Source organism: Candidatus Palauibacter soopunensis (genome assembly GCF_947581735.1).
In the GTDB taxonomy this organism is placed as follows: domain Bacteria; phylum Gemmatimonadota; class Gemmatimonadetes; order Palauibacterales; family Palauibacteraceae; genus Palauibacter; species Palauibacter soopunensis.
Genome location: NZ_CANPVT010000053.1, coordinates 228,742 through 286,412 on the forward strand (window position 1 = coordinate 228,742; position 57,671 = coordinate 286,412).

Genomic DNA, 57,671 nt, shown 5'->3' on the forward strand with positions numbered 1-57,671 from the left:
AGGCTGCTCGACGGCGGGCCGCGCCGCGTCTCCCCCTTCTTCATCCCCATGTTCATCCCGGACATGGCTTCGGGGATGGTGTCGATGCGGTACGGGGCGCAGGGCCCGAACTACGCGACCGTGTCGGCCTGCGCCTCCAGCGGCCATTCCGTCGGGCTCGCCTTCCGTTCGATCCGCAACGGCGAAGCCGATGTGATGATCACGGGGGGCAGCGAATCCACGATCACGCCGCTCGCGGTCGCCGGCTTCGCGAACATGCGGGCGATGTCGACGCGCAACGACGATCCGAAGAGGGCCTCGCGCCCCTTCGACGCGCACCGCGACGGGTTCGTGCTCGGGGAAGGCGCGGGGATGTTCATCCTCGAGGAACTGGAACACGCGAAGGCGCGCGGTGCCGCGATCCTCGGGGAAGTGGCGGGCTTCGGGCAGAGCGCGGACGCCTACCACATGACCGCGCCGGCGCCGGACGGCTCGGGGGCGCGGCTCGCCATGGAACAGGCGCTCGACGATGGGGGACTCGACCCGACGGACATCGGGTACATCAACGCTCACGGCACGTCGACGCCCGCGAACGACGTCTCCGAGACGAAAGCGATCAAGGATGTCCTGGGCGATCATGCGTATTCGATCGTCGTGGGTTCGACGAAGTCGATGACGGGACACACGCTGGGAGCGGCGGGGGCCATAGAAGGGGCGATCTCCGCCCTCGTCTGCGGGCGCGGGGTCATCCCGCCCACGATCAACTTCGAGGAGGCGGACCCCGAGTGTGATCTCGAATACGCCCACGGGGGAGTGATGGAGCGGGAGGTGGAGGTCGCGCTCTCGAATTCTTTCGGGTTCGGCGGTCACAACGTGTGTCTGGCCGTCCGGCGGTGGAACGGCGACTAGCGGTCTTCCGCGCGGGCGACGCCCGTGACGGATCGGCCGGGAGGATGTGATGAGTTCGGTATTGGTAATGATGGGGTCGGAGTCGGACATGCCCACGATGGAGAAGGGCGTGGCGATCCTTCGCGAGCACGGGGTCGACGTGCAGGTCGAGGTGAGTTCGGCGCACCGGCAGCCGAAGCGGACCGCGGAGTTGGCCGAGGGCGCGGCGGCGGCCGGCCATTCCGTCGTGATCTGCGGGGCGGGGCTTTCCGCCGCGCTCCCCGGCGTCGTCGCGGCGCACACATCGCTGCCCGTGATCGGCGTTCCCGTCTCGGCGGGCACGCTCGGAGGGCTCGACGCGCTCCTGTCCTGCGCGCAGATGCCGCCGGGCGTCCCGGTCGCCGCCGTGGGCATCGACAACGCGAAGAACGCGGCCCACCTCGCCCTCCGCATCCTGGGCACGGGTCGGGGCTAGGGCGGCCCGGCCGGGGAGGTTCGGTTGGTGCGAACCGGCGTCGGGTACGACTCCCACCGCTTCGATGAGGCGCGGCCTCTCGTGCTGGGCGGAGTGGCGATCCCCGGCGCCCCCGGACTGAAGGGACACTCCGACGGCGACGCGGTCGCGCACGCGATCACGGACGCGGTCCTGGGCGCGGCGGGCCTCGGGGACATCGGCGCGCTCTTTCCGGATACGGACCCCGCGCACGCGGGCGCCGACTCCATCGAGCTCCTCGCCTCGGCGGTGCGCCGGCTGAACGAGAAGGGGTTCCGGGTGGTGAACGTCGACGCGACGGTCATCGCCGAGCGGCCCCGCATCTCGCCGCACGCCGAAGCCATGCGGGAGCGGCTCGGCCGGGCCCTGGGCACGGGGCCGGCCGGCGTGTCGATCAAGGGGAAGTCGAACGAGGGGATGGGGTGGATCGGACGGGGCGAGGGCCTCGCCGCCATCGCGGTGGCGACGGTGGCCGCGGCTGCGGGGGACGGTGCCTGAGGTCCCCGGCGTTCAACCCCTCCTCGATTTCCTCCTCGCCCTCCCGGCGGCCACGGCCTACGCGATCATCACGGCGGGGTCGGCGCTCGAGAACATCTTCCCGCCCGTCCCCTCCGACACCTTCGTCGTGCTCGGGGCCGTGCTCGCGGACCGGGGGTCGCTGCAGCCCCTCCCGGTGCTGCTCTGCGCGTGGATCGCGAACTCGGGCGGCGCCATGGTCGTGTTCGGGCTTGCGCGCCGGCACGGCCGCGGCGCCTTCGAGACGCGCTGGGGCCGGCGCCTCCTCCGTCCGCACCAGTTCGAGCGCCTGGCCCGCTTCTACGAGCGGCACGGGTTGTGGGCCATCTTCTTCGCCCGCTGCCTGCCGGTGCTGCGCGTCGTCGTCCCGACCTTCGCGGGATTCACCGGACTGGGCGCGCTGCCGGCGCTGGTCCCGGTCGTCGCCGCATCGCTGCTCTGGAACGGTCTCATGCTGGCGGGGGGGATGTTCGCCTCGCGCAACGTGGACCGCCTCATGGCGCTGCTCGGCCAGGTCAACGCGTGGCTCTTCCTCGTGGCGGCCGTCCTCATCGGCGGGATCATCGGCTGGTGGATCCGAAGCCGGCGCGACGAGGCTCCGCGTGCGTCCCCGGATCCCGGCCGCGGCTCCGGCGACGGCTCCGTGGGCTCCGGCGACGGCGGATCGCGGTCGTCGCCGTGACGGGAGACGTCCCGGGCATCGAGCGCGCCTTCCACCTCGAACCCTTCCGGGACCACCTCGGCTTCGAACGGGGACTCTCTCCGCGCACCATCGACGCGTACCTGCGCGAGGCCCGGCGTTTCGCGGCGTTCGCGGCCTCGGAGGGCGTCACGGCACCGACCGGGGTCACCTATGGGCTGCTTCGCGACCATGTCGCGCGGTTGGCGGGCGAAGGGCGGGCGGCTTCGACGGTCGCCCGGACCGTCTACGCGCTGCGCGGCTACTTCCGCTTCCTCATCGTCGAGGGCGCGCTCGAGTCCGATCCGAGTGAACGCCTCGAAGCGCCACGGGCGGGGCGCTCTCTGCCCGACGTGCTTTCCGTCCCCGAGATCGAGGCGCTGATCGGGGCGGCGGACCCCGACAGCCGCACGGCGGCGCGGGACGCGGCGATGCTTGAGGTCCTCTACGGCTGCGGGCTCCGCGTGTCGGAACTCGTCGCGCTGAAGGGGAGGGACCTCGACGTCGACGAAGCTCTCGTACGCGTGCGGGGAAAGGGGGGGAAGGAGAGGTTCGTTCCGGTCGGTGCGGCTGCGCGCTCGGCGGTGCGCCGATACCTTCGAACCACCAGACCGGCGCTCGACCGGGGGCGATCCGCCGGGCACATCTTCCTCAATGCCCGGGGGCTGCCGCTGAGCCGGATGGGCGTCTGGAAGATTCTCCGCCGCCACGTCGAACGTGCCGGCATCCTGAAGCGCGTGACGCCCCATACGCTGCGCCACAGCTTCGCGACTCACCTGCTCGAGGGAGGCGCCGACCTCGCGTCGGTCCAGGAGATGCTCGGACATGCAGACATCTCGACGACCGAGATCTACACACACGTGGATCGGTCGCACCTGCGGCAGGTGCACCGCAGCCACCATCCGCGTGGGTGAGCGGTGTCGATGAGGGTGACCCGCCTCCTCCATCTGTCGCGCAACCGGCGTCCGGTCAAGCGTTTCCGCGACCGGCTCGTCGAACCGGAGGTCGTGGAAGCGGTGCTCGAGGCGGCGCGCTACGCATCGTCCGCGCGGGAAGCTCAACCCTGGCGCTTCGTCGTCGTGCAGGAGGCGCTCGCGCGCCACAGGATCGCCGCGGCCGCCTTCAACCATCCGCATGTGAAGACGGCGCCCGTCGTCGTCGCCTGCTGCGCCCGGATCCACTCGCACGTGAGCGGCACGGGGCGCCCGAGCTTCGCCATGGATCTCGCGTCCGCGACGCAGACGATGATGCTCGCGGCGGCGGATCTCGGCGTGCAGTCGAGCTGGGTCTACGGTTTCAGGGAGGGTGACGTCCGCGCGATCCTGGGCGTTCCGGAGCACGTCCCGATCGTGGCCCTCTTCTGCCTCGGATACCACGATGGGCTGGCGGAACTGCCGGAGCGGCTGCCGCGCGAGGAGGTGATCGCCTGGGACCGCTGGCGGACGCCCGTGAGGGCCGCCGAATGAAGCGCCTTGTGTTTGCGGTTGCGCTCGCCGCGGCACAGGCCGCGGGGCTGCCGGCCCCGGCAAGCGGTCAGGACGTACGGCTGGCGGAGGAGCCGCGGTCGGAAGCGCAGACGGCGCTGGCGGACTTCCTCGAAGCGGGCGGTTTCACGGTGTGGACGAGGGACACGGTCCTGGCGCGGGGAGACACGGTGCCGGGCGCCGTCCTCCTCCTCGAAGGCACCGCTCGCATCGCCGGGCGGATCGAGGGTGATCTCTACGTCGTCGACGGCGACCTCTTCCTTCGCTCCGGCGCGTCGATTGCCGGGGACGTGCTGGTGCTCGGAGGCGGGTTCTACGACTCGGACGTGGCGGAAGTCGCGGGGGCCGTCACCTATCGTCCGAACGAACCGCTGCGCGTACGGCCGACGGAGGGCGGCTACGAGATCATCTCCGAAGTCGAGCCCGAACCCGCCTTCGAGTTCGACGGCACCTACGGCTTCCATCTCCCCACCTACGACCGCGTGAACGGCCTTTCCATCCCCGTCGGTGCGCTGGCCCGCCTCTCCGCCGCCCCCGGCCGGCCCGAACTGGCGGCCGGGATGACGTGGATCCCGGCCCGCGAGGATGTGGACTATCGCCTCCACAACTCCTGGCGCCTCGGCGACCGCGTCCGACTGGGCCTGTTCGCGACCAGCGCCGTGATCAGCAACGAGGAATGGATCCGGCCGACATGGTACAACAGCCTCGCCCACTTCGTGGCCGGCGACGACGTCCGCAGCCACTACGACTCGAGGGAGATCGGCCTGGAAGTGGAATGGAGTTCGCCGGAGCCGCCCGTGTGGGAGGATGCGCCCCGCTGGCGCGTCGTCGCCGCGGTGGGACGTGAGGAGGCGGCGGACTTTCTCGTCCGCCAGGTCACGATCCTCTTTGGCGATGAGCCGCCGGGGCCGCTCCGGTCGCTGCCGGATTACGATCCTCATCTCCAGGTCGACGACGGCAGTCTGTGGTTCGGGCGCCTCGGCTTCGAGTGGGAGTCGCAGGGTAGAGACGGGCACACTGCGATGGGTCTCAGCGTTGAGGTCGGGCTGGAGGACGAGTTGAGCCGCGTCGTAGCCGGCATCGGCCCGATTTCGGAGTACGACTTCCTGCTGGTGGAGGGGCGCTTCTCCGCTCGTCGGGTGACGGCGTCGGGGCATGCGGTTGAAGCGTTCGGGATCGGGCGTCTCGACGTCACCGGTCGCCTGCCCTCGCAGCGCCACTCGATGATCGGGGGCATCGGAACGCTGCCGACCATGCCGTTGCGCGGCCTGCGGGACGCCCGCCTGGTCTACGCGGAGGCGGCGTACGGCATCCCCCTCGTTGGCGACGTGGCGCTCGGCGGGCTGGATGTGTTCGCGCGCGGCAGCGGCGGGGCAGTCGGTTCGGAGGAATACGGCTTCGACGTGTACGGTTCGCTCCAGGGCGGGCTGGCCCTCCGGATGTGGGATTTCAAGCTCGAATTCGGCCTCGCCGCCGGCTCCACGCTCGAGCCCGACGATCCCGGCCTCATCGGGTTCATCGACGTGCGGACGCGCAAGTCGCACCGGCCCACGCGCATGCCCCCGCGGCGCTGATTTTTTTGACAACCCCGGAGCGCAGGTCTAGCTTTTCGCGATGCCGCTCCGGACCGTCTCCCGGCCCTCCCAGCGATGGGCGTGATCTGCGTCCTTCCCGCCCGTATCTCCAGCACCCGTATCTCCAGGAAGCCCCTCCAGCCGCTGGCCGGCCGCACGCTCCTTGAGTGGTGCTGGCGCGCCGCTTCGGCGATCCGCTCCTTCGACGGGGTCGTGATCGCGACGGACAGCGACGAGATCGAAGACTGCGCGCGGGGATTCGATGCGGAGGTCGTCCGCACCCGGCCGGACCACCCGTCCGGCACGGACCGGGTGGATGAAGCGGCCGACCTGCTCGGCGCGGCGGAGGATGACGTCGTCGTGAACTTCCAGGCGGACGAGCCGTTCGTGGACGGGGCCGCGGTCGAGGGCGCCGTGCGGAGAGCGCAGGAAGTCGCGACGATCGCGGCCCCGATCCGCGCGGAGGACGAGTGGCGGTCGCCGGCCGTGGTCAAGGTCGCCCGGGCCGCCGACGGAAGGGCGCTCTACTTCAGCCGCAGCCCCATCCCGTTCTCGCGGGACGAGTCGCCGGAGTTCGGCACCCGCGCGCGGCTGCGCCACGTCGGCGTGTACGCGTGCCGGCGCTCCGCACTCAAGCGGTGGGCGGCCCTGCCCGAATCCGAGCTCGAACGGGCCGAGCGGCTGGAACAGTTGCGGGCGCTCGAGGCGGGCATGCGGATCCACGTCGAACTCGGTCCGTGGACCGAGCCGGGAGTCGACCTTCCCGCCGACATCGCGCGGGCGGAACGGGTATTGTCCAGCAAGGAGGTGCGGGGATGACGGACGGCAAGTCGGCGACGAAGTACATCTTCATCACGGGAGGGGTCGTCTCCGCGCTGGGGAAGGGGATCACCGCGGCCTCGATCGGGCGCCTGCTCGTCGAGCGCGGCCTGCGCGTGACGATCCAGAAGTTCGATCCGTACCTCAACGTCGATCCGGGGACGATGTCGCCGTTCCAGCACGGCGAGGTCTACGTGACGGACGACGGGGCGGAGACCGACCTCGATCTCGGACACTACGAACGGTTCATCGACGAGTCGCTCTCGCAGGCGAACAACGTCACGACGGGCCGCGTCTACCAGGACATCATCACGAAGGAGCGGCGCGGCGACTTCCTCGGCGCCACGGTGCAGGTCATCCCGCACGTGACGGACGAGATCAAGATGGCGGTGCGGCGCCTGGCCAAGGGCCCCGATGTCGTGATCACCGAGATCGGCGGCACCGTCGGCGACATCGAGTCGCTCCCGTTCCTGGAGGCGATCCGCCAGTTCCGGCAGGATGTGGGGCGCGAGCACTCCCTCTTCATCCACCTCACGCTCGTCCCCTGGATCAACGCGTCCGGCGAACTGAAGACGAAGCCGACGCAGCACTCGGTGCGCGAACTCCTGAGCATCGGGATCCAGCCCGACCTGCTCGTGTGCCGGACGGAACACGACCTCGACGACGGGATCAAGAAGAAGATCGCGCGCTTCTGCAACGTGGAGGTGAACCGGGTCATCGAGTCGCGCGACGTGTCGACGATCTACGAACTCCCGCTCGCCTACCGCGCGCAGGAGGTGGACGACCGCATCTGCGAGCAGTTCGGGTTCGACACGCCTCCGCCCGACCTCGACAGCTGGAAGGCGATGGTGGACCGGATCAAGAACCCGGCGCACGGCAAGGTCCGGCTCTGCGTGGTGGGGAAGTACACGGAACTCGTGGATTCCTACAAGTCGATCGCGGAGGCCTTCGTCCACGGCGGCGCCGTGAACGATGTGGAGGTGGATGTCGAGTGGCGCTCCGCGGAGGATGTGGAGGCGCGCGGCACGGATTTCCTCGAACGCTTCCACGGCGTGCTCATCCCGGGCGGCTTCGGCGAGCGCGGCATTGACGGGATGCTGGACACGATACGGTACGTGCGGGAGCGCGACATCCCCTATTTCGGGATCTGTCTGGGTCTGCAGTGCGCGATCATCGAGTTCGCGCGCAACGTGTGCGGTCTCCCGGCCGCGCACTCGTCCGAGTTCGACCTGAGGACGAGCGATCCCGTGATCTCGCTCCTGGACTCGCAGCACCAGGTGACGGACATGGGCGGCACGATGCGGCTCGGCGCCTACCCGTGCCTGCTGCAGCCGGGGTCCCGGGCGCACGAGGTGTACGGCGCGGACGAGATCTCCGAGCGGCACCGCCACCGGTACGAAGTCAACCCGACCTATCGGGAGACGCTGGAACAGCAGGGGATGGTCTTCAGCGGCATGTCGCCGGACGGAGGGCTCGTCGAAATGCTCGAACTTCCCGAGCACCCCTACTTCCTCGCTACACAGTTTCACCCGGAACTCAAGTCGCGGCCCACCAAGGCTCACCCGCTCTTCGCGGCCTTCGTCGAGGCGGCGGTGACGCGGCGGGACGCGCTGCAGGACGGGCCCCGCGACTCGGCCGGCCGGGACCAGACGGGCGAGGAGTGGGCGGACTCGACATCGGCCCGGACGAACGGGGTCACGGTCGGAGGATGAATCCGGGGCGTCCCTCGTTCTTCTCGGGTCGCCAGCGCGCGGAATCCGGAACCCGCAGGAAGGCGTGGACATCGCTCTTTCTCATCGCGGGACCGTGCGTGATCGAGGACGACGCCCTGAACTTCGAGATCGCGGACCACCTCGCGGAACTCGGCGAGCGGCTCGACCTGCCCGTGACGTTCAAGGCCTCGTTCGACAAAGCGAACCGGAGCTCCGCGTCGTCTCCGCGGGGACCGGGTCTCGAAGAAGGGCTGGCCGCGCTCGCCCGGGTGCGCGACCGCTCCGGACTCCCTTTGCTCACCGACGTTCACCTTCCCGAGCAGGCGGCGCACGCGGCGGCGGTCGTGGACGCGCTCCAGATTCCCGCCTTCCTCTGCCGGCAGACGGATCTGCTGCGGGCGGCGGCCGCCACGGGACGGCCGGTGAGCGTCAAGAAGGGGCAGTGGATGGCCCCGGAAGATGTCGGCGGCGTGATCGGGAAGCTCCGCGAGGCAGGGGCACGGGAGATGGCGGTGACGGAACGCGGGTTCGCCTTCGGCTACGGGCGTTGGATCGTGGACATGCGGAGTTTCGCCATCATGCGCGAGGCGACGGGCTGCCCGACGGTGTTCGACGCGTCCCACGCCGTGCAGTTGCCGGGCGGAGAAGGGGCGCGGAGCGGCGGGGAGCCGGAACACATCGGGCGCCTCGCGGCGGCGGCGGTGGCGGCCGGGGCCGATGGTCTCTTCGTCGAGGTGCACCCGGATCCGGCCGCGGCGCCTTCCGACGGGTCCAACATGCTGCCGCTCGCCGAACTTGAACGTGTCGTGGAAGGGGCGATGCGCGTCCGCGAGGTCGTGGCGGCCTGAGAGCCCGGTCCCCGTGAACTCGAGACCCCCGATGGATCGCCGGCTGGCAGAGTCCGTTCGCTTCGTGTCCCTCGACGTGGACGGTGTGCTCACGGACGGTTCGATCTGGGTGGGCGCGGACTCCGCCCTCAGTGCCCCGCGGGATCTGCGCCGCTTTCACGCCCTCGATGGCCTGGCGATCCGCATGATGCAGCGAGCCGGATTCGTGGTCGCGTTCCTCAGCGGCAAGCGATCGGCCGCCGTCCGCCTACGGGCGCGGGAGCTGGATATCGCGGAGGTTTCGCTCGGTTCCCGAAAGGGAAAGCTTTCGGCCCTTCGGGGTATGCTCGCGCGACGCGGTTGCACTTGGGACCAGGCGGCGCACCTTGGCGACGACCTTACGGACCTGGCCGTCATGGAACGGGTGGGGTTGCCGGCGGCCGTCGTCGGCGCCGTGCCCGAGGTCCGGGCCGCCGCGGCGTGGGTGGGGACGGTGCCCGGTGGAGAAGGGGCCGTGCGCGAATTCGCGGAGGCCCTGCTCGTCGCGCGAGGGGAGTGGGACCGCCTGGTGACGGAGTTTCGGGAAGGAGGACGGTTTGCGGGTTGAAAGGAGGGGCCGCGCGCGCCGCGACGGCGCGCTCAGTCTGTTCGTCCGGGTTTCGCTGCTGCCTCTCCTGGCCGCGTGCGGGTCCGACGATGCGCCTCCGACCGCGAGCGAACCGTTGCCCGAAGGGGTGGATACCGCCGTGCGAGGGATGCGGACGTTCGTCACGCGCGACGGAATCCGGCGTGCCGTGGTGGAAGCCGACACGGCGGAATGGCGCGAGGACAACGAGATTCACCTGCGGCGGATGACGTTGACGTTCTTCGATCCGAACGGATTGGAATCGACCGAGGTGACCGCGGAGTTCGGAGTCTTCCATCAACTCACCGGCGATCTCGAGGCAGAGCGGCAGGTGGTCGTGGAGGACCGCGTGGACGACCAGCGTCTCGAGACGGAGCGCCTCCGGTATCGGAACCTGGACGGTCGCCTGTTTGGCGATACTGCGTTTCGGTTCCTGCAGACGGTCGAGGGTCTGACGCTCGAGGGGACGGCGTTCGAGTCGGACCCCGCGCTCGACTCGCTCGTCCTCCTGAATCAGGAGGGAGAGATGCTGCCCGTGGCCGCCTTCTCGGAGGCGGTCCCCCTGCCGGCGGTTCCGGCCGGGGACACGGCGGGAGTTGGCGCGGCGCCCGCCGCCGGAGAGGAAGTCGCGGGAGAGCAGGTCGCGGACGAACCGGCGCCGGCGGATTCGGCGGCGGCACAGGTCGACCCGGAGGCGCCCCCCGCGCAGGATTCCGCGGCGGCAGCGGACAGCGTGACGGCGGTGCCCGACACGACGGTCCTTCCGGACAGCCTGGAAACACCGCCCGATACCGCGGCGGCGGTCCTTCCGGACAGCCTCGGGACACCACCCGATACGACGGCGGCGATCCTTCCGGACAGCCTCGAGGCACCACCCGATACGATGGCGGCGGCGCGCCGGTGACTCGCGGGTGCATCGGGTTTGCGAGCTGCCTCGCGGCGGCGGCATGGCTCGCCGGCCCCATCGTCGCGCAGGAGCCCGAAGCCGGCGTCGGGTCGGCGCTCGACCGGTGCAGCCTCCGGTGGCGCCCCCTCGAAGCCGACACGAGGAGCGTGACGAACCGCGACGTGACCGGCGCGCACGTTACGGTTCTCAGCGGCCGGTACCTTTGGACCTGCGGGACCGCCACGATGGAGGCGGACAGCGCGATAAAGCGCGACGGTCCCCGGCAGGTCGAGCTCCTCGGCGGGGTCGTCTACGAAGATTCGATAAGGACGCTGAAGTCGGAACGGCTCCTCTACTTTCAACTTTCCGACTTCATCATCGCCGAGGAAAACGTCGAACTCGTCCGTCTGACGGATCATTCCACGCTCCTCGGTCCCCGCGTGGAGTTCCTGCGGGCCGTCTCCGGCATCGACGCCGTCACGACCGCCCCGGGGAGGCCGACCGTTACGTTCTATCCGACGAACACCGAGTCGCCGGAGCCGTTCGAGATCGAATCGGAACTGGCCATTTTCGCCGGTGAGGACGAGGCCCGCTTCTACGGGGATGCGGTCATAGCTCGCAGCGATCTGAACGCCCAGGCGGACAGCGCCATGCTCACTCGCGCCGATGGCCTCGGCGTCCTGTGGGGCGAGCCGTGGATCGAGGCCGAAGGGATCCGGCTGGAGGGCGATTCGATACGGTTCGTTTCGCAGAACGAGGAACTCGAAGAAATCCACGCCATCGGCGACGGCTATGCGTCGGGGGAGAGATTCGAGGTGGCGGCGGAGCTGGTCGACATCGATCTGGCGAATCGCGAGGTGGAGCAGGTGCAGGCGCACGGGGAGGGAGTGAGCCGGGCGCTCTCCGGCAGCCACGAGCTTCGCGGTGATTCGATTCACTTCGTGATGTACGCGGGTCAGATCGACACTGCGTATGCGGTGGGCAGCGCGGTCGCGGTCCAGCGCGACTCGTCATGGGCGGTGCCGCCCGGGCCGGAGGCCGCTGTGGGCGATTCCGCCGCCGCCGACTCAACCGCCACCGATACGACGACTCCGGATTCGACCGCCACCGATACGACGGCTGCCGCCCCGGACACCACGGCTGCCGCCGCTCCGGACACCGCCGCGGTCCCCGCGCCGGACACGGTCGCAGCAGCCGCCCAGGACACGGTCGCAGCCGCCGCCCAGGACACGGTCGCAGCCGCCACCCAGGACACGGTCGCAGCCGCCACCCGGGACACCGCAGCCGCCGCCCAGGACACCGCCGCCGCAGCCGCCTCGAACACCACCGAAGCGGAGGCGGACGACGACGGGCCCGCGGAGATCGAACTGCCGACCGACGGTTCCGCGAACTGGGCGCGCGGCGATACGCTCATCGCCGTATTCGAGCGCTCCGCCGCCCCGGCCACGGACTCGGTGCCCGCGCCCGACCCGTTCATGCAGCAACTCGTGCTCGACGGGAATGCAAGCGCCTTCTACAGGATGGTCCGGGATTCGACGACGAGCGCGCGACCATCGCTGAACTACCTCGTGGCGCGGCGCATCCAGGTGGACTTCGAGGCGGGGGAACCGACGGGGGTCGAGGGGGAACACGCGATCGGCGCCTACCTGGAACCGCGGGAAGCGTTCGGGACGCCCTCGCCGGCGGATAGCGCGGCAGTGGCCGACAGCGCAGCCGTGGCCGACAGCACGACGGCGCCACCCGATACAGTCGCCGCACCCCCGGACACCGTGAGCCGGCGCGGGCACTCCCGCAGCCCGGATGTGCAGCTTGCTTTGCGTAACCGCCAACCGGGACGGGAGCGGCGCGCGACGCCCGGCGCGCTTCCGGCCCTCAGACCCGGGAGATCCCGTTGAGCAGTGTATTGCGGGCCGAAGGCCTCGTCCGCTCCTTCAAGCGGCGCTGCGTCGTAAACCAGGTGGAGATCGAGGTGCGGCAGGGAGAGGTTGTCGGACTGCTCGGCCCGAACGGGGCGGGGAAGACGACGACCTTCTACATGATCGTCGGCCTGCTCAAGGCGGATGAGGGACGTGTCTACCTCGATCGCGACGAACTCACGAGCTGGCCCATGTACCGGCGGGCGCGAGCCGGCATCGGCTATCTCCCTCAGGAGGCGTCGGTCTTCCAGAAACTCACCGTGGAACAGAACGTGATGGCGATTCTCGAGACCATCAAGATGTCGCGGCAGGAGCGGCGCGACCGCCTCGAGGAGTTGCTCGACGAACTATCCATCAAGCACCTTCGGGCGAACAAGGCCTATTCGCTCTCCGGGGGGGAGCGGCGGCGGCTGGAGATCACTCGGGCACTGGCGACCCGACCCAAGTTCCTGCTGCTCGACGAACCCTTCACCGGGGTCGACCCGATTGCGATCGACGACATCCAGCGCATCGTGCGGGGCCTGCGGGACAAGGGTCTGGGGGTTCTCATCACCGACCACAACGTGCGCGAGACGCTGTCGATCACGGACCGCGCGTACCTGCTGTTCGAGGGCAAGATCCTGGTGCACGGCGAGGCGGACCACCTCGTGAACGATCCGGAAGCCCGGCAACTGTACCTCGGGGAGGACTTCAGGCTCTGAACATGGCACCGGGACGGCCGAGTCTCGCCGCGGGCCTCCACCTGCGGCAGGAACAGAAGGCGCAGCCTCGCCTCTACCAGGCGATGGACCTTCTGCACATGCCGCTGCTCGATCTTCAGGGTCACCTGCAACAGGCGCTCGTCGACAACCCGTTCCTCGACCTCGTGGAACCCGGCGACGAGCCGGACGACGCCGGCGACGACCGGGACGCCCTGGCCGAGGATGCGGGAGACGACCGCGTGGAGGAGGCGGACGAGGTAGACTGGGAGGATGTCCTCCTCGACGACTTCGATGCGGGCGGGCGGCACGAGGAATACGGCGACCGGGAGTTCTACACGCCCGCGGCGGCCGCCACGCCGACGCTCTGGGATCACCTGCACGAGCAGTTGAACCTGCTCCGTCTCGGCGCGCGCCAACTGCGGATCGGCGAGGAGATCATCGGCAACGTGGACCGCGACGGGTTCCTCTCGTGCTCGCTCGACCGGATTGTCGAGGCGCTGGACGAGGTCTCACGGGAGGAAGTCGAGGGGATGCTCGCCCGGATCCAGTCGTTCGAACCGAGCGGCATTGCGGCGCGAGACCTGCGCGAAACGCTCCTGCTGCAGTTGCGGGATCGCGGGCGGGAACGGTCGCTGGCCTACCGGATCGTCGACGGGCACTTCGACGATCTTGCGAATCGCCGATGGCCCGAACTGGCGGAAGAGTACGGCATCACGCCGCGCGAAGTGCAGACCGCGGCGGACGAGATCGCGAAGCTCGATCCCAAACCCGGTCTCAGGTTTGCGGACACGTCGGACTCCTACGTCATCCCGGATCTGACGGTGGAGAAGGTCCAGGGGCGGTATCGCGTCTCGCACGCCGACACGTCGCTGCCGCGGTTGAAGCTCTCGCCCGTCTACCGGGACGTGGCTGCGGATCGCGCCCGGTTCCAGGGGGAAAACAAGGCGTTCATCTCGGAAAGGCTGAACAGCGCCCGCTGGTTGATTCAGGCGATCGAGCAGCGCCGGCAGACGATGCTGAAGGTGATGGATTTCATCGTCGAACGGCAGCACGACTTCTTCGAAAAGGGCGTCGAACACCTGCGGCCGCTCACGCTGCGCGATGTGGCGAAGCACATCGAGATGCACGAATCCACCGTCTCTCGCGTGACCAACGGCAAGTACGTCCAGACGCCGCGCGGACTCTATCCGCTCAAGTTCTTCTTTTCGGGCGGCTATTCGACGCTCGAGGGAGAGGACCTGTCGTCGGAGGGGGTACGTGCGCGGATCCGCAAGCTGGTGACGGAAGAGGACCCGACGGCGCCGCTCAGCGATCACGAGATCACCGCCCGCCTGCAGAAGGCGGGCGTTCGGATCGCCCGCCGTACGGTGGCGAAGTACCGCGACCAGCTCGGCATCCTCTCGGCGCGGTTGCGCAGGCGCGTATGAGCGATCCGAGAATCTCGGTCATCGTTCCGGCTTACGACGAAGCCGAGAACATGCCCGAACTGTTCGCGGAACTCGCGGCGACGTTCGCGGAGCACGATCTCGCGGCCGAGGTCGTCCTGGTCGACGATGGTTCCGGCGATGGGACGGCGGAGGCCGCGGAGGAGTCGGCCGCGCGGGCCGGGCTGGGCGGCGGAGCCGTCGTGCTGCGGCATCGGGCGAACCGGGGGAAGACGGAGGCGATGCTCACGGCCGCCGCGGCCGCCCGCGGGGAGTATCTCGTCCTCTTCGACGCGGATCTGCAGCATTCCACGGAGGAGATTCCGCGCTTCGCGGCGATGCTGGAGGAGGGGTATGACCTCGTCGCGGGCCGCAAGGTGGGGCGCTACGAGAAACGCTTCACCTCGTCCCTCTACAACCGGCTCGCGCGCGCGATCTTCAAGGTGCCCGTTCGCGATCTCAACTCCATGAAGGCGTTCCGCGCCGACGTCCTCACGGGGCTGAGGCTGCGGCACGACTGGCACCGCTATTTCGTCGTGCTCGCCCATGCCAGGGGATACCGGCTCGGCGAACTGGACATCGACCTCCTCCCGCGACGGCACGGCGAGCCCAAGTTCTCGGGGCGCCGGCGCATCCTGATCGGGATGCTGGACATGGTCTCCGTGTGGTTCCAGCTCGTGTTCGGGCGCAAGCCGCTGCTCTTCTTCGGCACCAGCGGCCTCGCGATGATCGCGGCGGGCTGCCTCACCGGGCTGGCCGCGCTCGTGCTGCGCTTCGGGTTCGGCCTCGGGTATCGTCCGCTGCTCACGCTCGTGCTTCTCCTGGTCGTGGGAGGCCTCCTCCTCTTCGTCCTCGGCTTCCTCGCGGAGACGATGGCGCAACTGCGGGACGAGATCGAGGACCTCAAGCGCGGCGGAAGCCCGTGAAGGTGGTTCATGTCGTCACGGCCTTCCCGCGCCACGACGACGACGTGATCACCCCCTGGCTCGGAAGACTGTTGCTCGGCCTGCGCCAACGGGGCCTGGAGGTCGGCGTGCTGGCGCCCGCGTACCGCGGCGGGGGCGCCACGGAGTGGCGGGGCATCCCGGTGCACCGCTTCCGGTACGCCCCGGCCCGGCTCGAAACCCTCACGCACGAGGAGACCGCGCCGGACCGCCTTCGCCGCCGGCCGGCCTACGCCGCGCTTCTACCCGGGTACATGCTGGGCGGCAGCCTGGCGTCGATCGGCCTCGGAGCATCGTCGCCCCCCGACGTGATCCATGTGCACTGGCCGGTTCCGCATGGCTGGTTCGGCGCCCTGGCGCGAGCGTCATCCGAGCGGACGGCGGTGGTCTCGAGCTTCTATTCCGTCGAGATCCGCTGGATCGAACGTCGTCTCCGCTGGGCCGTGCCGTTCCTGCGCTGGTCGATCGAGAGTGCCGACGCCGTGACGGCGATCTCGACCGCGACGGCGGCGGCCGTGGCCCGGTACACGTCGCGCGAAGTGCCCGTGATTCCCTTCAGCGCGGCCATATCCGGCCGGGCGCTACCCGACGGCGGCACCGTCGAGGCCCGACCGATGGAGCGCGCGGGGCCGGTGCGACTGCTGTTCGTGGGCCGCCTTGTGGAGCGGAAGGGCGTGCATATCCTGATACGGGCACTGGCCCGCGTCCGGGAGCGCGTCGACGCGACCCTCACGGTGATCGGTGATGGGCCCCGGGCCTCCCGACTGGAAGCCGAGGCCCGCCGGGTCGGCGTCGACCCGTTCGTACGCTTCGCGGGCCGGGTCGATGAGGCAGCGCTGGGCGAGGCGTACCGAACGAGCGATCTTTTCGTCCTGCCGGCGATCGTGGACGGCAAGGGCGACACGGAGGGGCTCGGCGTGGTCCTCCTCGAAGCGCTCGAATTCGGGCTGCCCCTGATCGCGTCCGATGTCGGCGGCATCCCGGACATCGTAAGGCACGGCGAGACGGGCCTGCTCGTGCCGCCGGGCGACGCCGGCGCGCTGGGCGACGCCATCGTGCGGGTCGTCGAGGACCCCGCCGCAGCACGGGACCGGGTCGAGAGAGGAAGAGCGCACATGCGCGAACACTTCGGGCTGCCGGGCGTCGTGGACCGCCTCCTGGCGTGCTACGGTGCAGCCCTCTCTCGGCGCGGTGGCCCGGGTTCGCAAGGCATCCGGCGATGAGCGACCCTCGTACGGCCGAGGGCGGCGGATTCGTCCGGGACGCCTTCGGGCTCACGGCGCTTGGATTTGCGTTCGTCCACCTGCTGCTTGGCCTGTTGGTCTTCGAGCCCACTCTTTTTCCCGGTGGAGACAACGCGGGCTATCTCATTCTCGGCGACGCGCTCCGGAGCGGAGAGGGCTATCGCGACCTGCACCTTCCCGGGACGCCGCTGCACGCCAGATACCCTCCGTTGCTGCCGCTGATGCTCGCCGGCCTGGGGTGGATCGGAGGCGTGCACGTGGCCAAAGTCGCCATTCTCCTGACGACGGCCACGACCGTGTGGGCCACCGCGCATTTCGGGCGGCAATGGATAGGGGGCGGGCCGGCCCTCACGGCAGCGGGCCTGCTTGCGGTGAATCCGACTTTGCTGGAGTACGGTCACTATGTGCTCAGCGAAGGACCGTTCGTGCTGCTGATCGTTGTGGCTCTCTGGCTATCGCGGCGGGATGATGGGCGAGGGGTGTTACTCGCGATGGGTGCCGCCGTCGGGGCCTTCGCGACGCGTACTGCCGGCATGACAGTGTTGATGGCCCTGCCGTTGGCATGGCTTCTCGCGCGGCAGTACCGGAGGGCGGCGTGGACGATGCTTGTGGCTGTGGGCACGCTTGCCGCTTGGGCACTCTATCAGCGCTGGGCGGCCGCGGATCAGCCCGGATACCTTGCCGTTCTCCTCCTTGTCGACCCGTACTCGCCGGAGGCGGGGGCGGTGAGTTTTGCCGGCCTCATCGAGCGAGCAGCCCAGAACTTCTGGGCTCACGTGAGCCGCGTGCTCCCCGACATCCTGCTGGGTCCGGGAGACGGCCCGGCCGGCGGCCGGGCCATTCTCGGCGTGACGGCGGCGGCAGCGGCCCTGCTTCGGTGGACGAGCGCAGCCCGCGGTCGCCTCGGGGCTCCGGAGATCTTCGCGGTCCTGTACGCCGGCCTCATCGTTCTCTGGCCGTCGGTATGGACGGACCGGCGTTTCCTGCTTCCGCTGCTGCCCGTAGTCCTGTTGCTGGCTCTCTCGGCACTTTGGCGGCTTCCCCTCCGCCCCGAAGTCCGGTGGCTGCGTTTGGCGGTCCCCGTGGTTATCGCGATATTCGGGGTCACCTGGGCCGCGAACGTGATCCCCGGCCGCGTTGCCTGTATCGCGTCCTACCGCGCGGATCGTCCATGCGATGTGCCGGCCTCGTCGAGCCTTTATGCCTCGGCGCGCTGGGCTCAAGAGAACACGCTGCCCGAAGCGGTCATCGCCAATCGCAAGCCGCGTCTCTTCTATTGGTATTCTCGCCGGCGCGGGGATGTGTATCCGTTCTCGGCCGATGCGGCGACCGTCATGGAAGGCCTCGACGCGATGGGGGCCAGCTACGTGGTTGTGGACCAGGTGAGCGGGACGACCGGGCGATACCTGATCCCGGCCATTCGCGCTTTTCCGAGCCGTTTCGAAGCGGTCTATGAGGGAGGGGAGCCCGTTACCGCGATCCTGCGCTTGCTGCCGGCTACGGCGGACATCGAATGAAGCAGCGTGAGAGTGGAGGTTCGCGCACGTGGGAGACCCCTGACGGGACCGCGGCGGGGATACACGACTATCCCGGCAGAGATCTCGAGGCGATGTCCTCGGCCGTCCGCTACCACCGTGACATTCTCCGCATCTTCTCGCCGTATCTCGGAGACCGGATTCTGGAGGTCGGCGCGGGCAGCGGGAACATCTCGGAGTTGATTCTCGAGCGGCAACCGTCTCACCTCTACGCGCTGGAGCCGAGCGACGGGATGTATGAGCTTCTCCGCGAACGATTGCGCGGAAGCCTGAACGCGACGGTCCACCACTCCCTCCTCTCGGACTTCCTCGAAGCCGAGAACACGGCCGGAGTGGATTCCGTGGTGAGCGTCAACGTTCTGGAGCACGTTCAGGATGATGTCGGAGAGCTGGCGAGGATGCGCACGGCCCTCCGCCCGGGGGGCTACCTGTGCCTCTGGGTCCCGGCGTTACCCGCGCTCACCAGCCGCTTTGATCGATCGCTGGGGCACTTCAGGAGATACCGCAAACGAGACGTCCTGCAGAAGCTCGAACGGACCGGTTTTGCTCCAGTCCGTCTCGCGTACCGGGACATCATCGGAATGCTCGCGTGGTTCGTGGTCTGCCGCCTCCTGCGCCAGGAACTGAGCCCCGGAAAGGTGGGGCTGTACGACCGGTTGGTGATGCCGGTCACGGGCGTCTGCGGCCGCTGGCTGAACCCGCCGCTCGGCAAGAACCTCATGGCGATCGCTCGCAGACCCTGATGGACTCCTCCAAGCGCGCGGGAGGCCGGGACTACACGGTCTGGTGGTTCCTTGGCGGGGCCGCGCTCGTCACGCTGTTCTTCTACCGCGACTTCGTTTTCCATCCGGAGCGGCTCCTCTACGGGTCGGACATGCTGTTCGAGGGGATTTCGCTACGCCGGTTCTACGTGGACGAGATCCTGGCGGGTCGCGGCGTCCCGCTCTGGGTCCCGCACGTCTACGGAGGGATGCCGTTCGTGGCGATCCTGCCCGGGCCCATCTTCTATCCGTCGACCATCCTCTACTTCCTTCTGCCGCTGCACCGGGCCATCGGCTGGACCTTCGTCCTGCACACGTTTCTGAGCGGGGCGTTCGGCTACTTCCTCGGGCGTTCGTTCCGGCTCCGGCCCGCCTCCGCCGCGGTGTGCGGAGCTTCGTTCCTCCTCGCAGGCTATGTCACGTCCCACCTGTTCGGGGGACAGGATGGGCGGATGTTCACGATGACGCTCATCCCGCTCGCGCTCGGCCTGCTCAACCGCGGGCTGGAGAGGAACGAGTTCCGCTGGTTCGCCGGTCTGGCGTTCGTCATCGCGACGCAGACGTTCTCGGCGCACGTGCAGATGATGTACTTCTCCAGCCTCGCTCTCGCGGCCTTCTTCGTGTATCACCTGGCCTTTCGGCTCCCCCGGCCGGCCTCGGGCGAGGCGCGCTGGAAGGCGTACGTCCGTCCGGTCGCGTGGTTCACGCTCGCGAACGTAGCCGCGGTCCTGATCGCCGCGCCCCAGTTCTTCCCGACTCTGACGGTACTCGAGCACGTCACGCGCGCGGCGGGGGAGCGCGGGTACGAATTCGCGGCCTCCTGGGCTCTGCCGCCGCAGGAGCTTACGGCGTTCTTCCTGCCGGACCTCATCGGTTCGCTGCCGGGGTCCTACTGGGGACAGAACCCGATCAAGCTGCATACGGAATACCTCGGCGCCGTCCCGCTCGCGTTCGCCATCCTCGGCATCTCGGCTGGGTTCGGTCGGGCTCTGGATCGCGACCACCGGCGGGTCGTGTGGTTCCTCGCCGGCGCCGGCCTGCTGGGCGTTCTGTTCGCGCTGGGCGCTGCGACGCCGGTGCACCGGATCGCGTATGCGCTGCTGCCCATGATGTCGAGCCTGCGGGCTCCGTCGATGATGCTGGGTCCGGTGACGGTATTCGTCGCGCTGCTCGCCGCCTACGGCTGGGAGGCGGCACTGAACCGTCGTGCAGCGGCCGGCGCCGGCGAGACGCCGGACGATGGGACGGGAACGAACACCGGCGGGCGCCGTCCGCCGTGGCCCGTACTCCTGCTCGGGGGGCCGATTCTTGTGCTTGGCGCGGCGGCGGTGCTCAACCCGCGGGGGTTGGCCAACTTCGCGCTGCTCTCGTGGTATCCCGAAGGATGGCCGCGTCAACCGTCCGTGGTCGCGATCGATGCGCTGCGTCTCAACGGTCTGTTTCTCCTCGCGGGATTCGGTCTCGCGTGGGGAGCCGCCCGGGGCGTGGCGCGCCACAGGTTCGGCGCCTGGACGTTGGCCGTCGTGCTCGCTTTCGGGATCATGGACCTGTGGCGAGTGGACGCGCGCTACCTGAGGGTGCAGGACGCCGACGCCGCGCTCGCGGCCGACCCCGTCATCGAGACGCTGCACGAGAACGCGGGGCCGGGAGCACGCGTCTGGGCGCCGAGTCTGGCAGGCCCCACGCCCAACTATCGTCCGAATGAACTCGCCTACTACGGCGTAACATCGGCGAGCGGACTTCAGAAGTTCCTCCTGCGCCCGTACGCGAGACTCGTGGGTGGGATCACGCCGGATGAGGGGTTGCTCCGGAATCCGGTCGTTCGCGAGTTGCTGCACGTCCGCTATCTCATCACGCCCGGCGCGCAGGAAAGTGCCGAATCGATCGCGGACGCGGGGGGGCGCCACCTGTACGAATTCCCCTCCGAGCTTCCGTACGCCTACTTCCCGGCAGCCATCGAAATGGTGGGCGATACCGCGGCCGCCGTCGCGCGAACGCTCGAGGTTTCGGATCCGGCGGGGTTGACGATCGTCGAAGGCCGGGAGGGTGGCGAAGCTCCGGCGGCGGGGCAGGGAAGCGCGTCGCTCGTTCGCTACGAGCCGGATCGCGTCGTACTCGAGGTCGTGGCGGATCGCGCGGGCCTTCTCGCGGTCAGCGAGATCCATCACGAGCGCTGGAAGGCTTTTTTCGACGGTGAAGAAGCGGTGGTGTGGCGGGTGAATACGGCGTTCCGCGGCGTCGAAGTCCCTTCCGGGAGGCATGAACTGGTCTTCGAGTATCGAAGTCCGCCCTTCAGCCTCGGTGTCTGGGTCAGTCTCCTGACCATCCTCGGGCTGACGACGAGCATCCTGATCTCCTGGCGGCGCCGACCCCGGGGATCGGAAGCGTGAACCGGGACCGCGCCGGCGCCACACCGGGCCGCCGGTGGGTCGCGCTCGGAACCGCCGTGTTTCTCCTCTCCGCCCTGGCCGCGGTCGGCCTGGCGCTGTCGGGCAGTTGGGCGGCGTGGGAGGATCTCCAGGCGTCGGGCCTCTCCGGCTGGCGGGTGCGGCCCCTCTGGCTGGCCGCGGCGGTCGGATACGAAGTCGCGGCCCTCTGGGCGAGCGGTGTGGTTTGGGCCTGGATGTTCCGGGCAGCGGGCGGCAGGGCAGGGGTGCCGGAAGCCGCCGCGATGTGGCTCGGCTCCAATCTCGGCCGATATATCCCGGGGAAGATATGGCAGGTCACAGGGTTGGTGGCCTATGTCCGGGGTCGAGGCGATTCGGGTGCCACGGCCCTGGCCACGCTGATCGCCTTCCAGGCCGCCATTGTGGTGACGGGTGTCGCCCTGGCCCTTGCGGTGCTCGGCGCCCGTGCGTTCGAGGGTGTAGGCCGGTGGCCGCTGATCGCGGGCGGCCTCGCCCTCGCCGCCGCGCTCACTCCGCCCGTCCTGCGCTTCGTCGTGCGGCTGGGGCGTCGCGTGCTGCGCGAGACCAGGGAGCAGGACGATGCCGAGCCGGACGGGAAAATGCTGTGCCGCGCCGTGGTGGGAAGCTTACTCATCTGGCCTCTCCACGGACTCGGTTTCCTGGCGCTGCTCGAGGGATTGGTGCTCGAGAACGCCGTCGGTTTCGCGGCGGCGCTGGGCGTTTTCACAGGGTCCTACGTGGTGGGCTACCTGGCTCTGGTGGCGCCCGGCGGGTTGGTCGTACGGGAGGGTGCGATCGTCGGGCTGCTGACCGCGGTGACCGCCGTTCCTGCCGGACCCGCCGCCGCCCTCGCGTTGGCGGCCCGCCTCTGGACGACCGCCGCGGAGTTGATGTCGTTCGGCCTGGCCCTCGCTCTGCTGCGATCCGCGCGGGTCCCACGGGATGGGGGATCCTTGAAGTCCGGCGACGCGGCGGATGCGGGACCCGCCTGAGGATCGATAGGTTCCCGGCCTGATGAGCCCCGAACGATCCGCCGCTTCGCCCCCGGATTCCGACCGGGTCCACAGCTCTGCTTCCGCTCCTGGAGGTAGCGGGCGCGGCCTGGTCATCCTGCCGACGTACAACGAGGTCGACTCCATCGCCGGAATCATCGAGAGCGTTCTGGGACAGGACCGCCGGCTGTCGGTCCTCGTCGTCGATGACGCATCCCCCGACGGAACGGGGGCTCTCGTAGACTCCCTCTCCGCGGCGGAACCGCGCGTGAACGTGCTGCACAGGGAAGGGAAGCTGGGGCTCGGCACCGCCTACATCGCCGGCTTCCGCTGGGCGCTCGAGCGGGATTTCGAATGGATCTTCGAGATGGACGCCGACGGGTCGCACGACGCGCGGTATATTCCCGACATGATCGCCGCGACCCCCCGCTTCGATGTCGTCGTCGGATCTCGTTATACTGCGGGGGTGAACGTCATCAACTGGCCCATGTCGCGCCTGCTCCTCAGCTACTACGCGAACAAGTACGCGCGCATCGCCACGGGACTGCGCCTCGCCGATTCGACGAGCGGCTTCAAGTGCTTTTCGCGCCGCGTGTTGGAGACGGTCGACCTGGATCGCGTGGGGTCGACCGGATACACGTTCCAGATTGAAATGAACTTCCGCGCATGGAAGAAGGGGTTCCGTGTCGGGGAAGTCCCCATCGTGTTCACCGACCGCCGCCTGGGACAGAGCAAGATGTCGGGGGCGATCGTGCGCGAGGCGGTGTGGAGGGTGTGGGCGCTGCGTCTGCGGTCCCTCATCGGGAGGCTGTGATGGCCAAGAACCGCACGATGTCGTACTTCCCGTCCCGGCGGGAACCCCCGCGTCCGGCGATCGACTACGAGGTCCACCCGGTCTTCTCGCAAAGGCCGCGGTGGAGGTGCGAGGCCCACCGCATCATCTTCGGCAACCTCACCCCGGCCGGCCGGCTCTTCGACGTCGTCCTCATTGCGGTCATCCTCGCCAGCGTCGTCGTCGTGATGCTCGAGAGCGTGCAGGAGTTCAACGTCCACGCGGGAGGCGCGCTGTGGACGCTCGAATGGGTGTTCACGGCGCTGTTCACGGTCGAATACGTGCTCCGCCTCATCTCCGCGGAGCGGGCCGGCGGGTACGCCCGTTCCTTCTTCGGGATCGTCGACCTGCTCGCCATGCTGCCCAACTTCGTGGGGCTGCTGATTCCGGGGGGACAGGCGCTCGCCGTCATCCGCGTGCTGCGGGTGCTGCGGGTGTTCAGGGTCCTGAAGCTCGCCCAGTTCGTGGGGGGCGAGCGACTCCTGATCGGCGCTCTGCGCTCGAGCTTCTACAAGATCGCGGTCTTCATCGTCGCGGTGCTCGTCGTGGTCACGATCGTGGGCGCGGCGATGTACGTGATCGAGGGCGCGGAGGCGGGCTTCAGCAGCATCCCCCGCGGCGTCTACTGGGCCATCGTCACCGTGACGACGGTGGGGTTCGGCGACATCACGCCCCAGACCACGCCGGGGCAGTTGCTTGCCGCGCTCCTCATGATCCTGGGGTACGGCGTGATCGCCGTCCCGACGGGCATCGTGACGGCGGAGATCACGGGCGGCCGCGAAGCGAGACTGCGCGCCGCCATGGCGCGGATGTGCCTGCGCTGCGCGTCGTCCGGCCACGACGAGGATGCCCGCCACTGCAAGCACTGCGGGACCGAACTGCTCGAATGAACCACTCGTCATCGCGTGCCGACTCCGCCGGGCGTGACTACTACGAGGAGTTCCTGGCGAGCCGTGAGTACCGGGAGAGTCGGCTCCGCAAGGCGGCGGTCCTCGATACCATCGTGGGCGACAGGATCCGCGCGGCGGGGGTCGTCGGCGATCTCGGGAGCGGCACGGGTCTCCTCAAGCGTGAACTCGAGAAGCTCAGCGGGCGGTCCATCATCGGCTTCGAGCTGGACCCGCACGTCGTGATCGAGCGTGGCCGCACCTGCGTGGCCGATGGGACCCGGCTTCCGACCTCCGACGCGTGCTTCGACTTCCTCATCGTGAACCACCTCTACGAACACGTCGCCGACCCGCGAAGACTGTTCGCGGAAGTGTCCCGCGTCCTCAAGCCCGGAGGCTCCGCCTACGTGAGCGCGGGAAGCCGCTGGGCGTTCCTCGAGCCGCACTACCGGCTGCCTTTTCTGAGTTGGCTGCCCCGGGGGTTGGCCGACCGCTACGTTCGCTGGACGGGGCGCGCAAAGAGCTACCGCGGAATCCGTTTCCTGGGATACCGCTCTCTGCAGCGCGCGATGGATGTCCCGGAACTGCGACGTGCGGACATGACGGAACATGCGATTCGATCCGTGCTGAACGGTGGCGGGGGAGGGAAGTGGAGGGCCGCCTGGCGGCTCCTCTCCGTACTTCCCGCCCGGCTGCGGCGCGGGATCCTGCGCTGCGGCCCGCAGTGGTTCTTTCTTCTCACGCGGCGAGACCGATGAGGAGCCGCACGTCGTCCCCGCGCCTGCCGAGGGGGCCGTCCATGCGCGCCGACCGGCTCGTGCGCGCCCTGTTCGGCGGCGTCGTGGCGGCCGCGTGCTCGGTCCCGGGGCTCGCGGCCCAGGCCAATGCCGCGGATGCCGTGGACGTGGAGGCGCTGCGGCCCCGTGCTCCGGTCCCCATCGCCCGCATCTCCGAGACCATCGACGTGGACGGGGTCGTGAACGAACCCGTGTGGGAGACGATCGATCCGCTCCCGCTCTTCATCATGTCGCCCACCCACGGCGGGGAGCAGACGGAGCGGACCGAGATTCGTCTCGCGCACGATGACCGGTATCTCTACGTCTCCGGACGAATGTACGACTCGAACCCGGATGGCATCCGCGTAAACACTTTTTACCGCGATAGTTACAGCGGTGATGACCTGTTTTCGTTCGTGATCGACAGCTACAACGACTATGAAACGGCGCTCTGGTTCGGCACGACCCCGGCTGGCGTCCGACAGGACCGCTCGATTTCCAACGATGCCGAGTTCAGCGGCGACCTCCCGCCCTTCAACGAGGACTGGAACGCGCACTGGGAGGTTCGCACGACCCGCAACGGGGAAGGGTGGTTCGCGGAGTTCCGCATCCCGTTTTCTACGCTGGGATTCCAGGCGGAGGGCGATGAAGTGACGATGGGGATCACCATCTATCGCTACATCGGCCGGAAGAACGAACGCCAGGTGTACCCGCCGATCGCGCGGGAATGGGGTCGGCTCGCCTTCATGAAACCGTCGCAGACCCAGCGCGTGACGCTCCGCGACGTCCGGCCCACCGCGCCGGTCTACGTGACCCCGTACGCGCTCGGAGGCCTGCGCCAGACGCCCGTGCTGCGCGAACCCGCGGACGCGGCCGCCTACTGGGCGACGGAGCAGGACCGGACCACGGAACCGGGGGTCGATCTCAAGTATTCGCCATCGTCCAACCTGGCCATCGACCTCACGGTGAACACCGACTTCGCCCAGGTGGAGGCGGACGAGCAGCAGGTCAACCTCACCCGTTTCTCGCTCTTCTTCCCGGAGAAGCGCCAGTTCTTCCAGGAACGGTCCTCGACCTTCGACTTCGGGACCGGCGGTTTCACGGACCGTGTGTTCTTCAGCCGGAGGGTCGGACTCGAGGGTGGGGAACTCGTACGCATTTACGGAGGCGCGCGAGTCGTCGGCCGCATGGGAGGGCTCGACTACGGACTCCTGAACATGCAGACCGCGCCCGCCGCGGGCCGTTCGGGCGAGAACGTGGGCGTCATGCGGGTCAAACAGCAGGTGTTCAATCCGTACTCCTTCGTGGGCGGGATCCTGGCGACCCGGCTCGGGGGGAACGGGCAGGACAACGTCGCCTACGGCGTGGATACGCAGATCCGTCCCTTCGGCAACGAGTGGGTGACCCTGACGTGGGCGCAGACGTTCGACGAGGAGGTGAACGAGCGGAATCCGCTCGACGCGGGGCTGTTCCGCGTCCGGTGGGAACGGAGAACGGACCGCGGCGTGTCGTACAACCTCTACTACCGGAGGGTGGGGCCCGACTACACGCCGCGGCTCGGCTTCCAGTTGCGCAGCGACTTCACGCTCTTCGGCGGCGAGGTTGCCCACGGCTGGCTCCAGGGCCCGACCGCCTCGCTGAATACGGTCACGCTGGCCCTGATGAGCGACAGCTACTACCGGAACGCAGATGTTTCCCCGGAGTCCCGGTCGATCCGCCCGGAACTGCGGCTCGAATTCAAGTCGGGGTCGCGCATCACGGCCTACTCGAACACGCAGTTCGAGGACATCCGGACCCCGTTCCGCGTCACCGGCCTGTCGATCCCGACCGGCGAATACTGGTTCCGGGAGGCGGGCATCGACTGGATGCTGCCCCGCACCGCGATCTTCCGGGGCGACATCAAGACCACGGTCGGGAGCTTCTACGACGGACGGCGGGCGGGCCTGATCTTCAACCCGATGTGGAGCGTATCCCGCTACCTGGAGATCGGCGGCGGCTACGAGGTGAACCGGATCGAGTTTCCGGATCGGGGGGAGGCGGCGACCACCCATCTCGGCCGGGTGCGGCTCGCCTTCGCGTTCAATCCGCAGATCTCGTTCAGCACCTTCGCGCAGTACAACAACCTCGACGAGCGGATGAGCATCAACGCCCGGTTCCGTTACCACTTCCGGGAGGGAACGGATCTCTGGATCGTGTACAACGAGGGGCTCAACTTCGATCGCGATGGACGGTTCGATCCGAGGCTGCCGTGGTCGGCCGGACGGAACGTCATGGTCAAGTACTCGCATACCTTCAGCTGGTAGGCCGGGGCCGACGCGTTCTCCGGCACCGGGATTGAACTTCCGGGCTCGCCGGGGTGTTGTTTTCGGCGAGCAGACCTTCCCGGTGCCACTCCCGACCCTGGGTACATGCCGTTGACCCACATCGGCCATCGATGTCGGCGACTCGCGACTCCGTGCGCGTGGATCGTGCCCGTCTGTCTGCTCGGGGCGCCCGCCCTCTCCGCGCAGACCGGGGGCGCGGACGACATCGACGCCGCGGCGCTCCGGTCGGCCGTTCCGGTTCCCATCCCGCGGCTCACCGGGGAGATCGACGTCGACGGGGTCGTCGACGAGCCCGCCTGGGACGCGATCGAGCCGCTCCCGATGTTCATGTGGGCCCCCACTCACGGCGGCGAGATGACGGAGCGGACGGAGGTCCGGATCGCCCACGATGACGAGTTCCTCTACCTCTCCGGTCGGATGTACGACTCGAACCCCGGTGGCATCCGGGCGAATACCTACTACCGGGATGCGTTCAGCGGGGACGATCTCCTCTCGTTCGTGATCGACAGCTACAACGACTACGAGACCGGCGTCTGGCTCGGGACCACGCCCGCGGGCGTCCGCCAGGATCGCTCGCTCTCGAATGACGGCGACTTCACGGGCGACGTGATGCCGTTCAACGTCGACTGGAACGCCCATTGGCACGTCGTCACCTCGCGGAACGACGAGGGCTGGTTCGCGGAATACCAGATTCCGTTCTCCACCCTCGGATTCCAGGCGCAGGGGGACGAGGTGACGATGGGCATCATCGTCTACCGCTTCATCGCCCGGAAGAACGAGCGCCACGTCTTCCCGTTCATCGGCCGCGAATGGGGGCAGGGAGGCTTCCTCAAGCCGTCGCAGGGCCAGCGCATGACGCTGCGCGGCGTGCGGCCGACGACGCCGGTCTACCTGACCCCGTACGTGCTCGGGGGCCTGAGCCGGAGCCCGGTCCTCAGGGAGCCGTCGGACGCGGCCTCCTTCTGGGGGACGGAGCGCGACCAGGTCGCGGAGCCGGGTCTCGACCTCAAGTACTCGCCCTCGTCGAACCTGGCCATCGATCTCACCGTCAACACGGACTTCGCGCAGGTGGAGGCGGACGACCAGCAGGTGAACCTCACCCGGTTCTCGCTCTTCTTCCCCGAGAAGCGGCAGTTCTTCCAGGAACGCTCCTCGACCTTCGACTTCGGGACCGGCGGGTTCACCGACCGCGTATTTTTCAGTCGCCGCATCGGGCTCGAACGGGGTGAACTCGTCCGCATCTACGGGGGCGCACGGCTGGTCGGCCGGCTCGCCGGCCTGGATTTCGGGGTCCTCAACATGCAGACGGCGCCGGCCGCGGGCCGGTCGGGCGAGAACGTGGGGGTCATGCGCCTCAAGCAGCAGGTGCTCAACCCGTACTCGTTCGTCGGGGGCATCCTCACGACCCGGTACGGCTCCAACGGCGAGAACAACGTGGCGTACGGCCTCGACTCGCAACTGCGCCTGTTCGGGGACGAATACCTCACCGTCACCTGGGCGCAGACGCAGGACGAGGTCGTCCGGGAACGGAACGCGCTCGACGCGAGCCTCGTGCGGGCCCGCTGGGAGCGGCGGACGGACCGCGGGGTCTGGTACAACCTCTTCTACCGGCGCGTGGGCCCGGACTACCTGCCGCGCCTCGGCTTTCAGCTGCGGAACGACTTCACGCTGTTCGGCGGCCAGTTGGCCCATACGTGGCTGCGAGGCGCCGACGCGAAGCTGAACGCGATCACCCTGCACGTGATGGGCGAGAACTACTACCGCAACGCGGATCTCACCGTCGAGTCGCGCTCGATCCGCCCCTCGGTGTCGCTCGACTTCAAGTCCACCGCGAACATCACCGCCTACTCGAACGTGCAGTTCGAGGACATTCGGAGACCGTTCCGGGTCGGCGCCGTGTCCATCCAGCCCGGCGAATACCGGTTTCACGAGATCGGGATCGACTGGCAGCTGCCGCGCAGCACGATCGTGCGGGGCGACATCAGGACGACGGCGGGGAGCTTCTACGACGGGCGGCGTGTGGGCCTCATCTTCAACCCCACGTGGACCATCTCCCGCTATCTGGAGGTCGTCGGCGGCTACGAAGTGAACCGGCTCGAGTTCCCCGACCGGGACGAGGCGACGACGACGCACCTGGGCCGGCTGCGGCTGAACTTCGCCTTCAACACCCACATCTCGTTCGGCGCCTTCGCTCAGTACAACAACCTCGACAGGCGGACGAGCATCAACGCGCGCTTCCGCTACCACTTCAGGGAGGGCACGGACCTCTGGATTGTGTATAATGAGGGGTTCAACTTCGAACGGGACCGCGGGTTCGATCCGAGGCTGCCGTGGTCGGCAGGGCGAAACATCATGATCAAATACTCCCATACGTTCGTTTGGTAGGGCGGCGCGGGCCATGAGCGTCTCGCGGAGCGCGTCCGCCAACGGAACGCGGGCGGCGGTCCTCGTCGGCCTGTGGGCGGTGCTCGCGGCCGGGATACCGGCGGAGCTGGCCGCACAGAACGGCGGGCGGGGCAAGCCCTCCGTGCCCCTCCACCGCCTCGAGGGGCACGGCCACATCCACCTCGACGGCTTCGTCGACGAACCCGCCTGGGACGACATCGAACCCGTCCCCCTCGTCATGTATTCGCCCATGTACGGCGGGGAACTCACCGAGGAGACGGAGATCCGCATCGCCTACGACGAGCGGTATCTCTACGTCTCGGGCCGGCTGTTCGACTCGGACCTCGGCGGGATCCGGGCGAACAGCTTCACCCGCGACGGGTTCAGCGGCGACGATCAGTTCTCCGTCGTGATCGACAGCTACAACGACCACGAGACGGCCGTGGCGTTCGTGGTGAACCCGAACGGCGCGCGTTCCGACCGCGCCGTGTGGGGCGATGCCGAATGGACGGCGGGGACGCGCCCCTTCAACAGCGACTGGAATGCCCACTGGGACGGCCTCGCGCAGCAGACGGACGACGGCTGGTCCGCCGAAATGCGCATCCCGTTCTCGTCGCTGGGGTTTCAGAACACGGGCGGGGAAGTGGAGATGGGGCTCATCGTCTACCGCTCCATCTCGCGCAAGAACGAACGCCACGTCTATCCCGACATCTCGCCCGAGTACGGCTTCTTCGGCTTCGGCAAGCCGTCGCTGGCGCAGCGCGTCACGTTTTCGCAGGTGAACCGGACGACGCCGATCTACGTGACGCCGTACGTGCTCGGCGGGATGACGCAGGTCCCCACGCTTCTCGAACCACCGGCCGTGCAGGCCGCCTACTGGGACCGGAACGATGAACCCACGCACGAGCCGGGGCTGGACGTCCGGTATTCTCCCTCGTCCAACCTCTCCATCGACCTCACGGCGAACACCGACTTCGCCCAGGTCGAGGCGGACGACCAGCAGCTGAACCTCACGCGGTTCCCCCTGTTCTTTCCCGAGAAGCGGCAGTTCTTCCAGGAGAGGTCGGCGACGTTCGATTTCGCGACGGGCGGCATCACGGACCGGGTGTTCTTCAGCCGCCGCATCGGACTCGACCGCGGGGAACTGGTGCGCATCTACGGGGGGGCGCGCGTCGTGGGGCGTGCCGGCGGGCTGGACTTCGGCCTGCTGAACATGCAGACGGCGCCCCGGGCGGGGGCGCCCGGCGAGAACATGGGCGTGCTGCGCCTCAAGCAGCAGGTGTTCAACCCGAACTCCTCCGTCGGCGGAATCCTGACCACGCGCGCGGACGCGTATGGGAAACGCAACATCGCCTGGGGCGCGGACAGCGAGATCCGCCTGTTCGGGGATGAGTACCTGACGATGAAGTGGGCCCAGACGCTCGACGATGACGTGGTCGAACGGAATGTGCTCGACGCCGGCACGTTCTTCGCGCAGTTGGAACGGCGGAGGCAGGAGGGATTCTCCTACAGCACCCGGTATCGCCGGGTGGGAGCGGACTACCAGCCCCGGCTCGGCTTCCAGCTGCGAAACGAATTCACGCTGTTCGGTGGATCGGCCGGCTATTCCTGGTTCATGGGGGCCGATTCGCAGCTGCGCGCCGTTACCCTGAGCGCCGAGACGGAGCACTACTACAGGAACTCGGATCTCTCGCCTGAGTCGCGAGTTATCGCACCTCAGCTCATGGCGGGGTTGAAGGCGGGCGCGTTCATGACCCTCACGTCCCGCTCGAGTTTCGAGAGCATCCGGACTCCGTTCGAGATCGCCGGACTGACGATCGATCCGGGCGAGTACTGGTTCCACGAAGCCGAGGTCTCGGTGCGGCTTGGGCGTGGCGGTCTCGTGCGCGGGGAACTCGGGGGCTCCGCCGGCAGCTTCTACGACGGCCGCAGGGTGAGCCTTCGGATGAGTCCGGCGCTGAACATCTCCCGGCATGTGGAGATCCGGCCCGGATACGACATCAACCGGTTCGAGCTACCGGGCCGCGAGTACCTGACGACGCATCTCGCCCGGCTCAACCTGGATTTCTCGCTCGACACGCACCTCTCGCTGAGCACGCTCGCGCAGTACAACTCGACGATCGACCGGCTGAGCGTCAACGCCCGCTTCCGTTACCATTTCCGAGAGGGCGTGGACCTGTGGGTGGTCTACAACGAGGGCTACTTCATGGAGCGGACGAACGGCCGCGATCCGGTCCGGCCGTGGTCGGCGGGGCGGGCCCTCATGGTGAAGTTCTCCCACACCTTCGCCTTCTAGTCGTCGCGGGGGCGGTCAGGCCTCGCCGGCGCCGTCTTCGCCCAACGACCCACGAATTCGCTCGATCGCCTCCCGGATGAACCTCGCTTCTTCCGGGCGGCCGGCCAGGTCACGCTCGATGCGCTCCAGGATGGGGATCGCACGGCGTTCGCGGAATTCCGCGAGTTGTATGACGACGACGCCCGTGGTCGGTGGTCCGGGTAACGGATAGTGGTCACCGGCCGCACTGGGGTCGGCGAGGAGTTCCAGGAGGCGGCTGCGGATTTCCTCCGTGTCGGGGGATTCCACCCAGACTTTGCGTTCTGACCAAGGGCCTTCCGCGACGAAGACCGGCCCGAGCGGGATCGGCTCGCGCCGGTCGAGCCGAAACGGATGATTGTAGCAGTAGGTGTAGAACGGGTCACGGATGGTCAGGTCGCGAATCTCGCAGTGACTCGCGATCGACCGGTCATGGTGCCCGTGGCCTTTCCTGCCGCCGTTTGCCCGATTGAACCAGCATGTGCCGCAGCAATCCGGCCCTCCGTTAGGCATCGGTGGCCTCCTCGGGTTCGGTCAGGGGGAGAATGACCCAGCAGGGGAGAATCAAGTGGGGAATGTACGACGGAAGGTCACATCTCCGGCGGAAGTTTACATAATATATCTTATGTGCCATTGTGGGTTGTGCGGCAATGCAGGGGGATATTGCGGGTGCTCCGGGATCAGCCGCTGTCCGCCCGCCGGGCCTTGAGTTCTCCGAGCCGGAGGCGGTAGACGCCGGCTTCCACCGGGTCCTCCTCGGCAGCTTCCTCGGCGATGGCGGCGAAAATCGTCTCGGCTTCCTCGAGACGGCCGAGCGACGCGAGGATTCTCGCGGCGGAAGCGCGCGCCTCGCGGCGCTGGAAGGCGAAGCGCGCCGTCTCTCCCAGAGCTTCCCACGTCGCGAGCGCGGTCTCCGCGTCTCCCGACGCTTCCTGTGCCGCCGCGAGGAGCGTGCGGCCGGCGAGTCCGACCGGACGGTCCGATGCCTCCGTGATCGTGCTCGCGACCTGCGCGGCCTCTACGGACCGGCCCGTGTCGAGATAGGTCCGCGCAAGGAGAAGCCGGCCTTCGTTCGCCGCCGCCACGCCATCGAAACGCTCGACGTAGGCTTCCAGGTCGGCGATGAGAAGCTCGGGGTCGGTCGCGGCCATCCGGAGCGTCGCGAGTTCGGACGCCGCCTGATCGCGCACTGAAGCCTGAAAGTTCGTGTAGTACACGACGCCCACGACGACCATCGCGACGCCGGCGGCCCCCACCAGCACCGACCGCATGTTCCTGTTGACCCAGGTGGCCAGGCGGAACGTGGACCGGACGAAGGCATCCTGTCGGCCGTCGCCGCCGTCTGGTGTCTTTCCGCTGGCGAGTGCGTCCGCCATCTGCCGTTCCCTCCTCGTTTCCCGCTCGGTTGTCGAACGGCGTGGAAGCTACCGGGCCCGGCGAATCGCCGCCACTTGGATCCCGTCAGGAGCGGCTGGGTTCGCGCGCGCCGGCGATGCGGTCGATGGTGAGGACTGCGGCGGCTCCGAGGAGAGCGAGAGCCGCCGCGGGCCAGATCTCGCCGACGCCCGTCGGCCAGCGGTTCGCAAGCAACCATTCGATGCGGCCGTCGCTGTGCGTGTACAGCTCCCGGAGTTGCGCCTTCCACGGCCACAGCGCGTTGAGCGAGCCGAGGAGGAACCCCGTGAGAACGGCCAGCGTCGGCGTCCGGTGGCGCGCGAGGAGACGCCGCAGGACGCGGCTGAACGTCAGCAGGCCGACGACGATCCCGAGGCCCACGGCCGCGAGCCGGAGCAGGTCGAGGTTGCTGAGGGCCGCGATCACGGGTGCGTACGCGCCCAGGATGAGCAGGATGAAACTGCCCGAGATGCCGGGCAGGATCATGGCGCAGGCTGCCACGGCCGCGGCCGCCGCAAGAAAGAGAGGTGCGTCGGACCGAACGAGCGGGGGCAGCGACGTGATGACGGCGGCCAGCGCGGCCCCGGCGGCGGCAAGGGCCCAGATGCCGGCCCGGCGATCCGCAACGCGCCGCCCGACGAGCAGCACCGACGCCGCCACGAGGCCGAAGAAGAAGGCCCACAGCTCCACGGGCCGGTTCGCGAGCAGCCAGTTCAGCAACCCGGCGAAGGCAAACACGCTCGTGCCGATGCCGGCGAGCAGGACGGCGAGGAAGCCCAGGTTGCCCGCCTGCCAGACGCCGCGTACCCCCCCCTCGCGCAACGTCCCGAGCAGGCGGCGGTCGAGACCCGCGATCGTGGCGACGAGCTCGTCGTAGATGCCGGAGATGAAGGCGATCGTCCCGCCCGAAACCCCGGGCACGAGATCCGCCAGCCCCATGGCGAGGCCCTTCGCGTACAACCCGGCCCAGGCTTTCACGGGCCTCACTCCAGGCCCTCGCCCCGCGGTCCTCCCTCGATGAGCGGGACGAAGCGGGCTCCGGTGATCATCTCCTTCGTAAAACCGTCACCTCGCCGCGTATAGCGCCGCAGTTCCTGCCGACGGGTGCCGACGGGGACGATGAGGTGGCCCCCGTCGGCGAGCTGGCGGAAGAGTGCTTCGGGCGGGCGGGCGGCGGCCGCCCCGACGATGATCGCCTGGAACGGCGCGTATTTCGGCCAGCCCCGGCTCCCGTCCCCGTGCATGAGACGGGCATCCACGCCGAGGCGGCCGAGAGTGCGCCCGGCGGCCTCGTACAGCGAGGCGATCCGCTCGATCGAGTACACCGCCGCCCCGAGCGCCGCGAGGAGCGCCGTCTGAAACCCCGCCCCCGTCCCCACCTCGAGGACGCGCTGACCGGGACGGATTTCGGCGTATTGGAGACTGAGGGCGTGGATCGTCGGGCTCGATATCGTCTGCCCCCGGCCGATGGGGAGCGGCACGTCCTCGTATGCGCGGCGCCGCATCACTTCGGGCACGAATGCGTGCCGCGGGACGCTGTCGAACGCGTGCAGGACGGCCAGGTCGCTCACCCCCCGCTCCCGGAGCCGTTCCACGAGACGACGGCGGTCGCGCCGGTAGTCCGCCGCCGGGTCACGTCCCCTCAACTCCCCAGCCGCCACGACCTCACCTCGTTCAGCAGTTCGAAATTCGTCAGGTCGAGGTGGAGCGGCGTCACCGAGACGAAGCCGGCGCGAACGGCCCGGAAATCCGAATCCTCCCGGCCGCGCCAGGCGGAATGTCCCCCTCCGATCTTGAAGTATTCCGTCCCCTCCTCGTCGTGAATCCGGCGGAGCGAGTCGTGGTACACCCGACGCCCGAGCGCGGTCACCGTGATCCCCTCCACCTCAGCCGCCGGCCGGTCCGGAAGATTGACGTTGAAGAACGTTTCATCCGGAAACGAATCCCGGCCGAGACAGGCTGCGATGAGCCGGCCGAGCAACTCCCCGTAGCTTTCGAGCACGCCGTCGTCGCTCCCCGTGAACGAGAACGCGATCGCGGGCACGCCGAGGATCGTCGCCTCCATCGCCGCCGCCACGGTCCCGGAGTAGAGCACGTCCTCCCCCATGTTGGGGCCGTGGTTGACGCCCGAGAGGACGAACCGGGGCCGTGTCTCGAGGATCTCCTTCAGGGCGAGGAGCACGCAATCGGTCGGCGTGCCATCCACCATGTAGCGTCGCGGCCCGAGCTGTGTCAGGCGGAGCGGGCGGAACAGCGAGAGCGCATGGCTCGTCGCGCTCTGTTCCCGGTCCGGCGCCACCGTCCACACGTCACCGAACGCCTCGGCCACGCGGGCGAGCAGCGCGAGCCCGGTCGACTTCACGCCATCGTCGTTCGTGCACAGGAGGACAGGTTTTTCCGCTTCGGTCACCCGGTCCCGCCGTCCTCGAGAAGCTGGACCAGTTCGTCGGCCTCCCTCCGGAGATCGCGGATCGTCTCCCGGTCCCAGGCCACGCGCGCCTCCGTCGCGAGGTCCCCGCCCGCGCGCAGTTGATCGAGTTTTCGTTTCGCGCCCTCGATCGTGTACCGCTCGGTGTAGAGGAGGTGCCGCAGCAGCTGCACGAGCTGGATCTGCTTCGGGCGGTACACCCGGTTCCCCGCCCGGTTCTTCGTCGGGCGCAGCGCCGAGAACTGCGTTTCCCAGTAGCGGAGGACGTGCGGCTTGAGATCCGCGATCTCGCACACCTCTCCGATCGAGTAGTACTCCTTCGGGGCGATGCGGTCGGACACGCTATCCCCTTCCCTTGCTAGCAGCCCGTGCCGGCGCCAATGCGGGGTTTCGCCAGGGGCCGCTAGCCCCAGCGCTCGGGCTTCGGCTCCCGGGCCATCAGCCGCGCCAGCGCCTCGCGGGGCGCGACATCTTCGTACAGGATCGAATATACACCGCTCGTGATCGGCATCTCCACGTCCAGATCCCGGCTCAGTTCGTATGCCGCGCGCGCCGTACGCACGCCTTCCACGACCTGATCCATCTCTCCTATCACTTCCGAAGGCCGGCGGCCCGCTCCAATGGCGAGTCCGGCGGAACGATTCCGGCTCAGCCGGCCGGTACAGGTGAGGACGAGGTCTCCGAGCCCGGCGAGGCCTCCGAGCGTCGTTTCCCGCGCCCCGAAGTGCCGGGCGAGCCGCGCGATCTCCGCCAGCCCGCGGTTGATCAGCGCCGCGCGCGCGTTCGACCCCAACTCCAGCCCGTCCGAGATCCCGGCCGCGAGCGCGATCACGTTCTTGAGGGCGCCGCCCAGTTCCACGCCATCCACATCCGGCTGCGTGTACACCCGAAAATACCCATTCCGGAACAGGCTCTGCACGGCGAGCGCGTTGGCTTCGCTCCGGCTGGCGGCGACGACCGCCGTCGGAAGTCCGTGCAGGAGTTCCTCCGCGAAGCTGGGGCCCGAAAGGACCACCGTGCGCGATCCCGCCGCCTCGCCCAGCGTCTCAACGATGACCTCCGACATCCTCCGGTGCGTCCCGAGCTCGATCCCCTTGGAGGCCGAGACCAGAATCTGATCCCCAAGGTGGGGCGCGGCATGCCCCAGCACCTCGCGCACCGCGTGTGATGGACACACGGAGAGCACGAAACCGGTGTCGTCCATCGCGTCCGCCAGATCCGACGTCACGGTGAGGGGGCGGCCCAGTTCGATTCCGGGCAGATAGCGTTCGTTCGTTCCGGTATCGCGCATCGCGGCGGCGTGGGCGGCGTCCCGCGCCCAAAGCCGCACGTCGTGGCCGTTCCGCACGAGGACGTCCGCCAGCGCCGTGCCCCAGCTGCCCGCGCCCAGCACGGCGACGCTCTGCTCGCTCACGTCTCCTCCTCCCGGGACTTCTGCGCCGTTCGTTCCCGGCGCGGGAGCCGGCCACGGCGCCAATCCACCTGGAATTCCTCCCGCCTCACGATCCGCGCGAGGTTCGAGCGGTGCGTCCACCAGACGGCGATGGCGAGCAGGAGCGCATAGGACACGACGGAGCGCGGCGCCGCCGAGCCGCGCGCCATGATGGGCACGAGGGCCGCGGAGAGGAGCGACGCCATGGAGGCGGTCCGCGTGAGGATCACCGTCACGACCCACACGAAGAAGGCGACGATCACGGCCACCGGAACCAGCGCGGCCATCGTTCCGGCGGCAGTCGCGACCCCCTTCCCTCCCCTGAATTTCGTGTACACGGGCCACACGTGCCCGGAGATGGCCGCGAGCCCGTACACGAGTACCCAGCCGCCGGTACGCCCGTCCCACAGCGGGAAGAACCAGACGGGCACGAACCCCTTCAGCAGATCCACGACGAGCACGCCCACGGCCGGGAAGAACCCGAGCACCCGATAGGCGTTCGTGGATCCGAGGTTGCCGCTCCCCTCCCGCCGGAGATCGTACCCGTAGGCGCGCCCGACGAGGTAGCTCGTGGGGAAGGCCCCAATGAGATAGGCGGCGAGCGTCAGGAGCGGTGCGGTCATTCGCGCCCCGAACGCTTCTTCAGCTTGATCCGAATGGGAGATCCCTCGAATCCCCAGGCCTCCCGGAAGCCGGCGACGAGGTATCTCACATAGTGCTCCTTGAGGTCTTGTGGCCGGTTGGACCAGAGTACGAACTGCGGCGGGGACGCCGCCACCTGACTGCCGTACAGCAACCGCACGTCGCCCCGCCCGCCCTGGGGCGGCTGCCGGCGCGCGACCAGTTGCTGAAGGACTTCGTTCACCTCCGGGGTGGGCACGCGCCGCGCCCGCGCTTCCTGCACCTCGAACGCGAGTTCGATGGCCTTCCGTACCCGCTTCCCGGTCAACGCCGAGCACGTAATGATAGGCACCCAGCGAAGATAGTGCGCGCGCTCGCGGAGTTCGCGCTCGAAGCCGGCCATCGCGGTGGGTCCGCGGTCCTCGATCAGGTCCCACTTGTTCGCCACGAACACGAGGCCTTTCCCCTCGTCCCACGCCTCGTGCCCGACCCGGAAGTCCTGGTTCGCCGCGCCGGCCTGCGTATCCACGAGGAGGAGGCAGACATCGGCCCGGTCGATGGCCGAAGCGGCTCGCAACCGCCCGAGGAATTCGAGATCATCCACGACGCGGGCGCGCCGCCGAAGGCCCGCGGTGTCGATGAGGCGGACGCGGCGCCCCTCCAGGATGAGGTCCGTGTCGATCGCGTCGCGGGTCGTTCCCGCCTCCTCGTGGACGATGACGCGATCTTCTCCGACGAGACGGTTCACGAAGCTGGATTTGCCGACGTTGGGGCGCCCGATGACCGCGATGCGGATGTCGGCGTCGCCCTCTTCCGTCTCCACCGATTCGGGAAGGGCCGCGACCACGCGGTCCAGGAGGTCCCCCGATCCCTTGCCGCTGAGGGCCGCGAGCGGCGTGGGGTCGCCGAGGCCGAGTTCGTAGAAGTCGACGTGCTCGATCGCGTCTCCGAGTTCGTCGAGCTTGTTCGCAGCAACGATCACGGGCAACGCCGAGCGGCGCAGGAGCTGCGCGACGTGCCGGTCCATGGGCTGAACCCCGTCGCGGCCATCCACGACGAAGACGACGACGTCCGCGTGGCCGATCGCGGTCTCGGCCTGCCGGCGCACCTCGAGGTCGATGTGCTCATCCGGCCGTACGACGAGGCCTCCCGTATCGACGAGCAGAAAGCGCCGTCCCGCCCATTCCGCCTCGGCGAGTTGCCGGTCCCGCGTCACGCCGGGACGTTCGGCGACGATCGCGGCGCGCCGCCCCAGGATCCGGTTGAAGAGGGTCGACTTGCCGACGTTGGGGCGGCCCACGATGGCGACCGTGCGCAGAGCCATCGCCACTAAAGCCGCGAAAGGACGTCGACGAGGTCGTGGGAGGGTTCGACGCGGCGGCCGGGAAAGCCGGCTCGCAACTCGGAGAGACTCACGTCGTCGAGGAAGATGTCCCCGTCGTTCAGCGCCTGCGCCGAGAAGAGGGCCACATCGAAGTCTCCCGCGTCGAGGAGCGCGTTCCGGTGATCCGCGCCCGGCAGCAGGCCGGCCGTCGTGACCATCGGTCCGTACAGCGTGTTCTCGACCGCGAGCGTCGACACCTCGGCGCCGGTGCGCCGCGCGACGCGACCCGCGAGACGGGTCATCGTCGGCCCCATCGAGGTCCCCGTGACGGCAACGACCCTGCACCCTTCCAGCGGGCCGAGCGCCTCCAGCTGTCCGGTCACGCGATCCGTCAGGGTGGAAATCGCCCCGACACCGTTGCTCTCGAGTTCATGATCGTCGAAGTATCCCGCACCAGGCGGCTCGAGTCCCGCCTGCAGGTACAGTTCGTCGGCGGCGTAGCACCACCCTTGCCCCCGCTCCGGCAGCGCCCGTTCGCGGATCGCGTCGACCGCCTCGAGCGCCGCGCGGCATTCCGCCGGCTCGAGGGTCCGCCCGCCCAGCGCCGCGTTCCACGAAGTCAGGCCTACGGGTACGATGGAAAGCGACCGGATCGCCTCCCCGCGACGATAGAGGTCTTCGATCGTTCCCGTCAGGTGTTCGCCGTCGTTCACCTCCGGACAGAGGACGACCTGCGCGTGCACGACGATGCGGCCCTCGGCGAGCCGGTCGAGGTCCTGTCCGATATTCGCGCTCCGAGGGTTCTTCAGCATCCGGAGCCGGACCGCGGGGTCCGTCGAGTGGACGCTCACATAGAGCGGGGACAGTCGCTGTTCGAATATCCGGTCCCAGTCGTCCGGACGCAGGTTCGTCAGCGTGATGTAGTGGCCGTGAAGGAAGGACAGCCGATAGTCGTCATCCTTCACGTAGAGGGGCGCCCGAAGCTTGTCGAGTTTCGGGTTTCCCTTCACGAAGCAGAACGGGCACGCGTTCGTGCAGCGCCGGATCTTGTCGGGTTCCGGGACGATCCCGAGGGGTTCGTCCGCCGGTTTCTCGATCTCGAACAGAAGCCGCTCGCCCGTCTGCCGCTCGGCGAGCACCCGGAGCGCGGGTTCCGCCTGATGAAAGAGAAGGTCGAGGCTGTCCCGGATGGGCTTGCCGTTGATCTCGAGCACGGCGAGGCCCGCCGGAAGTTCGAGGTCCGCGGCGATCGACCCCGGCTTGACGCTGGCAACTCGAATCATGGTCGGCTCTCGGCGCTGACGCGGGGTTTTGCCACGGACTGCCGGCGCGTGGGGCTACGGCGGACGGGCCGCTCCGACTTCCCGGGAGCGGCCCGCGGCCGAACGCGCAGTCCGGCAGGCTACGGTCCGGCCGACCACGGCCTGCCGGGCGGTCAGTCCTCGATCGTCCCGTACCGGAATCCGGCCAGAGGCACGTCGGACTGGACCTCGAAGGTGAAGCCGCCGGAGTCGGCGTCGAAGGTATGCGTCTGCTCCATGACGACCTGTCCACTCGCATCGACGAACTCGAACGTGATCTGCAGCGTGCCGGAGGCGGTGCGGTTCGTGAAGGAGACCTGCACGACGTACCGGCCATTCGCCCCCGCGGCCATCTGCGCGAAGGTGACGGAGAGCGGCAACTGCTGCTCCTCGCCCATGACCTCCATCGCCCGCTCGTTCATGTCGGCGCGGCCGAGAGCCTGGAAGTACAGCTGGTGGGAAAGCGCGTCGTAGGGATACCGCTGTGTAAGGCTGTCCGCGAGCGCGATGACGGGTCCGGGACGGCCGGATTGGATGGAAGCGTTGACGTAGTTCTCCATCGCTTCCTTGTTATGGGGATTTCCCTCGCGAGCCTTCCCGAACGCGGTGGCCGCATCCGAGAAGTTCTGCGCGTTGTAGAACCCCACCCCTACCTCGAGCCACTGCGAATATGACAGGTCGGTGCGCTCGAGGGTTGCGGCGTAGATCGCCGCCGACTCGTCGGTCTGCCCCTGATCGGCCAGGACTCCCGCATACCGGATCTGGATCACGACATCTTCGGGGTACCTCGCGAGGAAGTCGGCGTACGTCTGGACCGCTTCATCCGCCCGGCCTTCCGCCGCCAGCATGTCGCCGAGTCCGCCGACGGCGGTGCGCAGCGACTCCGCGTCCGCATCGGGAATGTCCGCGGCGAGCGCCGCCTGGTACGTCTCGATCGCGCCCCCGTTGTCTCCCATCTGTGACTGCAGGAGCGCCGCGTTATTGTACGTGCGGATGTCGGGCTTGAAGTCGTTCGCAAGCAAGAAGGCGTCGAGCGCCGCCTGGTTGTCGGAAGCGCTGTAGGCCGTCACCCCCTGGTTGTAGAGCCGGACCCAGCCGTTATAGCGCTGTGCCTCGCCGTGCATCATGCACTCCGGAGACGCGGTGGCGTCGTAGCGGTCGAGAAATTCCACGGCATCACGGAAGTTGCCGAGGCCCATCTGGATCTGGGCGCCCAGCAGGGGGACCACCGGATTGTCGCTGTCCAGATCTGCCCCGAGCGCCCCCCATGCCTCCGTGAAGATCGTCAGGCTGTCCTGGGCCGTTGCGGCCTCCGCGAGTCCCTGAAGCGCTTCGGAAGCCGTGGAGGCCGCGCTGTTCGGGTCGAACTCGCATTCCTGCCCGAAGAGTCCCGCGGAAGTGAAGATCGACGCCAGAGCTGCGGCGGTCGCCGCCCTCGCGCCAGTACGCACCATGTTCGACATCGCTCTGAACCCCTGTTTCTGTTTTGAGCCGCACATACCGTGAAAGTAGCCGGAAGGCCCCCGTGGCGCACGGAACCCCGCAGCGAAGATCCGGCAGCACCTGTCGCCCTAATACGTGAGGAGGTTCCCCGTGTTGAATAGGACCACCGTCTCCCCATCGCGCAGTTCTCCGGATCGCCGAAGTTCGCGCGCCCCGGCGAGCGTGGCTCCGCCTTCGATTGCGGCCCCCACGCCGGCCCCGCCGAGTTCGAGAGCCCCATCCTTCATCGCCTCGTCGGAAACGGCGACGCCGCCTCCGCCGGATTCGCGGATGGCCTCAAGCATCAGGAAGTCCCCGAGCGCCCCCGGCACCCGGAGTCCCCAGGCTTCGGTGGAGGCGTTCCGCCACGGCTCGGCGTACGTTTCACCCGCGGCGTGCGCGCGCACGATGGGCGCGCAGCCCGTGCCCTGCACGGCGTAAAGGCGCGTATCGCCGCCGATCAGTCCCAGTTCCCGCAGTTCCGCCAGGGTCTTGGTGCTGCCGATGAGGCCGGTGCCGCCGCCCGTGGGGTAGACGATGGCATCGGGCGCCCGCCAGCCGAGCGCTTCGACGATCTCGAGCATCATCGTCTTCTTTCCTTCGATCCGGTATGGCTCCTTGAGCGTGGAGATGTTGAACGCGCCGGTTTCCGCGCCGTACTCGGCGGAGAGACGGCCACATTCGTCGATGAGCCCGTTGACCCGGGTGATGTCGGCGCCGTAGTGCTCGCAGCGCCGGGCGACGCCCTCCGGCGTGTCCTCGGGGATGAAGAGGCGACAGGGCACGCCCGCGCGTGCCGCGTAGGCCGCGAGGGCCGCTCCGGCGTTCCCCGCACTCGGGATGACGAGGTCCGTCGCCCCCTCGTGCACCGCCCGCGTGACGGCGGCGCACAGGCCGCGGTCCTTGAAGCTCCCGGTGGGGTTTAGGCCCTCGTCCTTCACGAGGAGCGTGAGGCCCTCGAACTCGCCACCGATCTCGATCTCGAGCAGGGGCGTGCCGCCCTCGCCCAGCGTCACCGGATCTTCGTTCGGCTCGACGGGCATGATCTCCCGAAACCGCCACATGCCGCCCTGCCGCCTGGCCCATGCCCGCCGCAGCGCTTCGCCGTCCAGGGCTCCGAGGTCGTACCGGGCCAGCAGCGGCTTTCCGCAGTCCGGGCACACCGTGGCCAGCCCCCGCGCGACGGGTCGCCCGCAGAGACCGCATTCGAGGCGCCAGCTCATACACTTCGCTCCTTTTCTGTCGCCGCCGCGAGCCGAGCCAGGGTGCGCTCCCGTCCGAGCGCATAGGCGACGTCGCCGAGGTCGGGTCCGTGAAGCTGCCCGGTCAGGGCGACCCGGACGGGCGGAAAGAATGTACGCCCCGCGAGCCCGGCGTCGCGCATCGCGCCGCGCAGCGCCGCCGCGAGGGGTTCGGGTCGCCACGCCGTGTCGGCCCACGCGGCGCGGGCGAGGCGGATCGCGGTCGCGGCCGCGGGGTCGGAGAGCAACTCCCGAGCGGCGGATCCGCCGGTCTCCGGCGCGCGGTAGATCGGCTCGACTTCGGACGTGACGTCGGAAAGGAGACGGGTGCGCTTGGCGAAGACCTCCGCTGCTCGACGGAGATCGGCGTCGGTCAGTCCCAGCCCTTCCGCATCGAGCCGCGCCGCCCAATCGCGGGCCAGCCGCTCGGCGGGTTCCGCCCGCAGGTGCTGTCCGGACAGCCAGGTCATCTTTTCCTCGTCCACCTCCGTGTCGGCAGCCCCCAGCCGGTCGAGGTCGATCCGTTCCACGAGCGCCTTCCGGCTCAGGAACTCCTCTCCGTCCTCCGAAGACCACGAGAGGAGCGACAGGTAGTTGACCACCGCGTCCGGATGAAACCCCCGGTCCCGGTAGTCGAGGACCCCCGCGGCCCCGCGTCGCTTGGAGAGCTTCCCTCCCCCCGGGGCGAGGACGGTCGGGATGTGGACGAACTCGGGCGGCCTGACCCCGAAGGCCCGGTACAGGAGAACCTGCTTGGGCGTGTTCGAGAGGTGGCCCACGCCCCGGATCACGTGACTGATCTCCATCTCGATGTCGTCCACCGCGACGGCGAAGTTGTAGGTGGGCCGCCCGTCGCTTCGCACGAGGACGAGGTCTCCCAGGTCGTCCCCGTCGATGGCGAGCGTGCCCTTCAAGAGATCCGAGAACTCTACGGGCCCGGATTCGACGCGAAGCCGGATGGCGGCCTCCCGTCCCTCCGTCTCCTGCCGGCGCGCTTGCTCGGCGGGAAGGTCCCGGCAGCGCGCATCGCGTCCCGTGGGCTCCCCCGCGGCGATCGCGGCCTTCCGCCTCGCCTCGAGTTCGTCCGGCCGGCAGTAACAGCGAAACGCCCTCCCCGATTCCAGCAACTCCGCCGCGCGGGCCCGATGGCGGTCGGCGCGCGCCAACTGGCGGTACGGCGCGAACGGCCCTCCCTCCCGCGGTCCCTCATCCGGGGCGATGCCGAGCCAGTCGAGCGCCTCGTAGATCATCGCCTCCCCCTCCGGCACCGCACGCTCCGTGTCCGTGTCCTCGAGGCGGAGCACAAAGGCGCCCCCGTGCCGTCGAGCGAAGAGCCAATTCAGGATCGCGGTGCGCACGTTGCCCAGGTGAAGGGCTCCCGTCGGGCTCGGGGCGAACCGGGTTCGGACCCGTGCAGTCGAAGCGGCCGGAGGGGTCACGGAGCCTCTTCTTCCGCCTGGAAACCGGCGCAACGCAGCACGGGCAGCGTCGGATAGCGCCGAAAACGCGCGTCCCGGCGCGAGAGCCGGCAGAGGAGGAAGGCGGATCCGCGGTCGCTCTTGATCCAGCGGCGGTGACGGCAGCGCGCGCACAGGCCCGCCGGGGGGCGTCCGCCCCGCATCACGAGGCGGCCCCCCGGGCCGGATCCTCCTCGCGGAGCGCGGCGAGGATCGACGTGGCCGTCGCAGGACCGATCCCCGGCGTGCAGGCGAGCTGGGCGGGCGTGGCCCGACGGATGAGGTCGAGGCTGCCGAATCGCTCCAACAGACGCTGTTCGCGCTCCGGCCCCACCCCCGGGATCTCGCTCAGCCTCGATCTGAGGGCGCGGCGGCGGCGCAGCGTCCGGTTGTACCGGAGGGCAAAGCGATGGGCCTCATCGCGCGCCCGCTGCAGCCAATGCAAACCCGGGTCCGCGCGCGGAAGCCGCAATGGAGTCGGAGTCCCGGGCCGGAATACTTCCTCGTCGCGCTTCGCGAGGGCCACGGTGGGCAGATCGGAGACGCCCGCGCCATCCATGGCCTGCCGCGCGGCCGACAGCTGTCCCCTGCCGCCGTCCACGACGACGAGGTCGGGCAGCGCGCGTCCCTCCCGGACCCGACGGTCGAAGTAGCGCGAGACGATCTCCTGCATCATGGCGTAGTCATCCGTCTGTCCCTCCTCCGAGTCCCGGATTCGGAACTTTCGATACTCATCCTTGTGCGGCCGTCCGTCCCGGAGCCAGACGCAACTCCCGACCGACTCCCGGCCCGCGAGCGTCGACACATCGAAGCAGACGATGTCCCGCGCGGGCGCCTCCAGCGCGAGCACCTCCGCGAGCCGCGCCGCGGCCGACGGCGGTCCCGCCGCCTCGACCCCGGTCTCGGCCTCGTCTCCCCGCTCCAATCGGTCCCGCTCCAGCACGTGTGCCGCGTTTCGGCTCGCGGCACGCGTCAGTTCGAGCCTGGGTCCGCGCGCCGGCACCCGGATGCGAAAGCGGTGGTTGGCGACGCCCGAAAGGTACTCCTCCACGAGGTCCTGCTCGTGGAACGGGTCCGGCACGATCAGCTCCGAGGGGACATCGTCCGCCTGGCGCAGATAGTACCCCTTCACGAGGGCCCCGAGTACGGCTTCGTCCGGTTCGTCCCCGACGTTCGCGAGATAATGGATCCGGCGACCGACTAGCCTTCCCTCCCGCACCCTCAGCACGATGCCGCACACCGCCCCGTCCGCCGGACGGCGCGCGAATCCGATCACGTCACGACTCCCGCCCCGGGGGTCGATCGCGGCCTGCCGGCTCTCCAGCTGATCGAGGCCACGCAGTACGTCCCTCAACTCCCCCGCCCGTTCGTAGTTCAGCGCTTCGGCGGCCTCCGCCATGCGGCGCTCCACCGAGCGCCTGACGGGCCCCGTCCGCCCGCCCAGGATCTCGAGGATTTCGTCGATCATCGTCCGATAGTCCGCTTCGGACTGGAGACCCGCGCACGGCGCCTTGCAACGGCCGATGTGATAATCGAGACAGGGTCTGGGCGGAAGCTCCGCCGGCATCCGGTAATGGCACGACCGCACGGTGTACATCTTCTTGATCGTGCGCAGCGCCCGCCGCATCGCCCCGACGTCGGTGAAGGGCCCCAGGTACCGCGAGCCGTCATCCCTCAGCCGGCGGGTCACGAAGATCCGCGGGAAGGGCTCCGTGACCGTGACCTTGATGTACGGATAGCTCTTGTCGTCGCGGAGCTGGATGTTGAAGCGTGGCCCGAACTCGCGGATGAGATTCCACTCGAGGAGGAGGGCTTCGGCTTCGGAGCGCACGGGGAAGGTCTCGATGCTGTCGATCTCCCGCACCAGGCGGATGACCTTCACGGAGCGGCTCGCCTCGGCGCCGAAATAGGAGGCGACCCGCGACCGGAGCGACTTCGCCTTTCCCACGTAGAGGACTTCGCCCGCGGCATCGCGAAACAGGTACACGCCCGGCTCGTGATCCAGCCCTCGCGCCTGCTCGCGAAGCGCGTCGAGATCCGTCCTTCGCGGTCCCGGCTCCCGGCTCACTCTCCCCCCTCCGCCGGTGGGGGCTCCCCAACGGTCCGGAGCCCCGTCGGGAGCCCCGCGCACCCGGCGTAGCAGAGCCCGCCGGCGACGAGCGCCGCCGCGAGGAGGGTGGCGTCGCCGAGGAATCCGTCCGGGAGGTGGCCCCCGAGCAGGGAGCGCATCACGAGGAAGGCCGCGCTCGCGAGACCGGCGCCGACCGCCATGCGACCGAGCGAACGCCGCACGGGGACGAACCACCCGTCCGCACCCCGCCGGCTCAGCCCTCGCATGAGGAGGACGAGGTTCACCCAGGCCCCGACCGAACTGCCGAAGACGAGGCCGGCCGCCGCGCGCAGCCCGAACCCCCGGTCGTCCATCCACAGCGCCGTCGCGGCTCCGACGAGGATGCCGATCCCCACCCCTGCCATGGCATACTTCACGGGCGTCCGCGTGTCCTGGAGGGCGTGGAACGCGCTCGCGAACAGCTTCGTGAGGCCCGTCGCGACGAGTCCCAGCGCGTACGCGCCCAGGGCCCACCGCACGACCGGCACGTGTTCGGCGTCGAAGGCTCCCCGTTCGTAGATGAGCGAGGTCACGAGGTCCCCGAGCAGGAGGAGCACGGCGACGGATGGAAGAATGAAGTAGGCGACCCGCCGGACGCCGGTGGAGAGATGGGACCGCAGGGCTCCGATCCCCTTCTCGCGGGACATCTCCGGCAGGGCCGCCACGGCCACGGAGGCGCCGAACAGGGCCATCGGCACCATGGCGATGCGCTGGGCGAAGTAGATCCCCGTGAGCGCGCCCTCGGCGAGAAGGCTGGCGATGAACACATCTGTCAGACTCGAGAGCTGAAAGATGCCCTGCCCCGCCGCGACCGGCATCGCGTTGCGCGCGACGCGGCGCGTGGGTTCGAAGCGGAAGTCGATCCGGGGCCGGAGCGTCCCGAGCCGGCGGTACACGGCGGGAAGCTGGATCGCGACCTGCAGCACGCTTCCGATGAGGGTGGACCACGTGAGCACGACGATGAGCGGCCCCCAACCCATCCGCGCTCCCAGCAGGAGGCCGGCGATCTGGGACAGGTTCCAGAGGACGGGCGCGGCGAAGGGGAGGAAGAAACGGCGGTGGCTCGTCAGGATCCCGAGACACCACGCGCCGACGATCATCACCCCCGACATGGGGAAGAGGATGCGGACGAGGCGCGTCGTAAGCGTGCTCAGTTCCGTGTCGTAGCCGGGCGCGAGGATCCCCAGGAGCCAGGGCGCGGCGGCGACGGCCACGGCCACGACGAAGGCGGAGAGGGCGAGGAGGCCGCCCAACACGCCCTGCGCGAGCCTCCGCGCCGCGGCCGTGTCGCCCCGCTCCGTCAGCGAAGAGAACACCGGCACGAAGGAGGCGGAGAGCGCGCCTTCGCTGAGGAGGTTGCGAAAGGCGTTGGGGATCTTGAGCGCGGCCGCGTAGGCGTCCGTGACCGGCCCGACGCCGAAAGTGGCGGCGATGATGACGTCCCGCAGAAACCCGGTGATGCGGCTGGCGAGGATACCGGCGGCGACGCGCGTCGCCGAACGGCCCTGTCCCGGCGCCTTCTCCTCGGTCAGATCAGCGCTCCGCGTCGTTTCCGGCCGGTCGCCCCGCGTCCTGGGCGGGGAGCGCCGGGAGGGCTTCGTCCCCTTCCACGAGCGCGCGCACGAAGGCGGTCTCTTCCCGGATGCCCTCGACCGCCTGCGTCAGGTACTGGATTTCCTGCTCCAGCGCGTCGATGCGCGCGGACTGGTTCGTTCCGGACTCGGTGTTCCCGATTCGACGCGCGAGGGCCTCGGAGAGGGGGGAGTCGATCACGATGGCGAGCACGGGAATGAGGACGATAAGCCCGAGGACGACCATGAAGGCGAAGGTCATCTCGGATCTCCCGTGCCGCTCATTGTCGCGCCCCCCGTGGAAGAACGTCCGCTCGCGGTGTGCCCACCGTGCGCCCCGAAAGACATACCCGCGAACGCCGCAAGCTATCCATCTTCCGCGCGACCCGCCAAGAAGGACGCGACCTGGCGATCGGTCTCGTGCGCCAGCCGCTCCACGAGTCCGGGACCGTAGCGGCAGAGGAAGGAGAGCGGATTCAGCACGCGTTCCTGCGGGCGCCGCCGCGGGAAGAGGTTCGCGCCCGCGCGGCGCACCTGGCCCAGCCGGACGTCGAGCCGTTCCCGGGTCGCGCGGTCCACCTGGCGGGACAGCTCGGAGGCCGCGTCGAGGATACCCTTCCGCATCTTCCCCACCGCCCCTCGCAGTCCCGGCAGGTTATCGGCCACGGCCGCCTCGATCCCGGCCATGCCGGTTTCGGCATCCTCCCGGAAGTGGCCGAACGCCCGCTTCACTGCTTCCGGCCGCGCCTCCCGCGTGAGGCGTTCGACGATCGGCTCCGCCCCCGCAGCGAGATCCTGTGGTGACAGGCCGGTCCGCTCGAGAATCCGTCGCGTCCGCGCCTCGACCAGCGTCCATGCTGCCCGGGGATGGACGGATGGCAGCGGGATATCGAGGGCGCCGAACAGCGGCGGCAGTTGGCTCCAGTACGCGATCTCGCCGGGCCCGAGCACCGTCGCGGCCACGGGAAGCAGGTAGGATTCGAGCGCGGGGCGGGACGCGACGTTCGGCGAAAAGCCTTCGGGCGCGGCCTCCAGTCGTTCGCGCCAGCCCTCAAGGGGTACGGCCCCGCCTCGCCGGACGCGATGTCTCCCGCCGCCCTCGTCGAAGAACAGCGGCAGCGCATCCTCGACGCGCGAGATCGGCGCGTCGAAGCCGGCCGCCTCCAACGCGCGCGCGCCCGCCGCCTCCGCCTCGACGACTCCATCCCAGTCGGAAAGAAGCCGTCGGTAGAGGGGGGCCGCGGCGCGGCAGAGCTCCGGGCGGGCGGAATCGATCCACGCGTATCCCCGATCGCCGAGCACCCCCGCGAGGAACCGGGCGAACGCCTCGGAGACCCGATGTCCCTCGGCATAAGCATCTCGTATCAACTTCAGATAATGTGCCGTAAATTCTGATTCAGGAACGATGTCAGGCAGGGCGTCGAGGACATCCAAGCCAGGGCCGTCGAGGATGTGGGATCCCACGGATTTGCGCTCGCCACCGGCCGGGACGGGGAGTGCGAGGGTCCGCGTGGCGTCCGAACGGTCGAGGATCGTCGTGCTCCCGACTTCGTCCCAGTCGTGGTCGTCCGAAGCGATCCAGAACAGCGGGACGACGGGCGCGCCGAAGGTCTGCTCGAGTTGGGCGGCGAGCGAGATGGCGGTGAGGGCCTTGTAGAGAACGTAGAGGGGTCCGAGGAGGAGGATGGGCTGGTGCCCCGTCGTGACAAAGGTGCCTTGCCCCTGGAGAACGGACTCGAGGCGCGCGCGGACACCGGGCCCGGACACGCCGAAGGACTCGGGTCCAAGCCGGGAGCGGCCGGGGGACGGAGGAGCCGTCTCGGCAAGACGGCTGGAGAGCGGGAGAAAACCGGCGTCTCCCGCGTCCAGGACAGCGTGCGCAATGGAGCCGGGAACGCCCAGGGGCCGTGGGACGATCTCCGGGTTCCCCGCCGGATTCAAAGGGTCCGTCCCATCAGAAGCAGGCGGGGCGAGTCGCCTCGAAACGGCGTCCCGTCATAACTGCCGAAGGTGTTCGTGGCCTCGAGTCCGTGCTCGCGGAGGAGCCCGCGCAGCGCCTCCGGCGAATAGAGGCGCACCCGCTCGTGGTAGACCTCCGGCTCCCCGCCGCCGGTTCCTCCGATCTCGATGCGCTTGAAAACCTGGTCTCCTTCCACCCACCGCGTCTGCCGTACGGGAGTCCCGTTGATCTCGCCCACGGATTCGGGATCGAGGCGGTCGATGACCCACGCCGCGTGCAGATAGTCCATCAGGAAGGGAGCCCCGGGCCGCAGCACCCGCCGGATTTCCCGCAGAACCTCGATGTCTTCCTCCGGCGTGAGAAAGTAGCCGAAGGAGGTGAAGAAGTTCACGAGGCCATCGAACGTCCCGGCGGCGAAGGGGAGCCCGCGCATGTCGGCGCGGATGAGGGATCCGTCCATCCCCGGACGGGTTCGCGCCGCGTCCAGGAGCGGGCCGGAGAGATCGATCCCGACCGCCCGCAGGCCGGCCGCCCGGAGACGCTGCAGGTGGCGGCCCGCGCCGCAGGCGAGGTCGAGCACGCGGGCGCCGGTCGCGAGTCCGGCGCGCTCGCGATAGAGCGCGACCGCTCGGACGGCCTCCTCCTCGTCCCGATGCGGATACAGCTCGAGGTAGGCTCGGCCGAACCAGTCCCTGAACCACTCGGCGGGGGCGCTCATCGGTCCGCTCACGGTTCGCTCAGGGTCCCTTGTGGTACGGTTCGCCACGGAGGATGGTGGCCGCCCGGTAGAGTTGCTCCGTGAGGACGAGTCGGGCGACCTCGTGCGGGAGCGTCATGGCCGAAAGCGCGAGCCGAGCCCGCGCGCGGGCGAGTAGCCCCGGGGCGAGTCCATGCGCCCCTCCGATCGCGAACGCGGCTCCCGGCCGTCCGTAGGTGCGCATGTCGTCGAGGTAGTCCGCGAGGGCCCGCGTCGTCCATCGCTCACCTTCCCGTGTGAGGGCGATGAGGTCCAGTTCGTCCGGGAGGCGCCGCTCGAGGGCCGCCGCCTCCCGCTCCCGCGCCTCCGTGGCGCGCGCATCCGGAAGTCCGGCCGGGTCGACGAGCACGACCTCGAACCGGATGTACCGCCGCAGGCGGTCTTCATACTCGTCCGTCGCCCTTTGTAGAGCGGTGGCCCGGTTCCGTCCGACCGAGGCCACGAGGATCCGTGTCACCTCCCGGCCGCCGGATCACGGTCTTTCCGACCCGATGCCGTATCGAGAATCAGGCGTCTCACGTCTTCCCAGCCGGCCTTCCATGCGAGAGTCTCGGGGAGAACCCAGATCGGCAGGCCCGGGTCGAAGAGCGGGCGGAGTCGGGAGACGTCCTTGCGGGTGGTGAGGACGCCGCCCCGCCCCGCCGCGTCGACCGCGGCCGTCCGCTCTCGCGGCGATGGAATCCCGTGATCGCTCAGCGCGAGTCGCTCCCGAACCGACGCGCACGCGGCGCCGGCCTGCGCGAAGAAGAGATTGGGCTTCATGATCCCGGTCAAGGCGACACGGGGGGCCGGCGACCCGGCCCAACGGCGCGCTCCGGCGCTGGCCGCTTCGAGGGGTCCGTGCCCGAACACGGCCGTCGCCACCGGAACGTTGGGGGCCAGGCTGCCGCAACGGACTCGGAGTTCGCCGTCGAAGCGGGACAGTTCGGCCGTCCAGGGCTCCCGTCCCGTGCAGAGGATCGCGTCCGCGCGGGCGACCGCGCGTTCCCAGCGCTCGCGAAAGGGACCCGCGGGGAGACGCTCACGGTTCGTGCGGCGAAGGGCGTCCCGGTCGAGGACCAGGAGGTCGAGGTCCCGGAAGAGGCGGCGATGCTGAAAGCCATCGTCGACGATGACGACGGTTGCCCCCTCCGCGGCCGCCCGCCGCGCGGACCGGAGCCGGTCCGGGTGACCGCGGATCGACGCTCCCGGCGCTTCGTGCGCGAGCAACTCGAGCTCGTCGGTGTATCCCCGCGCGAGGATGGCCGGCCGGTGCCCGGCCTCCCGAAGCATGCGGGCAATGCAGGCGGCGAGCGGTGTCTTGCCGCTTCCCCCGACCGTGACGCCGCCGACCGAAATCACGGGGATGGCGGCGGAGTGCGTGGCGAGGACCCCGACGTCGTACAGGCGGTGCCGGCCGTCGTGGACGCCGCCGTAGATGCGGGCCAGCCCTCTCATCGGAAGGGCCGCGCGCGGGCGGCGCCACTGCCTGCGGAGGCGGAGTTCGAGCGAGCGCCGCACGGGAGTCTCGCGCTCCGGCCGAGGCGTGCGATCCTGCCCGCCCCCCCTGCGTACGATTCCCGGCGGACGGGTCCAGCGCGCCTCGCGCGCCGCCTGCTCGCAGCGGGCCACCTCGCGTTGAAGTGCCGCCTGGATGTCTCCCGTGTCCGGCGCGTACCCCTCGGCGACCGGAGCGGGCGACACAAACACCGTGGCCCCCGGAGCGGGGATGAGGAAGCGATCCCAGCTCGGGAGCCGCCGGCCCGAAGAGGCCGCGACCCCCACCACCGTCACGGAGCTGTCGGTCAGCGCCGCGATGCGCGCCGCGCCTTCCTTCAGCGATCGGCGGGGGCCGCGCGGTCCATCGCCCGTGAGAATCACGCCGCGCCCCGAAGCGAACGCGCGGGTCAGTTGGCGGAAACCGGCCGAACCGCCCCGCGTGCTCGAACCCCGGGCCACGCGATAACCGAGGCGCCGGAGGACGCGCGAGATGATCTCGCCGTCTCGGTCACGGCTCGCGAGCGTGGCGAGTTCCTGGCCCGCGAAGAGGCAGGTGAGCGGGAGGAGGTGTTCGTGCCAGCACGCGTGGACCTCGTGCTTCAGCCGAGGCCGATACGGCCGGCCGGGGTCATCGGGGTGCCGGAGGCGCCACGTCCGGCTGATCGGAAGCGCGGCCCGCACGAGTCGGACCGCGAGGCCCAGCGGGATGCGGCGGGCGCTCAGCACGGCGTGCCGGGGCAACGCTCGGAATCGGGGTTGGTCAGAAGCTCGATCGCGTGCCTCGCCACGCGCGTCGCGCAGCCGGGGTGGCCGAGCCGCTCGCGAACGACCTCGAAGCCGCGCAACATCTCGCGCCGGGCCGGCGCCTCTTCGTGGAGGAGCGTCTCGAGCGCTGCCGCCGCCCCCTCGGCCGTCAGCCCATCCTGAAGGAACTCCGGCACGACCGGGGCCTCGGCTACGAGATTGACGAGCACGATGGACGGCACGCGCACGAGCCGACGGCCGATGGCCCACTCCACCCTGCCCATGCGGTAGCCCACGACCATCGGCACCCCCGCGAGCGCGAGTTCGAGGGTGATCGTGCCGGACTTCGTGAGGGCAGCCCAGGACCGCGTCGTGGCCTCACGCGCGCCGGCGGTCGGGAATCCCGCTTCGGCATAGAGGGATTCCGGAAGGTGCGGTGGGCGCGCGATGATGAAATCGAGATCCCGGTGCCGCCCCGCGAGTTCCCGCGCCGCCTCCGCGAAGACAGGAAGCATGCACCGGACCTCCTGCTCCCGTGATCCCGGGAAGAGTCCGATCACCCTCCCCGAATCGGATGGGCGGCCCCCCATCGCCACGCCGGACCCGGTCGTCGGGCGGGCCCCCACACCACCGTCGGGAGCGTGCGTCGCGTCGAGCAGGGGATGCCCGACGAAGTCCGTGCGCACGCCGTATCGTGCGAGCAGCGCCGCTTCGAACGGGAGCACGGTGAGGACGCGGTCGCAATCGCGTCGCAGTTTCCTGGCCCGGCCCTCACGCCAGGCCCATACCTGAGGCGCGATGTAGTAGAGGACCCGACGTCCCTGCCGCCGCGCGCTTCGGGCAAGCCGCAGATTCAGTCCCGGGTAGTCGATCGGAAGAAACAGCCGGACATCCTCCGTCACGAAGAGGCGCCGGATCCTGCGCTCCAGTCGAAGGAAGCCCGGCAGACGCCGCAGCACCTCCGTCCCGCCCATGACGGACAACTCGTCCAGCCCGGCGATCCTCGACACGCCGGCCGCGTCCATCTCGCGCCCGCCGATGCCGAACAGCCTCGCCTCGGGCAGCTTCCGGCGGATCTCCCGCGCGACCGCCGCGCCGTGGTGGTCTCCCGAGGATTCGCCGGCGGAGATGAAGACCGCCGGTCGTGGACGTGGGGTCAGGACAGGCGGCCGAGGTAGGCCATCAACAAGAGGACAAGCGCAAGGAGGATGAGGAGAACCAGCGTCCGGGGTCCCCGCTTCACCGCGCCTCCGAGCTTCTTCCGCTCCTCACGAATCTTGAGCAACGACATGTACGAACTCCTCGATTTCGCGGGTGATTCGAATCGCGACTTCCAGTGCCTCCCTGCCCGCGCGACCCGATACCAGGCGGCTCGGGCGTCCCGCGATCGCATCGGCGAAGGCCTCGAGTTCCCGCGCGAGCGCCTCGCCGCCGCGAGCCTCCAGCGGCACGTGCTCCACCAGGGCCTCCACCCCCGTGATTGCGGTCACGGTCCGTGGATCGCGCCGCCTGTAGTGATGTCCCGTTTCGGCCGCCAGGTCCAAGCTGAAGTACCCGGAGCGCTGGAACAACCGCAGCTTTCGCATTGCCTTCAGCGCCACGCGGCTCGCGGTGATGTTCGCCACCGTGCCGTCCTCGAACGACAGGCGGGCGTTGGCGAGGTCGATCCGGGGGGAGATGACGGGCACACCCACCGCCCGCACGTCCGCCAGCGGGGCCTCCGTCAGGGTGAGCACGAGGTCGATGTCGTGAATCATGAGATCCAGGATCACCGTGGTGTCCGCACCCCGGGGCTGAAACGGCGCCATGCGCAGCGACTCGATGAACCGCGGTCGATCCAGCCATGGATCCGCGGCGAGGAGGATGCCGTTGAAGCGCTCGACGTGTCCGACGCCGAGAACGACCCCCCGCTCCTCCGCGAGCGCGAGGATCTCATCCGCTTCGCCGAGGCTCGTGGTGAGCGGTTTCTCGACCAGTACGTGGCAACCCGCCCGGATCGCGGCGGCGGCGGCCTCGTGGTGCGCCACGGTGGGCACCGCGACGACGACGGCTTCGACTCGGTCCAGCAGCGCCTCAGCGTCCGCGAAGGCCGGTACGGACAACGCACCCGCGACCTTGTTCGCCCGCGCGGCCGACCGGTCGTGGACCCCCTCCAACTCGAACGCGTCGCTCTGCGCCAGGAGTCGGGCGTGCTCGGCGCCCAGCTTCCCGACGCCAACGACGCCGGCCGGAATGCGGCTCACACGGCAGACCGGGTCTTCGCCTCTCGCGGCTCCGGCGGGAGGTCGTCGTCCGGTCCGACGCGGGTCGCGGTAACGCCACGTTCGGAATGGAGGATGAACTCCACGAGTTCTCGCACTTCGGGAGTCATGTTCCCCCGCCGCACGCGATCGAGACTCGCCCGGAGCGGGTCACCCGACCGGAAGATCGTCCGGTAGGCGGCCTGCAGGGCACGGATTGCATCCGGCTCGAACCCCCGGCGTTCGAGTCCGATACGGTTGACGCCGTACGTGCGGGTACGGCCTCCCCCCACCAGGGTGTACGGTGCAACGTCCCGCGAGACGCGCGCGCCTCCTCCGACCATTGCGTGCCGGCCGATGCGCGTGAACTGGTGGATCCCCGTCAGCCCTCCGACGATTCCCCAGTCTCCGATCTCGACGTGTCCCCCCATGGTCACGCCGTTCGCGAGTACGACATGATCTCCGATGAGGCAGTCGTGGGCGATGTGCACGTAGGCCATCACGAGCGTGTCCGCCCCGACCGAAGTCAGACCGCTCGCTGCCGTCCCCCGGTTGAGCGTCGTGAACTCGCGGACGACGGTGCGTCGTCCGATCTCCAGGAAGGTGCGTTCACCCGCGTACTTCAGATCCTGCGGGTCCGAGCCCAGGACGGCGCCCTTCGCGATGCGCACATCCTCGGCCACGCGCGTATCCCGTTCGATGAGCACGTGCGGGCCGATCCGGACCCGTTCGCCGACCTCCACGTCGGGGCCGATGACGGTGTACGGCCCCACGGTGGCGCTGGAGGCGATGCTTGCCGACGGATCCACAACCGCCGTCGCGTGGCGTCCCGGTGCGTAACCCGCCGAGGTCACCGGTCCATGACCTGTCCGAGAATCGTGGCCTCCGCCGCGACGCGGCCGTCGACCCGCGCAATCCCTTTCAGCTTCCCGCGCTTGCCTCGCCCCTGAACGAGGTCGAGTTCGAGGATCAACTGGTCTCCGGGGATGACGGGCCGCCGGAACTTCACGCCGTCCACCGACAGGAAGTAGATGACCTTGTCCTCGGGGTCCTGCAGGCCGCTCATCAGGAGGACTCCCCCGCACTGTGCGAGCGCTTCGATGATGAGCACCCCGGGCATCACGGGACGGCCGGGAAAATGCCCGGCGAAGAACGGTTCGTTCGCGCTCACGTTCTTCAGGCCGACGATCCGTTGCCCCGGTTCGATCTCGAGCACCCGGTCCACCAGAAGCATCGGATACCGATGCGGGAGGATGTTCAGTATTTCGGTGATGTCCATCACCCTTCCTCGTTCGTCTCGTTCTGCCTCAATCGTATCCCTGTGTCGTGCCACGGGCTGCCAGTCGGCGGGCGAGTTCCAGATTGCCGTGGTGTCCCGGTCGTTCCGCGACCACATGACATTGCAGTCTCGCGCCCACGAGTGCGAGATCGCCGATGATGTCCAGGATCTTGTGCCGCACGAATTCATCGGGGAAACGGAGTTCCTGCCCGGCTTCGAGTCCGTCCGCGGAGAGGACGAGCGTGTTGTCCCGCGTCGCTCCGAGCGCGAGTCCCCGCTCACGGAGCGCGTCTCCCCATGCGGACAGACCAAAAGTGCGGGCCGGCGCGATCTCCCGTGCGAACGCCACAGGCTCCAGTCGCGCGCTCGCGGACTGCCGCCCGATGAGAGGGTGGTCAAAGTCGATCGTGGCCGAAACCCGCCCGAACTCCGCGGGGAGGACATCGTACCGGGTCCCCCCGGCCTTCAGCTGCAGGGGCCGGCCGATCCGGAGGCACCGTGCCTCGGCTTCCTGCGCGACAGGTCCGGCTTCCAGCAGCCGGTCGCACCAGCCGGCCGCGCTCCCATCGAGAGCGGGCGGTTCGGGCCCGGCAACGTCGATCCAGAGATTGTCGAGCGCCAGCCCGTGCGCCGCGGCGAGGACGTGTTCGGCCGTGCGAATCACGGCGTCGCCCCGCCGGAGAGCGGTCTCGCGGTAGGCGGAGTGCACGGACTCCACCGTGGCCGGTATCTCCGGCGCATCGGGGAGATCCGTGCGACGGAAGCGCAGGCCGCCGTGTTCGGGCGCAGGGCGAAGCCGCACGATGGAGGGCTCGCCCGTGTGTATTCCGTACCCGCGGACCTCCACGGCCCGCGCGATCGTGCGCTGTTTCGCCGTCAAGCGCCTTCTTCGCCCGACCCGTCCCGCCGGATCGCCCGATCGCCC

At 69.1% G+C, this 57,671-nt stretch carries 54 protein-coding genes (2 of these 54 only partly in view); 27 read left to right on the forward strand and 27 right to left on the reverse strand.

Features of this window, described 5'->3' with window-relative positions:
- From fabF to RN901_RS14580, 27 genes are all read left to right on the forward strand, one after another.
- Positions 1 to 888 carry the 3' portion of a beta-ketoacyl-ACP synthase II gene (fabF, locus tag RN901_RS14450; RefSeq protein ID WP_310759002.1) on the forward strand. The gene continues 363 nt to the left of window position 1, outside the view, so only the last 888 of its 1,251 coding nucleotides appear in the window; its start codon lies beyond the left edge, outside the window; its stop codon occupies positions 886 to 888.
- Between the two features lie 49 nt (positions 889 to 937).
- On the forward strand, positions 938 to 1,342 hold the full coding sequence (gene purE / locus RN901_RS14455; protein ID WP_310759003.1) for a 5-(carboxyamino)imidazole ribonucleotide mutase: 405 nt from the start codon (positions 938 to 940) through the stop codon (positions 1,340 to 1,342).
- A gap of 27 nt (positions 1,343 to 1,369) precedes the next feature.
- Positions 1,370 to 1,858: a 2-C-methyl-D-erythritol 2,4-cyclodiphosphate synthase gene (ispF, locus tag RN901_RS14460; protein ID WP_310759004.1), complete on the forward strand. Its 489-nt coding sequence runs from the start codon at positions 1,370 to 1,372 to the stop codon at positions 1,856 to 1,858.
- Positions 1,851 to 2,558, forward strand: a complete 708-nt coding sequence (locus RN901_RS14465; protein WP_310759005.1) for a DedA family protein — start codon at positions 1,851 to 1,853, stop codon at positions 2,556 to 2,558. Before ispF ends, RN901_RS14465 begins: the two co-directional genes overlap by 8 nt.
- Positions 2,555 to 3,469: a site-specific tyrosine recombinase XerD gene (xerD, locus tag RN901_RS14470; protein ID WP_310759006.1), complete on the forward strand. Its 915-nt coding sequence runs from the start codon at positions 2,555 to 2,557 to the stop codon at positions 3,467 to 3,469. Before RN901_RS14465 ends, xerD begins: the two co-directional genes overlap by 4 nt.
- 9 nt (positions 3,470 to 3,478) lie before the next feature.
- Complete coding sequence (locus RN901_RS14475; RefSeq protein WP_310759007.1) at positions 3,479 to 4,021, forward strand: nitroreductase family protein; 543 nt, start codon at positions 3,479 to 3,481, stop codon at positions 4,019 to 4,021.
- Positions 4,018 to 5,613, forward strand: coding sequence for a polymer-forming cytoskeletal protein (locus RN901_RS14480; protein WP_310759008.1), 1,596 nt, complete (start codon positions 4,018 to 4,020; stop codon positions 5,611 to 5,613). The genes RN901_RS14475 and RN901_RS14480 overlap by 4 nt, the downstream gene beginning before the upstream one ends.
- Before the next feature lie 81 nt (positions 5,614 to 5,694).
- Positions 5,695 to 6,432 (forward strand): 3-deoxy-manno-octulosonate cytidylyltransferase, encoded by a 738-nt coding sequence (gene kdsB / locus RN901_RS14485; protein ID WP_310759009.1) that lies wholly within the window; start codon positions 5,695 to 5,697, stop codon positions 6,430 to 6,432.
- Positions 6,429 to 8,144, forward strand: coding sequence for a CTP synthase (locus RN901_RS14490; RefSeq protein WP_310759010.1), 1,716 nt, complete (start codon positions 6,429 to 6,431; stop codon positions 8,142 to 8,144). Before kdsB ends, RN901_RS14490 begins: the two co-directional genes overlap by 4 nt.
- Positions 8,141 to 8,992, forward strand: coding sequence for a 3-deoxy-8-phosphooctulonate synthase (gene kdsA / locus RN901_RS14495; RefSeq protein WP_310759011.1), 852 nt, complete (start codon positions 8,141 to 8,143; stop codon positions 8,990 to 8,992). Before RN901_RS14490 ends, kdsA begins: the two co-directional genes overlap by 4 nt.
- A gap of 31 nt (positions 8,993 to 9,023) precedes the next feature.
- The gene (locus RN901_RS14500) at positions 9,024 to 9,578 is read left to right on the forward strand and encodes an HAD hydrolase family protein (RefSeq protein ID WP_310759012.1); all 555 of its coding nucleotides are present in this window, start codon (positions 9,024 to 9,026) and stop codon (positions 9,576 to 9,578) included.
- Entirely contained in the window at positions 9,568 to 10,500 is a 933-nt protein-coding gene (gene lptC / locus RN901_RS14505; protein ID WP_310759013.1) for an LPS export ABC transporter periplasmic protein LptC, read from the forward strand. The genes RN901_RS14500 and lptC overlap by 11 nt, the downstream gene beginning before the upstream one ends.
- The gene (locus tag RN901_RS14510; RefSeq protein ID WP_310759014.1) at positions 10,497 to 12,377 is read left to right on the forward strand and encodes a hypothetical protein; all 1,881 of its coding nucleotides are present in this window, start codon (positions 10,497 to 10,499) and stop codon (positions 12,375 to 12,377) included. Before lptC ends, RN901_RS14510 begins: the two co-directional genes overlap by 4 nt.
- On the forward strand, positions 12,374 to 13,099 hold the full coding sequence (gene lptB / locus RN901_RS14515) for an LPS export ABC transporter ATP-binding protein (RefSeq protein WP_310759015.1): 726 nt from the start codon (positions 12,374 to 12,376) through the stop codon (positions 13,097 to 13,099). The genes RN901_RS14510 and lptB overlap by 4 nt, the downstream gene beginning before the upstream one ends.
- A gap of 2 nt (positions 13,100 to 13,101) precedes the next feature.
- On the forward strand, positions 13,102 to 14,526 hold the full coding sequence (rpoN, locus tag RN901_RS14520; protein WP_310759016.1) for an RNA polymerase factor sigma-54: 1,425 nt from the start codon (positions 13,102 to 13,104) through the stop codon (positions 14,524 to 14,526).
- Positions 14,523 to 15,449 carry a glycosyltransferase gene (locus RN901_RS14525; RefSeq protein WP_310759017.1) on the forward strand — a complete coding sequence of 309 codons (927 nt, stop codon included), beginning with the start codon at positions 14,523 to 14,525 and terminating at the stop codon, positions 15,447 to 15,449. The genes rpoN and RN901_RS14525 overlap by 4 nt, the downstream gene beginning before the upstream one ends.
- The gene (locus RN901_RS14530; protein WP_310759018.1) at positions 15,446 to 16,690 is read left to right on the forward strand and encodes a glycosyltransferase; all 1,245 of its coding nucleotides are present in this window, start codon (positions 15,446 to 15,448) and stop codon (positions 16,688 to 16,690) included. The genes RN901_RS14525 and RN901_RS14530 overlap by 4 nt, the downstream gene beginning before the upstream one ends.
- Positions 16,687 to 18,228 (forward strand): hypothetical protein, encoded by a 1,542-nt coding sequence (locus RN901_RS14535; protein ID WP_310759019.1) that lies wholly within the window; start codon positions 16,687 to 16,689, stop codon positions 18,226 to 18,228. Before RN901_RS14530 ends, RN901_RS14535 begins: the two co-directional genes overlap by 4 nt.
- Positions 18,225 to 18,989, forward strand: a complete 765-nt coding sequence (locus RN901_RS14540) for a class I SAM-dependent methyltransferase (protein ID WP_310759020.1) — start codon at positions 18,225 to 18,227, stop codon at positions 18,987 to 18,989. The genes RN901_RS14535 and RN901_RS14540 overlap by 4 nt, the downstream gene beginning before the upstream one ends.
- A complete protein-coding gene (locus RN901_RS14545; RefSeq protein ID WP_310759021.1) occupies positions 18,989 to 21,397 on the forward strand; it encodes a hypothetical protein in 2,409 nt (802 codons plus the stop codon). The genes RN901_RS14540 and RN901_RS14545 overlap by 1 nt, the downstream gene beginning before the upstream one ends.
- Entirely contained in the window at positions 21,394 to 22,407 is a 1,014-nt protein-coding gene (locus tag RN901_RS14550; protein WP_310759022.1) for a hypothetical protein, read from the forward strand. Before RN901_RS14545 ends, RN901_RS14550 begins: the two co-directional genes overlap by 4 nt.
- Before the next feature lie 22 nt (positions 22,408 to 22,429).
- Positions 22,430 to 23,221, forward strand: a complete 792-nt coding sequence (locus RN901_RS14555; protein ID WP_310759023.1) for a polyprenol monophosphomannose synthase — start codon at positions 22,430 to 22,432, stop codon at positions 23,219 to 23,221.
- Positions 23,221 to 24,129 carry an ion transporter gene (locus RN901_RS14560; protein WP_310759024.1) on the forward strand — a complete coding sequence of 303 codons (909 nt, stop codon included), beginning with the start codon at positions 23,221 to 23,223 and terminating at the stop codon, positions 24,127 to 24,129. The genes RN901_RS14555 and RN901_RS14560 overlap by 1 nt, the downstream gene beginning before the upstream one ends.
- Positions 24,126 to 24,884: a methyltransferase domain-containing protein gene (locus RN901_RS14565; protein WP_310759025.1), complete on the forward strand. Its 759-nt coding sequence runs from the start codon at positions 24,126 to 24,128 to the stop codon at positions 24,882 to 24,884. The genes RN901_RS14560 and RN901_RS14565 overlap by 4 nt, the downstream gene beginning before the upstream one ends.
- Positions 24,885 to 24,925: 41 nt before the next feature.
- Entirely contained in the window at positions 24,926 to 27,205 is a 2,280-nt protein-coding gene (locus RN901_RS14570) for a DUF5916 domain-containing protein (RefSeq protein WP_310759026.1), read from the forward strand.
- Positions 27,206 to 27,370: 165 nt separating this feature from the next.
- Positions 27,371 to 29,611 carry a DUF5916 domain-containing protein gene (locus tag RN901_RS14575; RefSeq protein WP_310759027.1) on the forward strand — a complete coding sequence of 747 codons (2,241 nt, stop codon included), beginning with the start codon at positions 27,371 to 27,373 and terminating at the stop codon, positions 29,609 to 29,611.
- Positions 29,612 to 29,624: 13 nt separating this feature from the next.
- Positions 29,625 to 31,907 (forward strand): DUF5916 domain-containing protein, encoded by a 2,283-nt coding sequence (locus RN901_RS14580; RefSeq protein ID WP_310759028.1) that lies wholly within the window; start codon positions 29,625 to 29,627, stop codon positions 31,905 to 31,907.
- 15 nt (positions 31,908 to 31,922) lie between these two features.
- On the opposite strand, the gene RN901_RS14585 is transcribed toward RN901_RS14580, so the two are convergent.
- The 27 genes from RN901_RS14585 to lpxD all read right to left on the reverse strand — a co-directional run.
- Positions 31,923 to 32,438, reverse strand: a complete 516-nt coding sequence (locus tag RN901_RS14585) for a hypothetical protein (RefSeq protein WP_310759029.1) — start codon at positions 32,436 to 32,438, stop codon at positions 31,923 to 31,925.
- A 167-nt stretch (positions 32,439 to 32,605) separates the two neighbouring features.
- Positions 32,606 to 33,301, reverse strand: coding sequence for a tetratricopeptide repeat protein (locus RN901_RS14590; protein ID WP_310759030.1), 696 nt, complete (start codon positions 33,299 to 33,301; stop codon positions 32,606 to 32,608).
- An 85-nt stretch (positions 33,302 to 33,386) separates the two neighbouring features.
- On the reverse strand, positions 33,387 to 34,298 hold the full coding sequence (locus tag RN901_RS14595) for a DUF368 domain-containing protein (protein ID WP_310759031.1): 912 nt from the start codon (positions 34,296 to 34,298) through the stop codon (positions 33,387 to 33,389).
- Positions 34,299 to 34,303: 5 nt separating this feature from the next.
- Entirely contained in the window at positions 34,304 to 34,966 is a 663-nt protein-coding gene (locus RN901_RS14600) for a protein-L-isoaspartate(D-aspartate) O-methyltransferase (RefSeq protein ID WP_310759032.1), read from the reverse strand.
- A complete protein-coding gene (gene surE, locus RN901_RS14605) occupies positions 34,963 to 35,730 on the reverse strand; it encodes a 5'/3'-nucleotidase SurE (RefSeq protein ID WP_310759033.1) in 768 nt (255 codons plus the stop codon). The genes RN901_RS14600 and surE overlap by 4 nt, the downstream gene beginning before the upstream one ends.
- Complete coding sequence (locus RN901_RS14610) at positions 35,727 to 36,089, reverse strand: MerR family transcriptional regulator (RefSeq protein ID WP_310759034.1); 363 nt, start codon at positions 36,087 to 36,089, stop codon at positions 35,727 to 35,729. The genes surE and RN901_RS14610 overlap by 4 nt, the downstream gene beginning before the upstream one ends.
- A 62-nt stretch (positions 36,090 to 36,151) precedes the next feature.
- Positions 36,152 to 37,162, reverse strand: coding sequence for an NAD(P)H-dependent glycerol-3-phosphate dehydrogenase (locus RN901_RS14615; RefSeq protein ID WP_310759035.1), 1,011 nt, complete (start codon positions 37,160 to 37,162; stop codon positions 36,152 to 36,154).
- On the reverse strand, positions 37,159 to 37,803 hold the full coding sequence (plsY, locus tag RN901_RS14620) for a glycerol-3-phosphate 1-O-acyltransferase PlsY (RefSeq protein ID WP_310759037.1): 645 nt from the start codon (positions 37,801 to 37,803) through the stop codon (positions 37,159 to 37,161). Before plsY ends, RN901_RS14615 begins: the two co-directional genes overlap by 4 nt.
- Entirely contained in the window at positions 37,800 to 39,125 is a 1,326-nt protein-coding gene (der, locus tag RN901_RS14625) for a ribosome biogenesis GTPase Der (RefSeq protein ID WP_310759038.1), read from the reverse strand. The genes plsY and der overlap by 4 nt, the downstream gene beginning before the upstream one ends.
- Before the next feature lie 5 nt (positions 39,126 to 39,130).
- Complete coding sequence (locus tag RN901_RS14630) at positions 39,131 to 40,408, reverse strand: DUF512 domain-containing protein (RefSeq protein ID WP_310759039.1); 1,278 nt, start codon at positions 40,406 to 40,408, stop codon at positions 39,131 to 39,133.
- A 152-nt stretch (positions 40,409 to 40,560) separates the two neighbouring features.
- Positions 40,561 to 41,880 carry a tetratricopeptide repeat protein gene (locus RN901_RS14635; RefSeq protein WP_310759040.1) on the reverse strand — a complete coding sequence of 440 codons (1,320 nt, stop codon included), beginning with the start codon at positions 41,878 to 41,880 and terminating at the stop codon, positions 40,561 to 40,563.
- Between the two features lie 117 nt (positions 41,881 to 41,997).
- Positions 41,998 to 43,131 carry a threonine synthase gene (locus RN901_RS14640; protein WP_310759041.1) on the reverse strand — a complete coding sequence of 378 codons (1,134 nt, stop codon included), beginning with the start codon at positions 43,129 to 43,131 and terminating at the stop codon, positions 41,998 to 42,000.
- Complete coding sequence (gene gltX / locus RN901_RS14645; protein WP_310759042.1) at positions 43,128 to 44,588, reverse strand: glutamate--tRNA ligase; 1,461 nt, start codon at positions 44,586 to 44,588, stop codon at positions 43,128 to 43,130. Before gltX ends, RN901_RS14640 begins: the two co-directional genes overlap by 4 nt.
- A gap of 181 nt (positions 44,589 to 44,769) precedes the next feature.
- The gene (gene uvrC, locus RN901_RS14650; RefSeq protein WP_310759043.1) at positions 44,770 to 46,674 is read right to left on the reverse strand and encodes an excinuclease ABC subunit UvrC; all 1,905 of its coding nucleotides are present in this window, start codon (positions 46,672 to 46,674) and stop codon (positions 44,770 to 44,772) included.
- Positions 46,671 to 48,248, reverse strand: coding sequence for a murein biosynthesis integral membrane protein MurJ (murJ, locus tag RN901_RS14655; protein WP_310759070.1), 1,578 nt, complete (start codon positions 48,246 to 48,248; stop codon positions 46,671 to 46,673). Before murJ ends, uvrC begins: the two co-directional genes overlap by 4 nt.
- Position 48,249: 1 nt before the next feature.
- Complete coding sequence (locus tag RN901_RS14660; protein WP_310759044.1) at positions 48,250 to 48,549, reverse strand: hypothetical protein; 300 nt, start codon at positions 48,547 to 48,549, stop codon at positions 48,250 to 48,252.
- A 104-nt stretch (positions 48,550 to 48,653) separates the two neighbouring features.
- Positions 48,654 to 50,054, reverse strand: coding sequence for a bacillithiol biosynthesis cysteine-adding enzyme BshC (gene bshC, locus RN901_RS14665; protein WP_310759045.1), 1,401 nt, complete (start codon positions 50,052 to 50,054; stop codon positions 48,654 to 48,656).
- Positions 50,055 to 50,224: 170 nt separating this feature from the next.
- Entirely contained in the window at positions 50,225 to 50,965 is a 741-nt protein-coding gene (locus RN901_RS14670) for a class I SAM-dependent methyltransferase (protein ID WP_310759046.1), read from the reverse strand.
- Between the two features lie 19 nt (positions 50,966 to 50,984).
- Positions 50,985 to 51,461, reverse strand: coding sequence for a 23S rRNA (pseudouridine(1915)-N(3))-methyltransferase RlmH (locus RN901_RS14675; RefSeq protein ID WP_310759047.1), 477 nt, complete (start codon positions 51,459 to 51,461; stop codon positions 50,985 to 50,987).
- Positions 51,458 to 53,224: a tetraacyldisaccharide 4'-kinase gene (locus RN901_RS14680; protein ID WP_310759048.1), complete on the reverse strand. Its 1,767-nt coding sequence runs from the start codon at positions 53,222 to 53,224 to the stop codon at positions 51,458 to 51,460. Before RN901_RS14680 ends, RN901_RS14675 begins: the two co-directional genes overlap by 4 nt.
- Positions 53,203 to 54,387 carry a lipid-A-disaccharide synthase gene (lpxB, locus tag RN901_RS14685; protein ID WP_310759071.1) on the reverse strand — a complete coding sequence of 395 codons (1,185 nt, stop codon included), beginning with the start codon at positions 54,385 to 54,387 and terminating at the stop codon, positions 53,203 to 53,205. Before lpxB ends, RN901_RS14680 begins: the two co-directional genes overlap by 22 nt.
- Positions 54,384 to 54,518 (reverse strand): hypothetical protein, encoded by a 135-nt coding sequence (locus RN901_RS14690; RefSeq protein WP_310759049.1) that lies wholly within the window; start codon positions 54,516 to 54,518, stop codon positions 54,384 to 54,386. Before RN901_RS14690 ends, lpxB begins: the two co-directional genes overlap by 4 nt.
- The gene (locus RN901_RS14695; protein WP_310759050.1) at positions 54,496 to 55,470 is read right to left on the reverse strand and encodes a Gfo/Idh/MocA family oxidoreductase; all 975 of its coding nucleotides are present in this window, start codon (positions 55,468 to 55,470) and stop codon (positions 54,496 to 54,498) included. Before RN901_RS14695 ends, RN901_RS14690 begins: the two co-directional genes overlap by 23 nt.
- Positions 55,467 to 56,321 (reverse strand): acyl-ACP--UDP-N-acetylglucosamine O-acyltransferase, encoded by an 855-nt coding sequence (gene lpxA, locus RN901_RS14700; RefSeq protein WP_310759051.1) that lies wholly within the window; start codon positions 56,319 to 56,321, stop codon positions 55,467 to 55,469. Before lpxA ends, RN901_RS14695 begins: the two co-directional genes overlap by 4 nt.
- The gene (gene fabZ / locus RN901_RS14705; protein WP_310759052.1) at positions 56,318 to 56,746 is read right to left on the reverse strand and encodes a 3-hydroxyacyl-ACP dehydratase FabZ; all 429 of its coding nucleotides are present in this window, start codon (positions 56,744 to 56,746) and stop codon (positions 56,318 to 56,320) included. The genes lpxA and fabZ overlap by 4 nt, the downstream gene beginning before the upstream one ends.
- A 28-nt stretch (positions 56,747 to 56,774) precedes the next feature.
- Positions 56,775 to 57,626 (reverse strand): UDP-3-O-acyl-N-acetylglucosamine deacetylase, encoded by an 852-nt coding sequence (gene lpxC, locus RN901_RS14710; RefSeq protein WP_310759053.1) that lies wholly within the window; start codon positions 57,624 to 57,626, stop codon positions 56,775 to 56,777.
- Positions 57,623 to 57,671: the 3' portion of a UDP-3-O-(3-hydroxymyristoyl)glucosamine N-acyltransferase gene (gene lpxD / locus RN901_RS14715; protein ID WP_310759054.1), read on the reverse strand. 1,022 nt of this gene lie beyond the right edge of the window; the window shows 49 of its 1,071 coding nt (coding positions 1,023-1,071); the start codon falls outside the window, past its right edge; it ends in the stop codon at positions 57,623 to 57,625. The genes lpxC and lpxD overlap by 4 nt, the downstream gene beginning before the upstream one ends.

Coding starts and splice junctions, on each gene's coding strand:
- purE (WP_310759003.1), top strand. CDS start 938: ATGAGTTCGGTATTGGTAATGATGGGGTCGGAGTCGGACATGCCCACG.
- RN901_RS14475 (WP_310759007.1), top strand. CDS start 3,479: ATGAGGGTGACCCGCCTCCTCCATCTGTCGCGCAACCGGCGTCCGGTC.
- RN901_RS14480 (WP_310759008.1), top strand. CDS start 4,018: ATGAAGCGCCTTGTGTTTGCGGTTGCGCTCGCCGCGGCACAGGCCGCG.
- RN901_RS14490 (WP_310759010.1), top strand. CDS start 6,429: ATGACGGACGGCAAGTCGGCGACGAAGTACATCTTCATCACGGGAGGG.
- kdsA (WP_310759011.1), top strand. CDS start 8,141: ATGAATCCGGGGCGTCCCTCGTTCTTCTCGGGTCGCCAGCGCGCGGAA.
- RN901_RS14500 (WP_310759012.1), top strand. CDS start 9,024: ATGGATCGCCGGCTGGCAGAGTCCGTTCGCTTCGTGTCCCTCGACGTG.
- rpoN (WP_310759016.1), top strand. CDS start 13,102: ATGGCACCGGGACGGCCGAGTCTCGCCGCGGGCCTCCACCTGCGGCAG.
- RN901_RS14525 (WP_310759017.1), top strand. CDS start 14,523: ATGAGCGATCCGAGAATCTCGGTCATCGTTCCGGCTTACGACGAAGCC.
- RN901_RS14535 (WP_310759019.1), top strand. CDS start 16,687: ATGAGCGACCCTCGTACGGCCGAGGGCGGCGGATTCGTCCGGGACGCC.
- RN901_RS14540 (WP_310759020.1), top strand. CDS start 18,225: ATGAAGCAGCGTGAGAGTGGAGGTTCGCGCACGTGGGAGACCCCTGAC.
- RN901_RS14545 (WP_310759021.1), top strand. CDS start 18,989: ATGGACTCCTCCAAGCGCGCGGGAGGCCGGGACTACACGGTCTGGTGG.
- RN901_RS14555 (WP_310759023.1), top strand. CDS start 22,430: ATGAGCCCCGAACGATCCGCCGCTTCGCCCCCGGATTCCGACCGGGTC.
- RN901_RS14560 (WP_310759024.1), top strand. CDS start 23,221: ATGGCCAAGAACCGCACGATGTCGTACTTCCCGTCCCGGCGGGAACCC.
- RN901_RS14565 (WP_310759025.1), top strand. CDS start 24,126: ATGAACCACTCGTCATCGCGTGCCGACTCCGCCGGGCGTGACTACTAC.
- RN901_RS14570 (WP_310759026.1), top strand. CDS start 24,926: ATGCGCGCCGACCGGCTCGTGCGCGCCCTGTTCGGCGGCGTCGTGGCG.
- RN901_RS14580 (WP_310759028.1), top strand. CDS start 29,625: ATGAGCGTCTCGCGGAGCGCGTCCGCCAACGGAACGCGGGCGGCGGTC.
- RN901_RS14585 (WP_310759029.1), bottom strand. CDS start 32,438: ATGCCTAACGGAGGGCCGGATTGCTGCGGCACATGCTGGTTCAATCGG.
- RN901_RS14590 (WP_310759030.1), bottom strand. CDS start 33,301: ATGGCGGACGCACTCGCCAGCGGAAAGACACCAGACGGCGGCGACGGC.
- plsY (WP_310759037.1), bottom strand. CDS start 37,803: ATGACCGCACCGCTCCTGACGCTCGCCGCCTATCTCATTGGGGCCTTC.
- der (WP_310759038.1), bottom strand. CDS start 39,125: ATGGCTCTGCGCACGGTCGCCATCGTGGGCCGCCCCAACGTCGGCAAG.
- RN901_RS14630 (WP_310759039.1), bottom strand. CDS start 40,408: ATGATTCGAGTTGCCAGCGTCAAGCCGGGGTCGATCGCCGCGGACCTC.
- RN901_RS14635 (WP_310759040.1), bottom strand. CDS start 41,880: ATGGTGCGTACTGGCGCGAGGGCGGCGACCGCCGCAGCTCTGGCGTCG.
- RN901_RS14640 (WP_310759041.1), bottom strand. CDS start 43,131: ATGAGCTGGCGCCTCGAATGCGGTCTCTGCGGGCGACCCGTCGCGCGG.
- RN901_RS14660 (WP_310759044.1), bottom strand. CDS start 48,549: ATGACCTTCGCCTTCATGGTCGTCCTCGGGCTTATCGTCCTCATTCCC.
- RN901_RS14670 (WP_310759046.1), bottom strand. CDS start 50,965: ATGAGCGCCCCCGCCGAGTGGTTCAGGGACTGGTTCGGCCGAGCCTAC.
- RN901_RS14690 (WP_310759049.1), bottom strand. CDS start 54,518: ATGTCGTTGCTCAAGATTCGTGAGGAGCGGAAGAAGCTCGGAGGCGCG.
- fabZ (WP_310759052.1), bottom strand. CDS start 56,746: ATGGACATCACCGAAATACTGAACATCCTCCCGCATCGGTATCCGATG.